This is a genomic window from Novosphingobium sp. FW305-C-111, assembly GCF_058783565.1.
The window spans coordinates 1-55,496 of the sequence record NZ_JBYSYP010000019.1; the positions used below are offsets into that span (position 1 = coordinate 1).

At 64.3% G+C, this 55,496-nt stretch carries 60 protein-coding genes (1 of these 60 running past the window's edge); 35 read left to right on the forward strand and 25 right to left on the reverse strand.

Features of this window, described 5'->3' with window-relative positions; genetic code table 11:
* On the forward strand, positions 1-202 hold a 202-nt coding region (locus AC3WLD_RS17265; protein WP_492558216.1), incomplete at its 5' end, for a hypothetical protein.
* 180 nt (positions 203-382) lie between these two features.
* Here the strand turns inward: AC3WLD_RS17265 and AC3WLD_RS17270 are convergent.
* The 6 genes from AC3WLD_RS17270 to AC3WLD_RS17295 all read right to left on the reverse strand — a co-directional run bounded on the left by AC3WLD_RS17270 (position 383) and on the right by AC3WLD_RS17295 (position 6,626).
* Positions 383-1,240, reverse strand: coding sequence for an SDR family oxidoreductase (locus tag AC3WLD_RS17270; RefSeq protein ID WP_492558217.1), 858 nt, complete (start codon positions 1,238-1,240; stop codon positions 383-385).
* A 212-nt stretch (positions 1,241-1,452) separates the two neighbouring features.
* Positions 1,453-2,700 (reverse strand): cytochrome P450, encoded by a 1,248-nt coding sequence (locus tag AC3WLD_RS17275; RefSeq protein WP_492558218.1) that lies wholly within the window; start codon positions 2,698-2,700, stop codon positions 1,453-1,455.
* A gap of 57 nt (positions 2,701-2,757) precedes the next feature.
* A complete protein-coding gene (locus AC3WLD_RS17280; protein WP_492558219.1) occupies positions 2,758-3,471 on the reverse strand; it encodes a TetR/AcrR family transcriptional regulator in 714 nt (237 codons plus the stop codon).
* Positions 3,472-3,585: 114 nt separating this feature from the next.
* A complete protein-coding gene (locus tag AC3WLD_RS17285) occupies positions 3,586-4,254 on the reverse strand; it encodes a glutathione S-transferase family protein (protein ID WP_492558220.1) in 669 nt (222 codons plus the stop codon).
* 53 nt (positions 4,255-4,307) lie between these two features.
* A complete protein-coding gene (locus AC3WLD_RS17290; protein WP_492558221.1) occupies positions 4,308-4,970 on the reverse strand; it encodes an SDR family oxidoreductase in 663 nt (220 codons plus the stop codon).
* Between the two features lie 180 nt (positions 4,971-5,150).
* Complete coding sequence (locus tag AC3WLD_RS17295) at positions 5,151-6,626, reverse strand: MFS transporter (protein WP_492558222.1); 1,476 nt, start codon at positions 6,624-6,626, stop codon at positions 5,151-5,153.
* Between the two features lie 13 nt (positions 6,627-6,639).
* Here AC3WLD_RS17295 and AC3WLD_RS17300 point away from each other — a divergent pair, with 13 nt between their 5' ends.
* The 3 genes from AC3WLD_RS17300 to AC3WLD_RS17310 all read left to right on the forward strand — a co-directional run bounded on the left by AC3WLD_RS17300 (position 6,640) and on the right by AC3WLD_RS17310 (position 10,339).
* Entirely contained in the window at positions 6,640-8,265 is a 1,626-nt protein-coding gene (locus tag AC3WLD_RS17300; RefSeq protein ID WP_492558280.1) for a GMC family oxidoreductase, read from the forward strand.
* A gap of 451 nt (positions 8,266-8,716) precedes the next feature.
* A complete protein-coding gene (locus AC3WLD_RS17305) occupies positions 8,717-9,205 on the forward strand; it encodes an Rrf2 family transcriptional regulator (protein WP_492558223.1) in 489 nt (162 codons plus the stop codon).
* A 525-nt stretch (positions 9,206-9,730) separates the two neighbouring features.
* Positions 9,731-10,339, forward strand: coding sequence for an NAD(P)-dependent oxidoreductase (locus tag AC3WLD_RS17310; RefSeq protein ID WP_492558224.1), 609 nt, complete (start codon positions 9,731-9,733; stop codon positions 10,337-10,339).
* A 567-nt stretch (positions 10,340-10,906) separates the two neighbouring features.
* Here the strand turns inward: AC3WLD_RS17310 and AC3WLD_RS17315 are convergent.
* From AC3WLD_RS17315 to AC3WLD_RS17350, 8 genes are all read right to left on the reverse strand, one after another.
* Entirely contained in the window at positions 10,907-11,827 is a 921-nt protein-coding gene (locus AC3WLD_RS17315; protein ID WP_492558225.1) for a cation diffusion facilitator family transporter, read from the reverse strand.
* Entirely contained in the window at positions 11,827-13,071 is a 1,245-nt protein-coding gene (locus tag AC3WLD_RS17320; RefSeq protein WP_492558226.1) for a TolC family protein, read from the reverse strand. The genes AC3WLD_RS17315 and AC3WLD_RS17320 overlap by 1 nt, the downstream gene beginning before the upstream one ends.
* Positions 13,068-16,172, reverse strand: coding sequence for an efflux RND transporter permease subunit (locus tag AC3WLD_RS17325; RefSeq protein WP_492558227.1), 3,105 nt, complete (start codon positions 16,170-16,172; stop codon positions 13,068-13,070). The genes AC3WLD_RS17320 and AC3WLD_RS17325 overlap by 4 nt, the downstream gene beginning before the upstream one ends.
* Positions 16,173-16,175: 3 nt before the next feature.
* A complete protein-coding gene (locus AC3WLD_RS17330; RefSeq protein WP_492558228.1) occupies positions 16,176-17,273 on the reverse strand; it encodes an efflux RND transporter periplasmic adaptor subunit in 1,098 nt (365 codons plus the stop codon).
* 64 nt (positions 17,274-17,337) lie between these two features.
* Positions 17,338-17,679, reverse strand: a complete 342-nt coding sequence (locus tag AC3WLD_RS17335; RefSeq protein WP_492558229.1) for a hypothetical protein — start codon at positions 17,677-17,679, stop codon at positions 17,338-17,340.
* A gap of 111 nt (positions 17,680-17,790) precedes the next feature.
* Positions 17,791-18,438 (reverse strand): cation efflux transmembrane domain-containing protein, encoded by a 648-nt coding sequence (locus AC3WLD_RS17340; RefSeq protein WP_492558230.1) that lies wholly within the window; start codon positions 18,436-18,438, stop codon positions 17,791-17,793.
* A 75-nt stretch (positions 18,439-18,513) separates the two neighbouring features.
* On the reverse strand, positions 18,514-18,735 hold the full coding sequence (locus AC3WLD_RS17345) for a GDCCVxC domain-containing (seleno)protein (RefSeq protein ID WP_492558231.1): 222 nt from the start codon (positions 18,733-18,735) through the stop codon (positions 18,514-18,516).
* On the reverse strand, positions 18,728-19,099 hold the full coding sequence (locus AC3WLD_RS17350; RefSeq protein WP_492558232.1) for a mercuric transporter MerT family protein: 372 nt from the start codon (positions 19,097-19,099) through the stop codon (positions 18,728-18,730). The genes AC3WLD_RS17345 and AC3WLD_RS17350 overlap by 8 nt, the downstream gene beginning before the upstream one ends.
* Here AC3WLD_RS17350 and AC3WLD_RS17355 point away from each other — a divergent pair.
* The 4 genes from AC3WLD_RS17355 (at position 19,098) to AC3WLD_RS17370 (ending at position 22,679) form a co-directional block, all read left to right on the forward strand.
* On the forward strand, positions 19,098-19,634 hold the full coding sequence (locus tag AC3WLD_RS17355; RefSeq protein ID WP_492558233.1) for a MerR family transcriptional regulator: 537 nt from the start codon (positions 19,098-19,100) through the stop codon (positions 19,632-19,634). The two genes, AC3WLD_RS17350 and AC3WLD_RS17355, sit on opposite strands and share 2 nt — an antisense overlap.
* Complete coding sequence (locus AC3WLD_RS17360) at positions 19,631-20,029, forward strand: MerR family transcriptional regulator (protein ID WP_492558234.1); 399 nt, start codon at positions 19,631-19,633, stop codon at positions 20,027-20,029. Before AC3WLD_RS17355 ends, AC3WLD_RS17360 begins: the two co-directional genes overlap by 4 nt.
* A complete protein-coding gene (locus AC3WLD_RS17365) occupies positions 20,022-21,215 on the forward strand; it encodes an MFS transporter (RefSeq protein ID WP_492558235.1) in 1,194 nt (397 codons plus the stop codon). Before AC3WLD_RS17360 ends, AC3WLD_RS17365 begins: the two co-directional genes overlap by 8 nt.
* Before the next feature lie 120 nt (positions 21,216-21,335).
* On the forward strand, positions 21,336-22,679 hold the full coding sequence (locus AC3WLD_RS17370; protein ID WP_492558236.1) for an MFS transporter: 1,344 nt from the start codon (positions 21,336-21,338) through the stop codon (positions 22,677-22,679).
* A gap of 5 nt (positions 22,680-22,684) precedes the next feature.
* Here AC3WLD_RS17370 and AC3WLD_RS17375 read toward each other — a convergent pair whose 3' ends face one another.
* Positions 22,685-23,122, reverse strand: coding sequence for a MerR family transcriptional regulator (locus AC3WLD_RS17375; protein ID WP_492558237.1), 438 nt, complete (start codon positions 23,120-23,122; stop codon positions 22,685-22,687).
* Here AC3WLD_RS17375 and AC3WLD_RS17380 point away from each other — a divergent pair.
* From AC3WLD_RS17380 to AC3WLD_RS17390, 3 genes are all read left to right on the forward strand, one after another.
* Entirely contained in the window at positions 23,115-23,453 is a 339-nt protein-coding gene (locus AC3WLD_RS17380; RefSeq protein ID WP_492558238.1) for a hypothetical protein, read from the forward strand. The two genes, AC3WLD_RS17375 and AC3WLD_RS17380, sit on opposite strands and share 8 nt — an antisense overlap.
* Positions 23,454-23,517: 64 nt before the next feature.
* Positions 23,518-23,859 (forward strand): YnfA family protein, encoded by a 342-nt coding sequence (locus AC3WLD_RS17385; protein ID WP_492558239.1) that lies wholly within the window; start codon positions 23,518-23,520, stop codon positions 23,857-23,859.
* Positions 23,859-24,476: a class I SAM-dependent methyltransferase gene (locus tag AC3WLD_RS17390; protein WP_492558240.1), complete on the forward strand. Its 618-nt coding sequence runs from the start codon at positions 23,859-23,861 to the stop codon at positions 24,474-24,476. Before AC3WLD_RS17385 ends, AC3WLD_RS17390 begins: the two co-directional genes overlap by 1 nt.
* 24 nt (positions 24,477-24,500) lie before the next feature.
* On the opposite strand, the gene AC3WLD_RS17395 is transcribed toward AC3WLD_RS17390, so the two are convergent.
* The 8 genes from AC3WLD_RS17395 to AC3WLD_RS17430 all read right to left on the reverse strand — a co-directional run bounded on the left by AC3WLD_RS17395 (position 24,501) and on the right by AC3WLD_RS17430 (position 30,694).
* The gene (locus tag AC3WLD_RS17395) at positions 24,501-24,929 is read right to left on the reverse strand and encodes a DUF411 domain-containing protein (protein WP_492558241.1); all 429 of its coding nucleotides are present in this window, start codon (positions 24,927-24,929) and stop codon (positions 24,501-24,503) included.
* Positions 24,930-24,947: 18 nt separating this feature from the next.
* Entirely contained in the window at positions 24,948-25,745 is a 798-nt protein-coding gene (locus AC3WLD_RS17400; RefSeq protein WP_492558242.1) for a COG4705 family protein, read from the reverse strand.
* Positions 25,742-26,521 (reverse strand): PepSY domain-containing protein, encoded by a 780-nt coding sequence (locus tag AC3WLD_RS17405; protein ID WP_492558243.1) that lies wholly within the window; start codon positions 26,519-26,521, stop codon positions 25,742-25,744. Before AC3WLD_RS17405 ends, AC3WLD_RS17400 begins: the two co-directional genes overlap by 4 nt.
* Complete coding sequence (locus tag AC3WLD_RS17410; protein WP_492558244.1) at positions 26,521-27,582, reverse strand: copper resistance protein B; 1,062 nt, start codon at positions 27,580-27,582, stop codon at positions 26,521-26,523. Before AC3WLD_RS17410 ends, AC3WLD_RS17405 begins: the two co-directional genes overlap by 1 nt.
* Entirely contained in the window at positions 27,579-29,351 is a 1,773-nt protein-coding gene (locus tag AC3WLD_RS17415) for a copper resistance system multicopper oxidase (protein ID WP_492558245.1), read from the reverse strand. The genes AC3WLD_RS17410 and AC3WLD_RS17415 overlap by 4 nt, the downstream gene beginning before the upstream one ends.
* 61 nt (positions 29,352-29,412) lie before the next feature.
* Positions 29,413-29,982: an RNA polymerase sigma factor gene (locus AC3WLD_RS17420; protein WP_492558246.1), complete on the reverse strand. Its 570-nt coding sequence runs from the start codon at positions 29,980-29,982 to the stop codon at positions 29,413-29,415.
* Positions 29,979-30,419: a periplasmic heavy metal sensor gene (locus tag AC3WLD_RS17425; protein WP_492558247.1), complete on the reverse strand. Its 441-nt coding sequence runs from the start codon at positions 30,417-30,419 to the stop codon at positions 29,979-29,981. Before AC3WLD_RS17425 ends, AC3WLD_RS17420 begins: the two co-directional genes overlap by 4 nt.
* Positions 30,416-30,694 (reverse strand): hypothetical protein, encoded by a 279-nt coding sequence (locus AC3WLD_RS17430; RefSeq protein ID WP_492558248.1) that lies wholly within the window; start codon positions 30,692-30,694, stop codon positions 30,416-30,418. The genes AC3WLD_RS17425 and AC3WLD_RS17430 overlap by 4 nt, the downstream gene beginning before the upstream one ends.
* Positions 30,695-30,830: 136 nt before the next feature.
* Between AC3WLD_RS17430 and copC the strand changes: the two genes are divergently transcribed.
* The 9 genes from copC to AC3WLD_RS17475 all read left to right on the forward strand — a co-directional run bounded on the left by copC (position 30,831) and on the right by AC3WLD_RS17475 (position 41,817).
* A complete protein-coding gene (gene copC, locus AC3WLD_RS17435) occupies positions 30,831-31,214 on the forward strand; it encodes a copper homeostasis periplasmic binding protein CopC (protein WP_492558249.1) in 384 nt (127 codons plus the stop codon).
* 5 nt (positions 31,215-31,219) lie between these two features.
* The gene (gene copD / locus AC3WLD_RS17440; RefSeq protein ID WP_492558250.1) at positions 31,220-32,152 is read left to right on the forward strand and encodes a copper homeostasis membrane protein CopD; all 933 of its coding nucleotides are present in this window, start codon (positions 31,220-31,222) and stop codon (positions 32,150-32,152) included.
* A 63-nt stretch (positions 32,153-32,215) separates the two neighbouring features.
* Positions 32,216-34,561 (forward strand): heavy metal translocating P-type ATPase, encoded by a 2,346-nt coding sequence (locus AC3WLD_RS17445; protein WP_492558251.1) that lies wholly within the window; start codon positions 32,216-32,218, stop codon positions 34,559-34,561.
* Entirely contained in the window at positions 34,558-34,977 is a 420-nt protein-coding gene (cueR, locus tag AC3WLD_RS17450) for a Cu(I)-responsive transcriptional regulator (RefSeq protein WP_492558252.1), read from the forward strand. Before AC3WLD_RS17445 ends, cueR begins: the two co-directional genes overlap by 4 nt.
* A gap of 43 nt (positions 34,978-35,020) precedes the next feature.
* A complete protein-coding gene (locus tag AC3WLD_RS17455) occupies positions 35,021-35,404 on the forward strand; it encodes a hypothetical protein (RefSeq protein WP_492558253.1) in 384 nt (127 codons plus the stop codon).
* Between the two features lie 479 nt (positions 35,405-35,883).
* Entirely contained in the window at positions 35,884-37,113 is a 1,230-nt protein-coding gene (locus AC3WLD_RS17460; protein WP_100867706.1) for a TolC family protein, read from the forward strand.
* Positions 37,110-38,345 (forward strand): efflux RND transporter periplasmic adaptor subunit, encoded by a 1,236-nt coding sequence (locus AC3WLD_RS17465; RefSeq protein WP_492558254.1) that lies wholly within the window; start codon positions 37,110-37,112, stop codon positions 38,343-38,345. The genes AC3WLD_RS17460 and AC3WLD_RS17465 overlap by 4 nt, the downstream gene beginning before the upstream one ends.
* A complete protein-coding gene (locus tag AC3WLD_RS17470) occupies positions 38,342-41,464 on the forward strand; it encodes an efflux RND transporter permease subunit (protein ID WP_492558255.1) in 3,123 nt (1,040 codons plus the stop codon). Before AC3WLD_RS17465 ends, AC3WLD_RS17470 begins: the two co-directional genes overlap by 4 nt.
* The gene (locus AC3WLD_RS17475) at positions 41,461-41,817 is read left to right on the forward strand and encodes a copper-binding protein (protein WP_492558256.1); all 357 of its coding nucleotides are present in this window, start codon (positions 41,461-41,463) and stop codon (positions 41,815-41,817) included. The genes AC3WLD_RS17470 and AC3WLD_RS17475 overlap by 4 nt, the downstream gene beginning before the upstream one ends.
* A gap of 119 nt (positions 41,818-41,936) precedes the next feature.
* Here AC3WLD_RS17475 and AC3WLD_RS17480 read toward each other — a convergent pair whose 3' ends face one another.
* Together AC3WLD_RS17480 and AC3WLD_RS17485 are read right to left on the reverse strand one after the other, a co-directional pair.
* Positions 41,937-42,149: an AlpA family transcriptional regulator gene (locus AC3WLD_RS17480; RefSeq protein WP_492558257.1), complete on the reverse strand. Its 213-nt coding sequence runs from the start codon at positions 42,147-42,149 to the stop codon at positions 41,937-41,939.
* 13 nt (positions 42,150-42,162) lie between these two features.
* Positions 42,163-42,636: a helix-turn-helix domain-containing protein gene (locus AC3WLD_RS17485; protein WP_492558258.1), complete on the reverse strand. Its 474-nt coding sequence runs from the start codon at positions 42,634-42,636 to the stop codon at positions 42,163-42,165.
* 355 nt (positions 42,637-42,991) lie between these two features.
* On the opposite strand from AC3WLD_RS17485, the gene AC3WLD_RS17490 reads away from it, so the two are divergent.
* The 15 genes in view from AC3WLD_RS17490 to AC3WLD_RS17560 are tightly spaced (at most 32 nt apart) and all read left to right on the forward strand, a layout consistent with a single transcriptional unit that may run on beyond the window.
* A complete protein-coding gene (locus AC3WLD_RS17490) occupies positions 42,992-43,321 on the forward strand; it encodes a hypothetical protein (protein ID WP_492558259.1) in 330 nt (109 codons plus the stop codon).
* A 28-nt stretch (positions 43,322-43,349) separates the two neighbouring features.
* The gene (traL, locus tag AC3WLD_RS17495) at positions 43,350-43,637 is read left to right on the forward strand and encodes a type IV conjugative transfer system protein TraL (RefSeq protein ID WP_492558260.1); all 288 of its coding nucleotides are present in this window, start codon (positions 43,350-43,352) and stop codon (positions 43,635-43,637) included.
* Positions 43,638-43,651: 14 nt separating this feature from the next.
* Positions 43,652-44,224 carry a type IV conjugative transfer system protein TraE gene (locus tag AC3WLD_RS17500; RefSeq protein ID WP_492558261.1) on the forward strand — a complete coding sequence of 191 codons (573 nt, stop codon included), beginning with the start codon at positions 43,652-43,654 and terminating at the stop codon, positions 44,222-44,224.
* Positions 44,224-44,973, forward strand: a complete 750-nt coding sequence (locus AC3WLD_RS17505) for a type-F conjugative transfer system secretin TraK (protein WP_492558262.1) — start codon at positions 44,224-44,226, stop codon at positions 44,971-44,973. The genes AC3WLD_RS17500 and AC3WLD_RS17505 overlap by 1 nt, the downstream gene beginning before the upstream one ends.
* Positions 44,966-46,333: a TraB/TrbI/VirB10 family type IV secretion system protein gene (locus AC3WLD_RS17510; protein ID WP_492558263.1), complete on the forward strand. Its 1,368-nt coding sequence runs from the start codon at positions 44,966-44,968 to the stop codon at positions 46,331-46,333. The genes AC3WLD_RS17505 and AC3WLD_RS17510 overlap by 8 nt, the downstream gene beginning before the upstream one ends.
* Positions 46,330-47,196, forward strand: a complete 867-nt coding sequence (locus AC3WLD_RS17515) for a DsbC family protein (protein WP_492558264.1) — start codon at positions 46,330-46,332, stop codon at positions 47,194-47,196. The genes AC3WLD_RS17510 and AC3WLD_RS17515 overlap by 4 nt, the downstream gene beginning before the upstream one ends.
* 5 nt (positions 47,197-47,201) lie before the next feature.
* Positions 47,202-47,960, forward strand: a complete 759-nt coding sequence (locus AC3WLD_RS17520) for a conjugal transfer protein TraV (RefSeq protein WP_492558265.1) — start codon at positions 47,202-47,204, stop codon at positions 47,958-47,960.
* Positions 47,960-50,506 carry a type IV secretion system protein TraC gene (gene traC, locus AC3WLD_RS17525; protein WP_492558266.1) on the forward strand — a complete coding sequence of 849 codons (2,547 nt, stop codon included), beginning with the start codon at positions 47,960-47,962 and terminating at the stop codon, positions 50,504-50,506. Before AC3WLD_RS17520 ends, traC begins: the two co-directional genes overlap by 1 nt.
* Before the next feature lie 32 nt (positions 50,507-50,538).
* Positions 50,539-51,009 (forward strand): hypothetical protein, encoded by a 471-nt coding sequence (locus AC3WLD_RS17530; RefSeq protein ID WP_492558267.1) that lies wholly within the window; start codon positions 50,539-50,541, stop codon positions 51,007-51,009.
* Positions 51,006-51,422 carry a TrbI F-type domain-containing protein gene (locus tag AC3WLD_RS17535; protein WP_492558268.1) on the forward strand — a complete coding sequence of 139 codons (417 nt, stop codon included), beginning with the start codon at positions 51,006-51,008 and terminating at the stop codon, positions 51,420-51,422. The genes AC3WLD_RS17530 and AC3WLD_RS17535 overlap by 4 nt, the downstream gene beginning before the upstream one ends.
* Positions 51,409-51,954, forward strand: a complete 546-nt coding sequence (locus tag AC3WLD_RS17540; RefSeq protein WP_492558269.1) for a S26 family signal peptidase — start codon at positions 51,409-51,411, stop codon at positions 51,952-51,954. The genes AC3WLD_RS17535 and AC3WLD_RS17540 overlap by 14 nt, the downstream gene beginning before the upstream one ends.
* Before the next feature lie 17 nt (positions 51,955-51,971).
* Positions 51,972-52,610, forward strand: coding sequence for a type-F conjugative transfer system protein TraW (gene traW, locus AC3WLD_RS17545; RefSeq protein ID WP_492558281.1), 639 nt, complete (start codon positions 51,972-51,974; stop codon positions 52,608-52,610).
* A complete protein-coding gene (traU, locus tag AC3WLD_RS17550) occupies positions 52,607-53,635 on the forward strand; it encodes a conjugal transfer pilus assembly protein TraU (protein WP_492558270.1) in 1,029 nt (342 codons plus the stop codon). The genes traW and traU overlap by 4 nt, the downstream gene beginning before the upstream one ends.
* 29 nt (positions 53,636-53,664) lie before the next feature.
* On the forward strand, positions 53,665-54,390 hold the full coding sequence (gene trbC, locus AC3WLD_RS17555; RefSeq protein ID WP_492558271.1) for a type-F conjugative transfer system pilin assembly protein TrbC: 726 nt from the start codon (positions 53,665-53,667) through the stop codon (positions 54,388-54,390).
* Positions 54,387-55,496: the 5' portion of a conjugal transfer protein TraN gene (locus AC3WLD_RS17560; protein WP_492558272.1), read on the forward strand. 603 nt of this gene lie beyond the right edge of the window; 1,110 of the gene's 1,713 nt are visible here — the first part of the coding sequence; its start codon is at positions 54,387-54,389; its stop codon lies off the right edge, out of view. The genes trbC and AC3WLD_RS17560 overlap by 4 nt, the downstream gene beginning before the upstream one ends.

Genomic DNA, 55,496 nt, shown 5'->3' on the forward strand with positions numbered 1-55,496 from the left:
AATGGCCGGTTTTTACACCGCCGCGCTCAGCAAAACGCCGGCGCTCCATTGGCCTGGTTTGTCACCGCCATGCACAGTCGAGGATATTGCCGCCAACTTCCACGAAGTCAGCGAACTGCGCGATTTCAGTTTGCCGGCACACAACTACGACGAATTCACGATCGCTGCGAAAGTGGCACGCGCGCGCGGCATTCATTCCTGAGTTCGACGCCACAAGAGTACGGGCTCGCGCTGGCCCAACGATCCTGACAGACGACGTGGACGGCCAACTGGCCGTCCGCGATCCTGCATCGTCTGCTGGCTAGGGTAACGCACCCCGGACCTCACGAATGCAAGGTGCAGCTCGGCCACGGTACGCGATGTGCTCGCGGTTGTAGCAAAATCACTCCCAGGCGGCGACGACCCGCGCAAAGTTCTCGATCACCGAATTGCCGGTCTCGTCGGCTGCCTTGGCCGCGACCATCGCGCGCACCATTTCGTTGGTCAAGGTCCGGAACGGGGGCATTTCGGCTAAAACGACATCGACAACGATCGCGGCGACGTCCGCCGACGATTGCCCCTGAGTGGAGAATGCCTGTGCCGAAAGCGCATGGTAATTCTCGGCGATCCGGTCATAGGGGGGCGCCATTGCGGCCAAAGCATGCTTCGATGCCGCATTCGCACTTGTCATGAATTCCGTATTCACCGGCCCGGGTGCGACGACACTCACCCTTATGCCCATCGCCAGCGCGATCGGCGCAAGCGATTCCATCATCCCTTCGACCGCGAACTTGGCCGCGCAGTAGGCGTCATTGAGCGGTTGACCGACCATCCCGCCAACGCTGGTGACGCTGACGATCCGGCCCTTCGCCGCCTTCCGCATGTGGGGAACCACCGCTTTGGTGAGGTTCCAGACGCCGAAGAAGTTGACGTCCATTATCCAGCGGAGGTCAGCGTCGGAAGTCTGCTCAAGCGGAGCGATGATGCCGGCACCCGCATTGTTGACCAGCACGTCGATCCGGCCGTAATCGGCAATCAGTTCGGCCACGCAGGTATCGATCATGGCCGGATCGGTTACGTCAAGCGCACGGATGTCGAGTTCGACACCTGCACTCGCGGCTTCGGCCAGCAGGCCCTGCCGCTTGCCAAGGTCGCGCATCGTGGCAACAACTCGATGGCCCGCCTGGGCCAGGCCGACGGCGATGTGCACGCCGATCCCTGTTGAACACCCGGTCACCAGTACGACCGGTTGACCCGTCATCATCATTTCCTTCCTGGTTGACCGGAGCGCCGCGCCAAAGAGCAGACGTCTGGTATCTGGCAGGGGGCCGGCGCATGAGACATGGACGCCGTGTGCCGACCCTCCCTTGCGGCCCAGCGACGGCTTGTCACCAAGGCTTCAGCCGACCTGCGGTTGCGAGCCAGGTCTCACTGCGCAAGATCGCCCGAAGCCCCGTTACGTCGAACAGCGCCTCAGGCCGCCTTCGGATCGAACAGGACGTAAAGATGCTCCGGAACGCGCATCATGTAGCCGCGTATGGCCGGTTCGGGCATGTCCGGATCAAGACGCAGATTGTGCAGATTATCGATCACTGCATGCAGCGCACGCGTCATCTCAACCCGTGCCAGGTGCTGACCCACGCAGATGTGCGGCCCACGCGCGAACGAATAGTGCGGGTGGCGCGAACGCTTGATGTCGAACCGGTCGGGATCGGGATAAATCGCGGGATCGCGATTGGCCGCGCCGGCAAGCACGTCAAGGAACGAGCCGGCGGGAATTTTCACGCCGGCGATTTCCGTATCCTCCTTTGCGACGCGCAGCTGGCTGAGCACCGGTCCATCCCAGCGCAGTCCTTCCTCGATTGCGGCGGGAATCAGGCTGGGGTCATTGCGCAACGCCTCGAGCTGCTCGGGGTTGCGCAGAAGCGCGGTGAGGAGGATGCTGGTGCCCCGATAGGTTGTGTCGCCTGCCGCGTTCATCAACTGGCGCAGGAAGGACACCAGAACGAGTTCCGGCAGGTGCTCACCGTCAACCTCGGTCGTGGCCAGAAGGCTGATCAGGTCGTCGCCCGGATTGGCGCGGCGTTCGTCGATAAGCGCCTTGAAGTATTCGCCGAGCTTCACGCCGGCTTCCATGGCTTGCGCCATATGCTCGAAATCGGTCTGCCCGATCGCCAGACGCTGGAACGTATCCACGTCGCTACGCGGCAGATCGAGCTGGTGGTAGATGACCTCGAACGGATAGGCGTGGGTGAAATCCTGCACGAGGTCGGCTTTGCCCGACGGCAGGAATTTCGACATCAGGCTCGTCACGACCGGGTCGACGATCGTGTCGCCCCACAATTTGACGTGCTGCGGCAGAAAGATCTTCTGAAAGATCTTGCGCCAGCGACCGTGCACCGGATTGTCCATGACGCTGATGCTGCCCATTCCGAACGTGGGCCCAAGCGTCAGTTCGTAGCCGGAGTTCGAGAAGCGGTTCGCCTCGACGAGAACCTGTTCGACCTCTTTGCTGCCGACGATCGTAAAACTCGGTGCGTCGCCGTAATAGCAGTGGTAGCCGAGAAGGGAGCGGAACGATCCGGGGATGACCGCCCCTTTCGCGCGAAGCTCGTGGATGAACGGATAGGGATCGGCTTCTGACCCGAAATTGTCCTCGTGAGAGAGAAACGGATTGTACGACGGATCGTCGAATTCCTGGATCTTGATTGCGGTGGCCATGGCGTCATCTCTCTCCAAAATGTAGCATCTGCTACATAAGCTGGAGCGCCTGTTTCGTCAACTCGCGGTATCCCGGTTGGCAAGGGGATCGAGTGCTCGATCGACCAGCAGTTCCAGCAGATCGACCAGTTGTTCGCGAGGAGGAGCACCGTCGGGAAACAGCCAGTCGCGCATCAGGACAGTCGAAGCCAGCATGCCGAAGGCAAGGCGAATCGCGAGCCCCATGTCGAAAGGCGGTGCCACGCCCAGGTCTGCGTATTTTTGTGTCTGTTCCGAAGCGGCGGCATTGAAGAATGGCAAGAGGCCGGTGAACGACGGCTCGCCGCCATCGTCTGCAGGCGTTCCTTTTGCGGCCAGCAGTGCAATGAACACGAAATGGTTCTTCTCGAACAATTCGTAAGCGGCCGCGAAATTGCGACGCTCGCCGGTCTTGCGATCCTCGTGCGTAGGATACTGCTCCAGGAACTCCTGCATCAGCCGGTTGAACGGCTGGACGATGACTTCCTCGAACAGGATGGCCTTGCTGCCGTAATAGCGGAACAACAGAGTTTCCGACACATCGGCAACACTCGCGATGCCCCGGGTGGTCGCCCCGTGATACCCTCGCTCCGCAAAGACCTGTCGCGCGGCGTCGCAAATCCGCTCCTCGACGTTTTCGCGCGTGCGACGACGACGACGACCGTCACAGGACGGCGTGCCGTCGCTTTCCGGCTCCTGCCTCAATACCGCTTTCGGTTTGGTCGCGCTCATGCCCGTAGGGTTTTCTTTCATCCATCATCGCACCGCGCCCGCCACTTGGGGCAAGGCATGGCAGCGCGTTGGAAACCCCAAGCGCTCGGCGGTGCTATAGCAGCCAGCGGCGGGGTGCCAAGCGTGTGCCGACTATTACATCAATGCGCTCAACGCCTCGACCGTTTCACTCCGGACAGCGCCCAGCACTGCATGTTCAGCCGCCTTTTCGGCATAACCGGCGAGACAGGGAAAATCTCGCAGGATGCTCTCAACCCCGAAAAGATGCTCGATGATGTCGATCAGCAGCAGGGTCGGCAAGATCATGCAATCGGCCTTGGTGAGCACGCCAGCCGTGGCAAAGGGAGCATCGTCGACGAAATGCTGCACCAGACCAAGACCGTTTCGCAACTGGGCTAGTTCCGCCGCCACGATACCGGCATCTCGCAGCGCCGGATCCATCTGACCGAAGAGGCGAAAGAGGGCGGGCACAACGTAAAGCTCGGTCGTCCGGATCGCATTGCGCATCCGGACGCGGTCCGCCGTTCCGGGCGGGATCAGCGATGGTTCGGGAAACGTGTCCTCGAGATAATCGATGATCGTTTCCGATTCCGCGATGACGAGACCATCGTCAGTGATCAGCACCGGCAGCTTGCCGATCGGATTGATGGCAAGGTATTCGGTCGAACGCGTGCTCCCGCCTGGTAGCGCCACCTGCTCGAACGGAACGCCCTTCACACGTAGCGCCATCCTGACGCGCGCAGCGAAGGGCGAATGGGTCACGGCATGGAGTTTCAATTTTCCGCCCTTCATCTTCAGAGACACGATAGGAACAACGCGGCCCGGATCCGGCTGTCCATAACCGGATCGCCGGCAGTCTAGATTGTCCCGGGCCGACCGATCGCCTCGGTCCCGCCATCCACATAAAGGATCTGCCCGACGAGGTAGCGCCCGCGCAGGGTAGCAAGGAAACTGATGACTTCGGCCAGCTCCTCCGGCTTGCCGTAAGGGCAGTCGGAAAGCGCGATGGGAGTCGCCTCGTCAAGCATGGCGCGCCCTTCCTCGGTCGCGAAGAAAGGCTCGGTCATTGGCGTGAGCGTGCGGCCCGGTGCGACGCCGTTCAGCAAAATTCCCGACCCGGCCCAGTCGGGCGATGTGGCTTCGCGGCGAAGCCACCTCGCGAGCGCATGCTTGCTGCTCGCATATCCCGTCGCTGAGTTTGGATCGACGTTTTCGGCGCGAATCAGCGTCGCGGGCTCGTCGCCCGCAAGGCAGGAATCGACCAGCGCCGGGTCGTAGTCCGTCAGCGAGGCGGTCGACGTGATCGCCACGGCGCGCGGCGCGTCCGACTTCAGCAGCAGGGGCCGCAGCAGTTCGAGGGTCGCGACCGCACCGAAATAGTTGAGCGCCAGGATCGCGGGGACGGGCGCTGGCGCGGGCCTGCCCGCCACCGCGATCACCGCATCGATGCCGTCAGGTGCCAGTGCAGCCACCTCATTCGCCATGGAAGCGCGCCCGGCAGAGGTCGACAGATCGGCCACGACCTCCACTCCATGCAGGTCTACGCCAATGATGCGGTGGCCTTGGCCCTCCAAGGTCGTTCGCGTGGCGCGCCCGATACCCGAAGCCGCACCGGTTATTACTATCGTGCCCATAGCAGCCTGATACTCCGTGTTGATGGACGCGCGATGGCCCGGCCCATTGGCCAGAAGGAGATAAGGCTAGGCCGATGGCCCCGCTGCGCGATGAGGGGACAGGACCACGATGGCAATCGCCAGCAGGACGGCCAGCATGGCATAGACCATGGGCGGGCCGAAGGCGCCGCCCACGATGCCCGCCACCACCGGAAACAAGACTTGCGGCAGATACAGCGCAAGGCTGACCATGCCGGTGGCCGCGCCAGGATCGCCGGCCAGACCGATGGATTCGATCGCCAGTGCGTAAGACGCCGCGCCGAACATCGCCAGCCCTGCCCCCATCAGGCCCAACGCCACGATTATGACCGGAAGCCCGCCGCCCACGAAAAGCAGCACGCATCCCGCGGCGGCGAGCGCCATGGCTAGGAGCACCATGAACTTGGTGCCCAGCCACTTCTGGGCAAAGCCGTAAGATCCCGACCCGACGAGCGAACACATGGCCATGACCGACAACACCATGCCGACCCGCTCCGGGCTTGTGACGCCCTTAGCCGCCAGATAGAATGGTGAATAGATGCTGGTCGAAACGATTGCCCAGCCAACGACCGCTGCGGCGACAAGCAGTTGCGGCGGCACGCCGGCGGTTCGTCCCACCCCCTTCGCCGCCGCGACCGATGATCCGCCGGTCTGCCGGTGACGGGGCAGGAACAGCGCCATGACCGCAGCCGGAAGCAGCATGAGGTGGACAAGAAACGCCGGTCGCCAATCGGCTGCGGCAAGGTTGCCAACGAGCGGATAGGCGAAGATCGCCAGTCCGCCGCCGACGAACGCCGTCAGGCCGTACATGATATGGCGCTGGCCCTCCGGCATTCGCGCGATACCGGCCATCCCTGCGGTAAATGCGCCGGCAACGCCGATGCCAACGAGCACCCGCAAAGCAAGGATGACGATCAGGGAGTCGCTCACGGCGGGGGCGATGCCAGCGATCGTGAAGATCAGCACCGATGCGAGATAGACTGCTTTTACGCCGTAACGACCGACATATCGACCCGCCAACGGCGAGGCCAAAGCAAAGGCCGGCGCTCCGACACTGCCGATCAACTGGATGAGCAAGGCGGCGTTGGGCTGGTCAGCGAAATCGGCTTGCAAGGGAGGCAAGGCGGCGCCCAGCGAAAACAGGCCGACCGAAATGAAGGTCCCGACGATTGCCAGTGCACCCTTGGCCGCCAAGTTGAGCGACGCCCATTCGTCAACTGGGTTTGCTTGCGGGCTTTCTTCGTGCAGGCTTGCCACGTGCTCAGGTTCTCCCGCTTCCCAGGCATTCTCGTGCCCGCTTCTCGCTCTGTGATGCACGCTAGGCGGGCCGCACCTGCGCGACCAGACACTCCCGCCAACGATTATAACCATGATGCCGCGAGCGGCATTTCGGCGGACAGCGCATGTCCGACCTGCCGGGCTGGCAATGGCGCGGCCCATCCGTGGCGATATCAGATAGCAGATCACGTCTGCACTTACGGCCGATGGCAAGGGATTGCGCTTGCAAAAGGTGCGACCGCTCAACAGACTTTGGTCCATGACCAACATTGACTACATCATTGTCGGCGGCGGATCTGCCGGCTGCGTGCTCGCCGATCAGCTTTCGGCGGATCCCGATTGCAACGTCCTGCTCGTGGAAGAGGGTCAGGGGGGCGATGGCTTCCTGGTCGAAATGCCCAAGGGCTTCGGGAAAACGCTGACAGATCCGAAGACCGCGCATTACTACCCGACCGTGAATGCGCGTGAGGGCGGTGCGGGGCCGGAAGTATGGGTCCGCGGCAAGATGCTCGGCGGATCTAGCGGCGTGAACGGCATGGTGTGGAACCGGGGCGTCGCGGCCGACTATGACAGGCTTGGGGAACTGGCGGGCGAGCAGTGGTCGTGGGAGTATATGCGCCCCATCTTCCTGTCGCTGGAAAATCACGCCAGTGGGGCCAGCGAAGACCGCGGTGTCGGTGGGCCGATCCAGGTCAAGACCCACCCCTCGCCCTCGCCGCTGATGAATGCCTGGATCGAGGCCGGCCGCGAAATGGGACTTCCGGTCAAGTCCGACCATTCGGATCCGCGGCAGGAAGGAATCGGGCCGCTGCAGTGGAACATTGACGCCAAGGGACGCCGCGTGTCGGCGGCACGGGGCTTCCTTGCCAGGGCACGCAACCGCCCCAATCTCCGGGTTGAAACCGGCGTGCGGACCGATCGCGTCATCGTCGAAGGGCGTCGAGCGGTGGGCATCGCCGGCACGCGCAGCGACGGCTCCGCGGTGGAGTACCGCTGCCGCGGCGAAGTCATCCTTTCCGCAGGCGCAATCGGATCGCCGCGCATCCTCCAGCTTTCAGGCATCGGCGCGCATGACGACCTGAGAAACGCGGGGATCGACGTGCTGCTCGATAGCCCCGGCATCGGCCACAATATGCGCGAGCACGTTCTCGTGATGATGAACTGGCGGCTGCGGCACATGCGTGACACCGTCAACAATCAGTTCGGAGGCGCCAGACTCCTTGCCAACGTGGCCAAGCATGTCCTCGGCATCAACAACGTGATGAGCTACGGATCGTCGGAGGCGGCGGCCTTCGTCAAGGCCCTGCCCGAGAGCGAGCGGCCGGACAGCCAGCTCATGTACGCGCCCTATTCGCTCGACCCGGCGAAAGGCATGGCGATGGAAGACGAGCCCGGCATGCAGGTATTTACCATGACCTTGCGGCCGCGCAGCGAAGGCCATGTTCTGGTGACGAGCGCGGACCCGGCGGCCATGCTCAACATCGTTCCCAACCACCTCGCGCACGAATACGATCGCCGAGCGGCCGTCGCGCAGTTCCGCTTCGTGCGCAAGCTCATGGCTCAGCCCGCGCTGCAGCCTTTCGTCGTGGGCGAAACCGATTTCACCGCCAAGGCGCAGACCGATGAGGAGATCCTGGATCTCTTCCGTCTCTATGGCGGGGCGGGATATCATGCCACCGCAACGGTGCGGATGGGCCGGGACAATTCCGCGCCCCTCGACGGCCGGCTCAAGCTGCGGGGGATTGAAGGGCTGCGCGTCATCGACTGCTCGGTCTTCCCCGAGATGATTGCGGGCAACACGAACGCCCCGACGATGGGGATGGCGATGCGCGCCGCGCAGCTCGTGCAGGAGGATCGGCGAGAGGCCCGCGCACAGGCGGCCTGAAATCCGCCAGGTGCCAAGAGCTTCTATCCTACCCCGGCGGGAACAGCGCCTTGCAAAGCCGATAAGGGCTGCGTGACGCCGTTCGGCCTGGCCAGGATCCGGGAGACGTGGGAAACAGATCTTCGCTCACCCACCACTTCGGAGATCACAAGGGATTGCTGCGAGCGGTCTCGGAATGGTGCCTTCCCCTCTTCGGCGAATCTGCGGCAAGCCGTTGCGCAAGGGCCGACGCCGCCAGGAAGCTGGGCAATCCCGCAACGGTTCTGCGCGCCGTGGAGAAGCCCGGCTCGTGGTTCTGGATGTTTCCATTCGCCGCTCGCGCCAGATCCAGTCCTGAGCGCCACGTGACAATTTTCGCTGATTTGCTGGATCGAGCCGCAAACAAACGGTATCCCGCGCGCTAGTGCACCCATTGCCGTGCGCCCCGACAGGGCTGACAAGGACAAATCGGATGACGACCTCGACGAGGTTTCCGGTGGCCATTCACATCTTGGCGGGCATCGCTCTCCACGATGGCGAGGCCGTGCGATCGGAGGATCTCGCAGGCAGCATCAATACGAACGCGTCGGTCGTCCGCCGAATTATCGGGCTGCTTACAGATGCAGGCATTACTCGCTCGCAGCTTGGCCAAGGGGGCGGTTCTTTCTTGGCGCGGCCCGCCAACGAGATCACTCTTCTCGATGTGTTGCGCGCCGTCGAGGAGCCCGGCTTCTTCACTCTCCCCCGATCCGAGCCAAATCAGCAATGTTCGCTGGGTCGCAACATTCTGCCCGTGCTTGATGCCGAACTGGGGCGTGTGTCGGCGACCATGGAGGCTGCGCTTGCGAAGACGACGCTGATCGATGTTATCCGGAAGGTCGAAGCCCATGCCGGAAAGCCTTTTGCACCCCAGAATTGGCGCGCCGCTGCCAGGGGTCGATCAACCGCCGCAATCGGCTGAGGCCATCATCGGGCAGACCAGGCGGTCCTGCATTCTCATCCGCCAGCGGGTATCCGACAGGAGAAATGCCGGATCCCTCCGGGACGGAGTGACTGCCAACACGACTGCGTTCGCTTTTCGATGACCCGAAATGCACTCACGTCCGGCGGGCGTGTCACGGCCGAACATGGCGGCGGCATTCCGGCCGTTGCGCCCGGCAGTGCGAGGCCGCGACAATCTCCTACCTGATACATATCAGGCCCGCTGATCCTCCGGCCGAGCCCGCCTTGCGGCCGGATCGCCTGCGCCAGTGAAAAGCCACATAGAGCCAGTCCGTTAAACTTTACTTCTATAACAATGCCTTAAATAGGCCTGAGCGCTTTGCCCATGGCCTGCTTGAGGCCGCAAAGACCTCGCGCGACTACGCTGATCGCGGACTCCTGTCGGGCGGCTCCACCTCGCCGCGCCAAAAAGAGCGATGTCTTTTTGTGCGCACAATAAATACACATTCACCAGCCCTCTAACCTCGACAAGCAGGAGAAGAACATGAAAGTTGCAGTCCTCGGCGCCGGCGGCAAAGCCGGTAAGGAACTTGTCAAGGAATTGCGTTTGCGAGGCCATGAGGTGATCGCAATTGGCCGCAGTGCCGGCAACTTGCCCTCGGGAGAAGGTATCCAAACCCGCGTTGCCGATCTGTCCGAAGCAGATGCGTTGGCCGAAGCGGTCGACGGTGCTGAAGCTGTGATCAGCGCGCTGACCTTCAACGTAACCGCCAACACCATTTTCGAAGGAATGAAGAAGGCAGGAATTGGTCGCCTGATCGTTATCGGAGGCGCGTCCAGCCTCCGCATGCCCGATGGGACGCGCATTTACGATACACCGGGCTATCCCAACGCTCTGGCGCGGTTGGTGTTGCCCGGCATCCACCACCTCGACTGGATGAAACTCGAGCAGGACGTGAACTGGAGCTATTTCTCTCCCGGTCGCATGCTGTTCGAAGGCGAACGCCTGGGCAAGTTCCGGCTCGATACCGACAACCTGATTCTGGATGAAAACGGCGAGAGCAGGATCAGTTACGCCGACGCGGCGATTGCCATGGTCGACGAGCTTGAGCAGAACAAGCATCCGTTCAGCCGCTGGCACGCCAGTTATTGATTTTGCGCCGGGGTCGCCTGCCGACCCCGGCAACCGGCTGGGACCAACTTGCGGCAATTCCGCATCGCCGATGATAGCCAAGCGGGGACGTCGCCTGCAACTCGGTGACATCATCCGCCAATGCTTCGTGCGTTCGGCCTGACCAGCAGGAACAAGCACTCGCTATCGGCTAGCTTGTAGGCTCGATCGCGTGGCTTGGCGCTCTTGGCTTGAGCCTCCGTCAACGGCCTGGGGGTAACGCTCGTTGCGGACGCTCCGCAGGACTAACCTCCCCACCAAATCTGGCTGCATGTGAAAGGCCATCGACGCATGTGGGCGCAAATCATGCGCCGCTCTTTGCCATTCTTCCGATTTCTTGAAAGAATGCGGCAGCTGTCGGAAGCGTCCGGATAAGGGAATGGTAGCGGAGGAGGGACATTTTTTCTAGACTTAACGTATTGCGTATAAATGATATTTTAGAACTCTTGGAATCAAATACCCCCATCGGTACCCCCATAGTCTGGGAAATGCGACAGTCCGCTCCAATCGTAAGTTAGAGTGAACAAATTTGAAGTGCCCTCCCCTCGCCTACCTGTGCAGGCTCTCCGCATCCCCGCACGGCTCGGTTTCTGTCTGGATCGTTGCGTGGTGAATGGCGAAGCGCGTTTCGAGCATGTCGACAACCGCCTGCCGGATCGGCTCCGCCCGATCGGCATCGATCACGGCAACATGCGCGGTCAGGCTGGCGTCGTCGCCTGCGACCGACCAGAGATGAAGGTCGTGAACGCCCGTCACACCCGCGACCTCGCCCATCGCCGCGCGGATCGCCTTGAGGTCAAACCCGCGCGGAACGCCTTGCAAGAGGATGTGCGCAGTGTCGCCGAGCAGGTTCCAGGTGCGCGGCAGCACCCACAGGCCGATGGCGATGGCAACCACCGGATCGATCCAGTTGAGCCGCGTGAAGTAGATCGCGATGGCCGCGCCGATCACGCCGAGCGAACCCAGCATGTCGGCCCAGACCTCGAGATAGGCCCCCTTGACGTTGAGGCTGTCGGCCTTGCCGCCCGCGAGGACGCGCATCGAGATCAGGTTCACCACCAGGCCGATGCTGGCGACGATCAGCATGCCGACGGACTCGACCGGCCGCGGATCGAAGAAGCGCAGCACGCCTTCGACCAGCACGTAACCCGCGACCGCGAACAGCAGGATCGCATTGAAGGCGGCAGCGAGGATCTCGAAGCGGCGATAGCCGAAAGTGCGTTGGTCGTCGGGCGGGCGCTGGCCGATCCTGACCGCCGCGAGCGCGATAGCGAGCGCGGCGCTGTCGGTGAACATGTGCGCCGCGTCGGAGAGCAGCGCGAGGCTGCCGAACACAAAAGCGCCGACCAGCTCGGCAATCAGGAAGGCAGTGGTCAGCCCAAGGGCAATGGCGAGCCGCCGGGTGCTGGCCCCGGCGCCGTGATTGTGGCCTGCGTGTCCGCCGGTCTCCGATTCCTGCTTCTCGGCCATTACTGAGCTCCCGTCTGGTGACCGGCATACCACAGGTCATGGGCGTTGATCCGCAGCCGCGATATTGCCCGCGATGCCTCGGCCCGCGCGGCGGTTTCCGCCTTCAGGGCATCCTGTGCCTGGCGCTCGGCGTAGAGCAGATCGGCAAGGTCCACGCCGCCGAGCCGGTAGCCCTGACGCAGACGGTAGGCGGCCTGTTCACTGCTGGTCCGGGCGTCGACGCTGCGCTGCCATGCCGTCCAGCTGTTGATCGCCTGGGCAAAATCGGTGGCCGCCGCTTCTTCGGCGGTAAAGCGCGCGGCAGCGAATTCGGCGGTCGCGGCGCGCGCTTCGGCATCGGCCTGATCGGCCGAGGCGGACCGGCCCGCGCCGCCGATCGGAATCGAGGCCACGACCCCGATGCCCCTTTCGGCACCGCCGCGTTCACTGAACAGACGCACGCCGAGCGTTGGGTCGGGCGTGCGGTCGCGGCGCGCGCGTTCAGCCAGGATGGTCTGCCGGTCGGCCTCGGCCCGCGCGATCGCCATGCCGTGATCCTGGGCGAGCGCCTGATCTCGCAGTGTTACGAGCATGACCAGCGGCAGCTCTGGGTCCGGCAGGTCCGGCACCTCGACCGGCAGCGGAAGCGACGGGAACTGCACCTCGAGCCGCGAGCGAGCGATCTGGACGCGCGACCGGCTCTGGTCGAGCGCGACCCCTGCGGTTGCCAGTGCCGCGCGCGCCCGGTCGGCATCGACCGGTGCGGCGTCCTGCAGGGCGACGCGGCGTTCGACCGAGGCCAGATCCGCTGTCAGGTTGGCGACCGCAGCTACATTGGCCTTAACTTCTGCACCGGCGGCCAACCAGTCCCACCAGATATCATTGAGCAGTTGCACCGCGCCGTGTCGGGCTCCGGCAATCCGGAAGTCCGCAGCCGACACGCCGAACTCGCCCGCCCGGCGGTCAAGCGCGGCCTTGCCCGGCAGGCGGAATCCCCGCTCGAGCGTCACATCGTATTCGCTGAATTCGCCTTCGCGGTCGATCCGGCGCCGCGCATAGGACCCGCTGACGGTGAACTCATAGGGGCCGGCGCGCTGGCCCCGGGCCGCCCCGCGCGCGGCGTCGCCGCGGGCAATGCTCGCCTGGACCAGGGGATGCTCGTCAACCGCGCGTTCGACGGCTTCGGCGGGCAACAGGGTCGTGACTTCATTGGCCAACGCCGCTCCGGACAACAGCAGCGCGGGCAGGATCAGATAGTGTTTCATGCAGGGTATCCCTCATTGTCGCCCTCGGCTTCGCGCTCGGCGCGGTTCTCGCCGAAGCGCTCGTAGAGCATCGGCAGCAGCACCAGGGTCAGCAGGGTGGATGTGATCAGACCGCCGATCACGACGATCGCCAGCGGCTTCTGGATTTCGGAGCCGGGGCCGGTGGCGAACAGCAGGGGCACGAGACCAAAGCCGGTGATCGCCGCCGTCATCAGCACCGGTCGCAAGCGCCGCTCCGCGCCGCGCCTCACCGCCTCGGCCATGCTCAGCCCGCTTTCGCGCAGCTGCCGGAAGTAGGACACCATCACGAGGCCGTTGAGCACCGCGATGCCGAGCAGTGCGATGAAGCCGACCGAGGCGGGCACCGAGAGGTATTCCCCGGTGACAAGTAAGGCGACGATGCCGCCGACAACCGCGAACGGAATGTTGGCGATGATCAGCAGTGAGGCCCGGACCGAGCGCAAGGTGACATAGAGCACGATGAAGATCAGGATCAGCGCGATCGGCAGCACCACCGTCAGCCGCGCCGAGGCGCGCTGCTGGTTCTCGAACTGCCCACCCCATTCGAGCCGGTATCCGCTAGGAAGCGGTACATTCTTGGCGAGATCGGCCTTGGCCTCATCGACAAAGCCGACCAGATCGCGGCCCGACACGAAGGCCTGGACCAGCGCGAAGCGCGAGCCGTTCTCATGCTCGAGCTTGACCGGACCCTCGGTGCGGGTGACCCGCGCAACATCGCTGACCCGGACACTCATCCCGCTGGGGCTGACAATGGTCTGGTCGGTGAACAGCGTCGGATCGCTCGCCAGCGCTGGATCGCCGCGGATAACGATCGGCACGCGGCGATTGCCCTCTGCCACCACCCCGGCGCGCACGCCTTCGACCTGCGCCCGCAAGGCGTCCTGCAGGTTCTGGACGGGCATGCCGGCGCGCCCGGCAGCCAGCCGGTCGATGTCGAGCTGAAGATACTCGACACTGTCGTCGGCAACCGTAATCACCTCGGTCGCCCCCTCGATCTTGCGCAGCCGCCCGTCGATCCGGGCCGCGAGCTCGCCCAAGACCTTGAGGTCGGGGCCGAACAGCTTTATCGCCAGATCGCCGCGCGAGCCCGTCAGCATTTCGGATACGCGCATTTCGATGGGCTGGGTGAAGGCGTGCTCGAACCCGGGCAGTTCTTCCATCGCTTGCCGGATTTGCTCGATGAGCCAGTCCTTGTCCTGCACACGCCATTCATTGCGTGGCTTCAGGCGCAGGAAAGTGTCGGTATCGTTGAGCGACATCGGATCAAGCCCGAGTTCGTCGCTGCCGACCCGTCCGACGATCTCGAGAATCTCGGGCACCTTGGCCATCAGCAGCTTTTGGACGCGCAAATCGCCTTCGATGCTGTGCTGAAGGCTGATGCTCGGGTGCTTTTCGATCTGCAGCAGCACCGCGCCTTCGTCCATGGTAGGCAGGAAGGTTTTGCCGACGAACGAGTAAGCCGCCACCGCGACCAGCAGAGCAGCACCTGCCGAACTGTAAACCACCGTCTTGCGGGCGAATGCCCAGTCGAGCAGGCGGTGATAGCGCGGCGAAAGCTGGCGCATCAGCCAGGGCTCCTTGTGATCGCCGTCGGCCTTGAGGCCGTAGGAGGCGAGCACGGGAACCAGGGTCAGCGCCAGGACAAGCGAGCTGGCCAAGGCCAGCACGATGGTCATAGCCACGGGTCCAAACAGCTTGCCTTCGAGCCCTTCGAGCGTGAGCAGAGGCAGGAACACGAGTGCGATGATCAGCAGCCCCGAGGCGACCGGCACGACGACTTCACTGGTCGCCACCAGCACGCGGTTGAGTTTGCTCGCATGGGCATGGCCGGGATCGGACAATCGCTCGACGACGTTCTCGATCACCACCACGGCGCCATCCACAAGCATCCCGATGGCGATCGCCAGCCCGCCCAGGCTCATCAGATTGGCCGACATGCCGAACTGCTTCATCAGGATGAAGGTCACCAACGTGGCCATCGGCAAGGCTGCGGCAACGATCAACGAAGCGCGGATATCGCCGAGGAACAGCAGCAGCAGAATGACCACCAAGATGGTCGCTTCAAGCAGAGCTTCCTCGACCGTCCCGACGGCGCGGCCGACAAGTTCCGAGCGGTCATAGAAGACATTGATCGTCATGCCCTTGGGCAGGCTGCGCTGGACTTCGGCGACGCGGTCCTGGACCTCGCGCACGACCTTGCTGGCGTCGGAGCCCTTCAAGGCGATGACAATACCCTGCACGGCCTCGCCGGTGCCGTTGCGGGTCACCGCGCCGTAACGGGTGAGACTGCCGGTACCGACCGTCGCGACATCGCTCAGCCGAAGCACACCATCCTTCTGGGCTTTGACCACAACCGACCGCAAATCGTCCTCGGTCTTGATTGCACCGACGGCACGCACGATCAGCGCTTCGTCGCCGACCGAAAGCCGCCCGGCACCGTCGTTGCGGTTTCCCGCCCCGATCGCCGTGGCAATATCGTCATAGGTGAGGCCCGCCGCCGCCATCAGATTGGGATCGGGCCGGACCTCGAAAGTCTCGGCCCGTCCGCCGAGCGAGTTGACATCGGCGACACCCGGCACGGTGCGCAGCGCCGGCCGGATCGTCCAGTCGAGCACGCGCCGCTTTTCAGCCAGGCTTTGCGGGCCTTCCAGCGTGAACATGTAAACGTCGGTCAGCGGCGTCGCGATCGGCGCCATCCCGCCTTCAACCGATGGCGGCATGTCTTCCATGATCCCGGTCAGGCGTTCGTTCACCTGGCTGCGCGCCCAGTAGACATCGGTGCCATCCTGAAAATCGATGGTGATGTCGGCGATGCCGTATTTGGCGATGGAGCGCAGGATCGCCTGCTTGGGAATTCCCAGCATTTCCATCTCGATCGGGGTGATGACCCGGCTCTCGACCTCCTCGGGGGTCATGCCGGGGGCCTTCAGGATGATCTTCACCTGGGTCAAGGAAATGTCCGGAAAGGCATCGACCGGCAGATTGAGAAAGGACCAGCCGCCGATACCGGCGAGCGCGAGCGCGAGGCCCAGCACGGCGAGCCGCGCCGAGAGCGAGAGTTCTACGAGACGACGCAGCATGGTCTATTCGCCGCCCAGCGTCATTTTGATCTCGGTCAGACCCGAGATGGCGATCACTTCGCCTGCTGCCAGGCCCTCGACAATAACCGTGACGCCGTCTGCGCTGCCGCCGACGACTACGACACGCTTTTCAAAACCCTTGGCGGTTCTGACGAAGACTACGTCTGCCCCGTCGAGGCGAGTGACGGCATTGGAGGGGACAGCGATGGCACTCTGCTGCGCACCGGCGATGATCGACACCATCAGCGCCTTGCCGGCGATCATGCCGGGAGCCGCACCGATACTGGCTTTGGCGAGCACGCTGCGCGTGTCGGGATCGATCGCGGAACCGACCGACAGAATTTGCCCGGAGATGTTTCCGGGGAGTGTCACCGTCATGCCGGGCTTGACCAGTCCGGCGAGCCGTTCGGGAACCTGGATATCGAGCTGGTAGGCGTTGCTGGCGTCGATCACGAATGGCGCGACGGTGCCGTCGACCGGTCCGCCGGTCTGCACTGCCACTGTCGAAACCCGGCCGCTGATCGGCGCGCGCAGCGTGATCAGGCCGCCGCTGCCTGCCCCCGAAAGGCCCAGGATGCGCGAATTCTCTGAAACGTCCGCCTCGGCCTGACGAACTGCGGCCTGCGCTTCCTGTGCGCGCGCACCGGCGATCACGCCTTCGCGGGCGAGCTGTTGCTGCCGGGCGGCATTGGCGCGGGCATATTCAAGTTGCGCTCTCGCCCGGGTCAGGTTTGAGCCGACCTGCAGGGCATCGCGGCTCACCATGGTGGCGAGCGGCTGTCCGCGCGTGACGGTCTGTCCGGGGATCACGAAGACCTGCCGGATCGCCCCGGGGAATGATGCGGTGACGGCGACCCTCGCTTCGGGCGGCAGCGACACCGTCGCGGGCATCGTGCCCAGCGGCACGCCGGTCGCGACCTGCACTACTGCCGTCTTGACACCCATGCGCTCGAGCTGCGCGAGGTTCAGTGGCTTGGTCGCGTCCCCCGGCTGCGCGGCGGCGGTTTCGGATGCAGGCGAGGCGGGGCGCAAGAGCCACCACCCGGCGGCGACAACAGCCACCAGCGCCGCAAATGCGGCAATTCGAGTACGCAATGACATTGAAGAAAGCTCCCAACCGGACAGAATCTCGCTGGTGGGAACCCCCGCCGCGAAGTTGTGTCGATCAGGCGGAGGGAGGCTGGGTCGGGGGCGCCTGCGCGTGCGAGACGAGCAACCGGGTGGCGGCCGGCCGGACAATCGCTTTACCGGTTACGTCCACCAAGCAGATGTCGGGGCCAGTTGCGGTCAGGCCGATGGTGCAGTGATGATGCGCCGCGGTTTCCCCCGGCATCCCTGACACGGGCTTCTTCGAGTCATCGCCGGTTGCCGGATTGCCCACGTGCACGTCGATGATGTCGGAGACGTGCACATCGGCATCGCCCTGCGCATGGGCAAGCGCGGGCGCAATCACCCCGCCGAACAGGACGGCCAGAATCAGCAGCAAAGAGAGTAGACGATCCCGCATTACTTGTCCGCTAGCACGCGTGCTGCGGTGCGGCAAAGAAAGTTTGCGAAATTTCCCCCGATCAGGACCGGATGCAACCGGCAATATTTGCGCGAACGAACGGACATCCGATCAAAGCCGAACAATGCTTGGCGGGCGACGCTCCGAACGAAGCTCATCGCGCGCATGCAGGACAATTTGCGCACCGCCGCTGATCGCAAGCACGGCCATTATGCCGGCGACAACCAGGTCGGGCCAGGCGTTCCCGGTCCGGAACACGCCGAGCGCCGCGACCATCACCGCGATGTTGCCGATGGCGTCGTTGCGCGAGCAGATCCACACCGAGCGCATGTTCGCATCGCCGCTGCGAAAGCGGTACAGCAGCAGGGCAACGCCGACATTCGCTGCAAGCGCCAGCGCCCCGACAATTCCCATCGTGGCGGGCTGGGGCGCGGCACCGTTCAAGAATGCAAGCATTGCGGTTGCCAGCACCCATGCCCCGAAGCCGAGCAGCGTCAGTCCTTTCACGAGAGCGGAGCGTGCGCGCCAGACCAGCGCCATGCCGGCAACTGTCAAACTGATCGCGTAATTGGCGCTGTCGCCTAGAAAATCGAGCGCATCGGCCTGGAGCGAACGCGAATCCGCAGCGGAACCGGCAACGAATTCGGCCGCGAACATGGCGGCATTGACGCCCAGCGCGATCCACAAGGCCCTTCGCCAACGCGGATCGTTGAGTGCGGATTTGGTCCCGCAAGCGCTTTCGCAGCAACTGTCCGCCATCAGGTTCCTCCTCGATTCATTCGAGTCGGCCCTGCATATGCACCCTGTAGCAACTACAGGGTCAAGCGCGATTGTTCAGCACGATGTGCAGTCGCTGCCCTGCTGGATCGGCGGGCATTTTACCGTGCCGTAGGAACAGAACACGCAGCAGTCGCCCGGCAGAGGGCGCAGCACCGCGCCGCAGCCGGTGCAATCGTAGAAAAACCGGCACGCATTGGTCGGCATGGTCTCGGTCTTCGACGTGCCGCAATTGGGGCAGGTCAAGGTCGATTGAAGGACAATCTCTGCCTCAGACATACATGTAACCCCCAACGAGCAGGCCTGCTCCGATCAGCAGGCCTGCCAGCAGGCTCAACCGCAGCCACTTCGGCGTGCAGATCGCATCGGGGCCGCAACGCGCGGCGGTGCGCTGCATGCGCCACAACAGCGCCGCCGAGACAATGAGCGACACCAGGCTGACGATCATCAACGTGTTTCGGTAAGGCAACGATACCATTGCAATACCTGTCAGCCAGGCGGTCCCGATCCCCGCCGTTGCGAGCAGGATCGGCAGGGCGCAGCAAGCGGCGACGCCGAACGCGGAGACCACACCGCCGACGATCAAGACCAGCGCGCTGCGTCGCTCGGTCCTGTCGGACACGGTTCGCGTCAGTTCTCCCATGGTCTTCTCCTTGCCAAATCGAGACCCTGCTCTACCGTCTGTAGTCGCTACAGACTCAAGAACTATTTTCGGGAGCTGGAATGTGACTCAACCGGCAATCGCAATCGGCGCGCTCTCCCGGACGTGTGGATGCAACATCGAGACGATCCGGTATTACGAGCGGATCGCGCTCATGCCCCGTGCGGAGCGCCGTGGCCGATATCGTGTTTACGCCGAAACCGATGTCGCCCGCCTGCGGTTCATCAAGCGCGCACGCGGACTGGGTTTCTCGATCGACGAAATCCGCACCCTGCTGGAACTTTCCACCTCCGATGCGGCGACAAGCCGGAATTCATGTTCGAACGCCCGGCAGCTCGCATCGACCAATCTGAGCTCCGTGCGCTCCCGGCTCGATGATCTGAAACGGATGGAAGCGGCGCTTTCCGCCGCGATCGCCGCCTGCGATCGGGACGCGTTCACAGGCTGCCCGATCCTCGACGCCCTTGCTGGCGCCGACACCGCCTGGTCGGACGCCAGCCCGGGGAACGCCCCATGAAAATCGGCGAACTCGCCAGGGCGACCGCAACCAAGGTTGAAACTGTCCGGTTCTATGAGAAGGCCGGGTTGCTCCCGCCGCCTGCGCGCACCGATGCCAATTATCGCAGCTATGGCCCCGCGCACCTCCAGCGCCTGTCATTCATTCGCCGCGCGCGCGATCTCGGATTCAGCCTCGATGCCGTGCGCGACCTGCTCGCGCTCGCTGATGATCGCGGCAGGCCCTGCGCGGCGGTCGATGCAATCGCGAGCGGGCACCTCGCCGAGGTGGAACGCAAGATTGCCGACCTGACTGCGATGCGCGGGGAACTGCGACGGGTCATTGGAAGCTGCCGACACAATACGGTCGCGGACTGCAAGATCATCGAAACGCTGGGCCCGCGCTCCGATGAATAAGGTTCCCCGCACGGTCTGGGCGCTGGGTGTGGTCAGCCTGCTCATGGATCTGTCGTCGGAAATCATTCATGCGCTGCTGCCCCTGTTTCTGACGACGACGCTGGGCGTGAGTGTCGCGATGGTCGGCCTGATCGACGGGATCGCCGAGGCGACTGCCTCGATCAGCAAGGTATTTTCAGGCTACGTCTCGGACCGGATCGGTCGCCGCAAGCCGCTGATCCTGCTGGGCTACGCGCTGGGTGCGCTGTCCAAGCCTTTGTTCGCGCTGGCCGGATCGGCATCGGTGGTGCTCGGCGCGCGCTTTGCCGACCGGATCGGAAAAGGCCTGCGGGGGGCGCCGCGCGACGCGCTGGTGGCCGACGTGACCCCCGAAGCCATTCGCGGGCGCGCCTTCGGGCTGCGCCAGTCGCTCGACACGGTCGGGGCCTTCGCCGGACCGTTGCTGGCGATCGCACTTATGGCGATATTTGCGAACGACATGCGCCGCGTCTTCTGGATCGCGGTAATCCCGGGCGCGCTGGCGGTGCTCTGCGTTGTCTTTTGGGTCAAGGAACCGCGCGAACATACAGACCACGGCAAAGCGATGCCGCCGGTTGCCCTTGCCGACCTTAGGGTTCTCGATCGATCATTCTGGACCGTCGTCGTGATCGGTGTCGTGTTTTCGCTCGCCCGGTTCAGCGAGGCGTTTCTGATCCTCAAGGCAGCGGACGAAGGATTGCCGCTGATGTTCGCCCCCGCCGTCCTTATCGCGATGAACGTGGTCTACGCACTCGGTGCCTATCCGGCCGGGGTGCTCTCGGACCGATATCCAGCGTCTGTGCTGCTCGGTGCAGGACTGGCGGCATTGATCCTCGCCGATCTGGCGTTAGCCCTATCGCGCGGCCTGATCGGTGCTTTTACCGGGATAGCGCTCTGGGGCCTGCACATGGCGCTGACCCAGGGACTGATGGCCAAGTTGGTCGCCGACCGCGCGCCGCGTGAACTGCGCGGGTCGGCGTTCGGGCTGTTCAACCTCGCCAGCGGTATAGCGATGCTGGTCGCGAGCGTCCTTGCCGGACTGCTGTGGGACATGGCCGGGCCGCGCGTGACGTTCCTTGCCGGTGCCAGCTTGGCAACGATTGCCGCAATCGCATTGCTGGGAAGTAATGGGCTTCGCAAGAACGGGGTGCCGACAAACAACGCTTAGACCAACCTGCTCCCCCCATAACTTGCGGCGTAGTTGTAGTTTCGAACTTTCTTCAGGCAGCCATCTGGCGAGCAGAGATCACGCTTGCCCGGTGCCGGTAGCGGGGGCAAGGATACGAACATGCTGTCTGTTCTCGCCAATCGCACTTATCGCCATCTCCTGGGAGCGCAAATTATTGCGCTGATCGGCACGGGGCTTGCGACTGTCGCGCTCGGACTGCTTGCCTTCGACATCGCCGGGGGCAATGCCGGTGCGGTGCTGGGAACAGCGCTCGCGATCAAGATGGTCGCCTATATCGGGGTTGCGCCGGTGGTCGGTGCCTTCGCCGACCGACTGCCGCGCCGCGCCTTCCTCGTCGCGATGGACCTGGTGCGCGCTGCCGTGGCGCTCAGCCTGCCGTTCGTCGATCAGATCTGGCAGATCTATGTCCTGATCTTCGTGCTGCAATCGGCCTCAGCTGCGTTCACCCCGACATTCCAGGCTACGATCCCCGACGTGCTGCCCGACGAGGGCGACTATACCCGCGCCCTGTCGCTCTCGCGGCTGGCCTACGACATGGAAAGTTTGATCAGCCCGATCCTTGCGGCAGCCCTGTTGTCGGTGATCAGTTTCCACTGGCTGTTCGCGGGGACTTCGATCGGCTTCATCAGCTCGGCGCTGCTGGTGGTCTCAGTCGCTCTGCCGCGCTCACCCGCCCAACCGCGCGCTGGCGGGATCTGGACCAAGACCACCCGGGGCCTCAGGATTTACCTCAAGACGCCCCGCCTCAAGGGGCTGCTCGCACTCAGCCTTGCTTCGGCGGCGGCAAGTTCGATGGTGATCGTCAACACCGTCGTCATCGTGCGCGGTGGGCTCGGCTTCGGTCAAAGGGAAGTCGCGCTAACCCTCGCAGCCTATGGCTTCGGCTCGATGCTCGCCGCCTTCTTCATTCCGCGACTGCTCGACAAGGTCAGCGATCGGACGCTGATGGCAAGTGCGGCGGTGCTGCTGACCGCCGGTCTGGCGGCAATGGCGCTGCTGACCGCCGTGTTCGGGAAGGGCACGGGCTATTGGCCGCTGCTGCTGGCGGGCTGGTTCGTCCTCGGCATCGCCTATTCTTTGAGCGTCACCCCGTCAGGCCGGCTGTTGCGGCGCTCGGCCAATGCCGACGACCGGCCCGCGGTCTTCGCTGCGCAATTCGCGCTCAGCCACGGCTGCTGGCTGATCTGCTACCCCCTTGCCGGACAAGTCGGTGCCGCGTTGGGCCAGGTCGCGGCTTTCGCCGTGCTGGCGCTGGTCGCGGGAATTGGAACGGTCGCGGCCCTATGGCTCTGGCCTTCGCGCGATCCCGAATCGCTCGCGCACAGTCACGACGATCTACCGCCCGATCATGCCCATCTGCGCGAACATCACGAACACGGCCAATCCACTGCCCATGCCTTCGTGATCGACGATATTCACCCGGACTGGCCGCGCACGGCCTGACCATTTCAGGTAGTAACCCTACCCTCCGGAACGACAGCCAGATCGCTGTAGATCGAGCAGCATGCAGCTGCGCCGCCGACGCAATCGCTCTCGCAGCGCGCAGCAATCAGAGTCATGGCGCGATCAAGCGCCTTCAGTTCGGCGATCCTGACACGGAGCGCATCGCGATGGTGCGCTACGACATCCAGTGCATCATCGCACGACGCGGGACTGTCGCGGATTTCGATCAGGGCCTTCACCTGTTTGAGCGACATGCCGAAATCGCGGCAACGCCGGATCAGGACCAGACGCTCGACGTCTTTCTGCTGATAGGCCCGATGCCCGCCCTGCGTCCGGTTGGCACCGGCAAGCAAGCCGACTTCTTCATAGTAGCGGATGGTCGGGATGTTGCAGCCAGACGCTTTGGCCGCCCTACCGATGAGCATTTCACGGGACATGGCCATTCACACTTTCCGTTTGCACCTCAAGTTACTTGAGATCGTAGAGGCATGTGCTTCGATTGCAAATGGAAGGACGAAAGCGATGAAAATGAAAGTTGTGTTCGGCATTGGCTTGGCCTGCGCGGCTTGCTGCGCGGTGCCGTTGCTCGGCCTCGGAGGCCTTACCTTGGGCGGTGCGGGCATCGCTGCAAGCTGGGGAATTTCGCTCGATTTGATCGTATGCGTCCTTGGCCCGCTTGCATTGGTGGCGAGCCTGATTGTCTTTCTGTGGGAGCGCCGCCGCGCTCAGCAATGCCTGGCTTGCCCATCGGACAAGAGCTGCGGGTGCAGCTAGCGGATCGACTTGGCGACATTGCTGATCCATCTGCGTGGGAGGATCACAAGAAACGGAACGCCGCATGAAGCAATTGGCCCTGTATCTCGTTGCGGCATTAGCCGAAATCGGCGGTTGCTTTGCCTTCTGGGCATGGCTGCGGCTCGATCGTTCACCGCTCTGGCTTCTCCCCGGCATGGTCTCGCTTGCTGTATTTGCCTGGGCGCTGACCTGGAGCGATGCTCCAGCAGCAGGGCGCACCTATGCGGCCTATGGCGGCATCTATATCCTGGCGTCACTGGTCTGGCTTTGGGCGGTCGAGGGCATCCGGCCCGATCGCTGGGACACGACCGGTGCTGCGATTTGCCTGTTGGGCGCCATGATCATTTTCTATGGACCGGGCCGAACAGGAACAGGAATCGGTTGATGACGGGAGCGCGCCCAGCCCACTGGGACAAAGTCTACACGACCAAGGCCGACGACAGCGTGAGCTGGTTCGAGCAGTCGCCGACGGTTTCTCTGGAGCTGATCGAGGCGGCTGGGGTCGGTCTGGGTTCAATCATCGACATCGGCGGAGGTGCTTCGCGACTGGTCGATGGGCTGCTCGCCCGGGGCCATGCCCACATCGCCGTGCTGGATCTATCCGCGCAAGCGCTCGAGATCGCCAAGGCCAGACTGGGTCCGCGTGGGGAAGCGGTGGATTGGATCGTTGCAGATGTCACCCAATGGCAGCCTGTCAGGCGCTTTGACCTCTGGCACGACCGCGCCGCCTTCCATTTTCTCACTACCCCCGGAGCCCAGGCCGCCTATGCCAAGACCCTGGACTCCGCGCTCAACCCGGGTGGTGTGGCAATCATCGGGACATTCGCCCCCGACGGGCCGGAAAAATGCAGTGGCTTGCCCGTCGCCCGCCACGATGCGGCAAGTATCGGGAAGGTGCTGGGGCCAGACTTCACGCTGGTGGACGAGCGTAGCCACGATCACGTGACGCCCGGCGGCAGTGTTCAGAAGTTCCAGTTCAGCAGCTTCCGGAAGGCGGGCTGAACCAGCCGCGCCTTCCGCATCCGGTCAGTGCCGCGCGTAGACAAACGTCCCTCCCGGACCGAAAGCGACAACATTGTAGTGATCCGCCTGCCGCCCCGGTACTTCCATGCCGGGCGAACCCAATGGCATCCCGGCAACCGCCAGCCCGCGAACGCCGCGTGGCTTCGCGGTCAGGACACGTCGCATGTCGGCAATCGGGACATGGCCCTCAAACGCTATCCCATCGACAATTGCGGTATGGCAACCCGAGAGTGATGCGGGCACACCGAGGCGGGCATCGAGCGCGGCGCGGTTGGCATCGTCGACGATCCTTACCTTGCGCCCGAACGCGGCCCGAACCTGGGCCGCCCATTTCTCGCAGCATCCGCATCCGGGGTCGCGGTGCATGACAATGTCCGATGCAGCCATTGCGGGCGTTGCGACGAGCATGAGTGCCAGAACGAGCCTTTTCATCGACGAATATCCTTCTGGCTATGAAGCCGCATTCGCCGGGTGGTTTCCGGCACGTTGGGGCAGAACGACCATCAGCACAATGATCGCGACCGCCAAGGCTGCCGACGCCATGGGTCGGCTCAAGGCAAGTCCGCCGTGATCGACCGGCTTGTCGAGAAAATCGCCAACCGCTGCGCCGAGCGGGCGGGTCAGGATGAAGGCGGTCCAGAACAGGATAGTCCGATTGATCGCGGTTCGGAAATAGAGCACCGCCACGACCGCGAGCATCGCCGCAAAAATCACCGCCGCTCCGATGTATCCGCGGCCCCCGGTATCTGCCAGCCAATCGCCTAGCGCGGTTCCCAGGGTTTGCGAGAAGGTGATCGTGATCCAGTAGAATGTCTCGGCGCGCGGCTCGTGGACACTTTCTACCGAGATCGTGCCCAAGGTCCTGTGCCATGCATAGAGCGAGGCAAGGACGCAGGCGAGTAGCAGCAGCGAGCCGCCGGTGTAGCCAATGCCGATCGAACGGGTCGCATAGTCGGCCATCGTCGTCCCGGCCGTCGTTGAGGCGATGATCGTCGCCCAGTAGAGAAACGGGTGAAACCGCCTTGCTTTCACTTGCCACCAGACCAGCAGCACCAGCAGTCCGAGGAAAATCGCGGTTCCGACCAGGTAGCCCAGGTTCATCGTCATGCTGACCGTGTCGCCGCCGGTTTCCCCAAGCGTGGTCGCGAGGATCTTGATGATCCAGAAACCGAGCGTCACCGCCGGGACCTTGGCCAGGTCGGAAAGCGTTGGCGACCCGTTAGGATCGAGATCGTTGGGGCTGCTCATGGTGACGTCAACTCCTCGTCTATAGGTGTTGAACTTGCCGTGCGCACCGGATTGCGGTGCCACACCGTCCGCCGACGCCGAACCGGCCAGCGCATGAACAGCAAGTCGCTGCCGGCCAGCCCGAAGATCAACCCCCCGATGGCAAAGCCGAGCAACCACCAGGTGTTGAAGTCCTCATGGTTCTTCCAGTCCATGATGTGCAGGCTCCAGAAGAAATCGTAGAGTCGCCAAGTTCCGGTGCGAACCGCGGTGATCCGGCCCGATTCCGCCGCAATGAACACGCTGGTCGAGTCAGGATCGGAATAGGCGATCCGCCACGCCGGAAGCGCGCCGCGATATTCGGGGCTTTCGGATGTAACGCGCGAGGCCTTCGAGGTGGGCCTTGAGGCGGATTTCCACGCCGCGTCGGCAATAGCGGTTGCCGCCACGGCATCGACGGACGGCAAAGCCGCGCCAGTTGCCGCGTCGAACAGCTTGACGCCGTTTGCAGTGGTCACTTCGGCAACCGCGCGGCCGCCCATCATGTGCCAGTCGATCGCTTCGACCGGCGCTCCGACGCTCGCTGCCAACCGGGCCGGATCGACGAAGCGGGCACCGGCAGGCAGCGTGGCCACCGCCGCGCGATCCACCAGATGTTCGCCGCGCACCTTGTCGATCGGCAGGAAGCTCATCAGCGCCCCGCTCGCAAACCAGATGAGGAGCTGCGCGCCGATGAACAGCGCCAGCCATTTGTGCAAGCGACTGGCGAACAAGTGGATGCGATGCTTGCCCTTCATCAAAACCAGAACCTGATACCTGCGACGAACTGGACAGTGTTCGGCTTGTCTCCGGCGAGGCGTGTATAGCGCGCGGTATCCCCGGTCCTACCCGACCACTCAACCCCGATATACGGCGCGAATTCCTTGCGGAATTCATAGCGCAGTCGTGCACCGAGTTCAAAGCTGGTCAGGCCCGAGCCGACGCCGATGGCCGGCATGTCCTGAGCCGAGAGGTTCAGTTCGAAACGCGGCTGGAAGATGAGCTTCTGGGTGATGCGTTCATCGTAGCTGCCTTCAAACCGGGCACGAACATCGCCCCTGTCCGACAGGAACAGCTGTCCGGTCAGGTGGAGCCAGTAAGGCGCGATGCCTTCGACGCCGACCACCGCGTAAGTGCGTGACGGGTTAGGTGCGATGTCGTGCCGCAGCCCGATATGGGCATTCCAGAACGGCGAAATCGCGCGCGAATAGAGCGCCTGAACCTCGAAATCCTCGATCGGCTTGCCGAAGCTGCCTTCGCCCTCGGTCTTGATCTGCAGGCGATCGATATCGCCACCAAACCAGGCATCGCTTTCCCAGCGATAACCGTCGCCGCCCGGGCGCGCTTGAAATTCGGCAAGATCGAACAGGATCATCGATCCGCTGAATGCGCCGTTCTCCCGGCGCAAGTCGCCGCGCGAACGCGCCATTTCCGCCGGATCGAACAGCGCATCGGCGGCATGATCGGTCGGCGGCGCGGGAGCGGGGGCGCTGCCAACAGCCGCCCCGTCCGGCTGCATTGCCGACATGTCGTGATCGCCGGTTTGGGACCCGGACATGTCCATTCCGGGCATATCCGCGGGTTGTTCCGGTGCACTGGGTGCATCCGGCATGGTGTGACCGGCATGCGGGTCGCTTGACGGCTGGCCGGGCACTGCCGGCGCTGGTGAGGCTGGTTTGGCCGGTGTCGGCTGGTCAGCGGGAGGCTTTGGCGGCATCTCCATACCGGGCATTGAGGTCTGCGCCAGGACTGGGCTGGCTGTCAGCGAAGCGGGCAGAGCGAAGGCTGCGGCAATGGCAGGTGCGAGCAACCGGGTCATTCGCTTGCCTCCTCTTTCCGGACCGTGACGACCCGGAACATGCCTGACATCATGTGAAGCAGCATGTGGCAGTGGAACGCCCAGTCGCCGAGCGCGTCGGCGGTCAGGTCGAACGAGACTTTCCCGCCCGGGAGCACATTGACGGTGTGTTTCACCGGATGGTGGCCAGGATTGCCGGTCACGACCTCGAAGAAGTGGCCGTGGAGGTGAATCGGATGCGGCATCATGGTATCGTTGATTAGATTAACGCGCACCCTCTCCATATGCCGGAAGGGGATCGGCTCGGTGTTTTCGCTGAACTTCTGGCCGTCGAAGGACCACATGTAGCGTTCCATGTTGGCGGTCAGATGCAGGTCGATCTCGCGCGACGGGGCGCGGGTATCGGGGTTGGGGGCAAGCGACTTTAAGTCCCGATAGGTCAAAACCCGATGATCGACTTTTTCGAGTCCGGTCGGACGCTCGCCGGTCCGATCCATCGGCATGGGCGACAAGGTTGCGACCCCCGGCCCCAGCTTGACCTGCGGCGCGACGGACGGATCGCGCATGTTCATCGCGCCGCCGCCCATTGCCGAGTGGTCCATGCCGACCATGTCACCACTCATGGCGGAATGGTCCATGCCCGCCATGTCACCGCTGCCCGCCATGTCCATCTCACCCATGCCCATGTCCTTCATGGTCAGCAGCGGGCGTTCTCTAATCAGGGGAATGGTTGCGATCATCCCAAGGCGCGGTGCCAGCGTCGCGCGGACCTGACCCGAGCGGTCGATCGCTTCGGCAATGAAGCCGTAGGCCTGGTCCGAAGAAGGCTGGACGATCACATCGTAGGTTTCGGCAATGGCGATCTGGAACTCGTCGGTCTCGACCGGCTGCACGTTCTGCCCGTCGGCGGCGACGACCGTCATCGGCAGCCCCGGGATCCGGATGTTGAAGTTGGTCATCGCCGAAGCATTGATGATCCGCAGGCGAACCCGCTCGCCCGGCGTGAACAGTCCGGTCCAGTTGGCTGCGCTGTCGTGGCCGTTCACAAGAAAGTGGTAGGTCGAACCGGTCACGTCCGAGATGTCGGTCGGGTCCATCCGCATTCCGGCCCACATCCGCCGGTCGGCGGCAGACATGTCCTTACCCGCGAGGCGGCCGGCCAACGTCTGCTTCTGCATATTGAAGTATCCGCCTTGCGCCTTCAGCTTTCGCAGGGTTGTGTGCGGATGCATGAAGCTCCAGTCGGCGAGCAGGATCACATGTTCGCGGTCATAGGCCACGGGATCGGGACCGGCGGGATCGATAACTATCGCACCGTAGAGGCCCATCGCTTCCTGCATGCCCGAATGGCTGTGATACCAGTAGGTGCCCGACTGCCGGACGGGAAACGCGTAAGGGAAGGTCGCGCCCGGCTTGATCCCCGGGAAGCTGACGCCGGGAACCCCGTCCATCTGGAAGGGCAGCAGCACGCCGTGCCAGTGGATCGAACTCTCTTCGGCGAGCGTGTTGGTCACCGCGAGGCGGACATTCTGGCCTTCCTTGAGGCGGATGACGGGACCGGGTGTCGCACCGTTGATCCCGATGGCGTGGCCTTCGCGGCCGCCGATGCCAATCATGGCATGGCCAATCGACAAGGCGATGTCCTCGCCTGAGACTGTCGCCATCGGCGCGGCTAGCCCCGGTGTGCCGGTGCGCGCCCAGGCTGGCAGTGTCGCCGACAGGGCAATTCCCCCGCATCCCCAGGCGGCGGAACGAATCAGGGTGCGTCGATCGAGCGAGATTGCTGGCATGGTTCTACCGGATGGAGTTGCGGACTGTCACAGGGCCATACGCAGCACCTGGCCTTGCCCCTCAAACCCGGTCGCCGAGTTGTGCTTTCAACTTGCTCCGGGCACGATAAAGCCGGGTTTCGATGGTCTTTTCGCTTACTGACAGCACCTCAGCAGCCTCGGTCTGGCTCAGGCCATCGACCGTTCTGAGCAGCAAAGCTTCGCGCAAGCGCGCGGGTAGTTGTGCGATGGCGGCGCTCACCTGCGCCAGCTCGGCCCGGTCGGCAGTTTGCACATCAGCGGGGACCGCATTGTCGGAAATGTCGAATGCATCTTCCAGAGGTGCGGCGCGGGTGAAGAAGGCCCGAACCCTGCGCCGCCGTGCCCAGTCGCGGCACTTGTTGAGCGCAATCCGCTTGAGCCAGACGGAGAACGGGCGCTCACGATCGTAGCTTGCGAGCGCCGCAAAGGCCGCGACGAAGGTTTCCTGGGTGATGTCGAGCGCCTCGTGCGGATCCCCGGTGGTGGCGCGGATCAGACGGAACACCGGCTCGCGGTGCCGTGCCAGCAGTTCACGGTAGGCGTCCTGCCGGCCTGCGAGAGCCAACGCCGCGAGCTCCGCGTCGCTGCCATCGGTCAGCGGCAGACTCACCGGTCTTCTGGAGTCAGGGCCCTGGTAACGGTCCTGTCGAACTTGACTGCCTGATCGGGCCTGAGCACGGCGCGCATCGCAAACAGGTGCTCGAGCGTTTCCTTCTGCATCTCGCCCATCACCATGTGGGTGTGATCGATGGCGGCGGTGACCTCGGGTCCATAGCCATGCTCGGCCTGCATCGCAGTAGCGAGATGGGCGTTCGCTGCTCGCATCTCGAGTTCGAGCGCCTTGCGCCGCGTGGCGAAACGCTGCTCGATTGCCTCGATCTTCGCTTGCTGCGCGGGATCGAGGTCGAGTTCGGTATGCAAAAGTGCGTGCAGCTCTGTTTCGGTCTGTTTTTCGGGCGCGAGCAGCACGCGGCCGGCGTAGGTGCCGCCCATGGCTGCTACGAAGGCGACGATGGCGATCAAAACCAGTCGCTTGCTCCAGCTCACGGGTGGACATCCAGGAGGGTCGATGGGGCAAGCGGATTGTCTGGCGCGAAGGGCGACAGCGGCTGCGCGGTAGCAGGTTCGCTGCCCGCCAACCCGCCACCTGCCAGCCCCACGACCAGCGCAAGGCCCGCCGCGAAGCCCATCAGGCGCGGCGCGACCGCGGCCTCGCGGTGGCTGCGCGCAAGGCCTGCGAACACGGCATCGTTGATTTCGGCCAGCCCCGGCGGGACTGGTAATGCGCCAAGGCGGTGAAGCGCCTGATCGATATCGGGCACGAGCAGTCTCCCTATGTCCTGTCGGCTTATACGCAGTCGCTGCCGCGATCCCTCAGCGAAATTCGTCCGCGATAAATCCAAGGGCCGACGCTGCGGGCTGCGTATTCCCCGATGACACACACCCAGGAGAATTCTGATGCGCCTGCCCAGTCTCGCCCTCGCCGTCGCGGCAATGGGACTAGTCGTCCCGCAGCTTGCCGCTGCCCACACCGCGCTCGTCTCGTCTAGCCCCGCAGCCAACGCCAGGGTCGCTGCCCCGACCAAGATCGAGCTGCGCTTCAACGAAGCGGTCATCGGCGCCACGGCGCGCGCCACGATCGCGATGACCGGTATGCCCGGCATGGCGAGCCATGCGCCGATGCCGATCACCGGCTTCACCGCCCAGATGGGCAAGGACCGCAAATCGATGACGCTGCTGCTCCGGCGTCCGCTGACGGCGGGCACCTATCAAGTGACATGGACCGCCGCCGGTGCGGACACCCACCGCATGAGCGGTACTTTCAGCTTCACCGTGCGCTAAGGTCCATGGATAACCTGCCCGTCATCGTCGTCCGGTTCGCGCTCTATGCCGACCTGATGGTGCTGGCGGGCATGGTCGCGTTCTCATTCTACGCCATTTCGCCCACAGAACGCACGTCGGGCATCTTTCCCCTGACCAAGCCCGCGATTGTCCTCGCTGCGGTAGGGCTTCTGTTGTCCGGCGTCGGTATGCTGTTACTTGCCGCTGCGATGACGGGATCGAGTGTCTTGGCTCTCGATGGCGAAGTCCTGCGCGAGATCGTCAGCGAAAGCGCGATCGGCAGCGCCTGGATCGTCCGCATGGTGGCGATGGTCACGGCCGTGTTGTCGGCGTGTGCGCTCGCTCGCCTTCCGGCGGCGGCCCGCTGTGCCCTGCTCGCATCGACCTCGCTCGCAATCGCCACATTGGTTTGGACCGGCCACGCCGGCGCGACGGAAGGTTGGATCGGAACCGTTCACCGACTGAGCGACATGATCCACATGCTGGCGGCAGCGGTCTGGCTTGGCGGCATTGCCGCCTTTTCGTGGATGCTGTTTTGCCCAACGACCGCTCTGTCCGGCGAGCACCTGTCCGTTACACACCGCGCGCTTGATCGCTTTTCGCGGGTCGGCACGTTCGCCGTCGGCCTGATCGTCGCCACGGGCATCGTCAATTGCCTCGCTGTCGTGGGCTTTCCGCATTTCTCGGGGCTGCCCCTGACAGCCTATGGCAAGTTGCTGATTGCCAAGTTGCTGCTGTTCGGCGCGATGCTGGCGCTGGCCGGGCTCAATCGTTGGCGGCTGACACCCGCCCTGGAGGTTGCGATCCGCAATGACAGTCCGACATTGGCCGTAACCGGACTCAGACGAAGCCTGCTGGCCGAGGGTGGCGCCGCGCTCGCAATCCTCGCATTGGTCGCCTGGCTCGGGACCTTGGATCCGCTCGGTATCACGGAATGAATTGGCGCTTGACCCTGACATGATGTCAAGGTTCACAAAGCTGCGACCGAAGGAAAACATGGCATGGCCGAGTCGCATCAAAATCACACCCACGACGCAAATTTCGCCGCGCCAGCGCAGGGAACGGTAACCGATCCCGTCTGCGGAATGAGCGTCGATCCAAAGACCACACCGCATGTCGCGACCCATGCGGGCACGCATCACTACTTCTGCAGCGCGGGCTGTCTTGCCAAGTTCAATGCCGACCCGGCGCGCTACGCGGGCGACGCACCGCGGAAGGTCGAAGCCGCCCCCGAAGGTGCAATCTGGACCTGCCCGATGCATCCCGAGGTCCAGCGACCGGGTCCGGGAAGCTGTCCGATCTGCGGCATGGCCCTGGAGCCGATGACCCCGACGCTGAACGACGGGCCTTCTCCCGAATATGCGGACATGAAGCGGCGCTTTATCATCGGACTTGTCCTGACACTGCCCGTTGTCGCACTCGAAATGGGCGGTCACCTGCTGGGACTCAATCGACTGATCGGCCAACAGATGTCGAACTGGCTGCAAATGGCGCTCGCAACGCCGGTCGTGCTCTGGGCTGGCTGGCCGTTCTTCGAACGCGGCGGGGCTTCAGTGAAGAGCCGCCATCTCAACATGTTCACGCTGATTGCCATGGGAACGGGCGTCGCCTGGGCATACAGCATGGTGGCTGCACTCCTCCCCGGTGTTTTCCCGGTGGCATTCCGGACGGCGCACGGCGCGGTCCCTGCCTATTTTGAGGCGGCGGCGGTGATCACTGTGCTGGTCCTGCTCGGCCAATTGCTCGAACTGCGCGCGCGCGAGACGACCAGCGGCGCGATCCGGGCCTTGCTCGATCTCTCACCCAAACTTGCCCGGCGGGTCCGTGCCGACGGATCGGATGAAGAAGTCCCGCTCGACGAAGTTCTGGTCGGCGACACGTTGCGGGTCCGCCCCGGCGAGAAGGTTCCGGTTGACGGTGTGGTAATCGATGGCCGCGGCACGGTCGATGAATCGATGGTGACGGGCGAATCCATGCCCGTCACCAAAGATTCCAAGTCGAAGCTGATCGGCGGCACAATCAACCAGACCGGCGGCCTGGTCATGCGCGCCGAGAAAATCGGGCGGGACACCATGCTCGCGCGCATCGTCCAGATGGTCGCCGACGCTCAGCGCAGTCGCGCGCCGATACAGCGGCTTGCCGATACGGTTTCGGGTTGGTTCGTTCCTGCCGTCATTGCAGTTGCAGCGCTGGCCTTCGTCGTCTGGTCGCTCGCCGGTCCGCCCCCTGCGATGGGCTATGGCCTGATTGCGGCTGTCGCGGTGCTGATCATTGCCTGCCCTTGTGCTCTGGGCCTCGCCACCCCGATGTCGATCATGGTCGGTGTCGGACGCGGCGCGCAGGCCGGCATCTTGATCAAGAATGCCGAAAGTCTCGAACGGATGGAAAAAGTCGACACGCTCGTCGTCGACAAGACCGGCACGCTCACCCAGGGCAAACCGGCGGTGGTTGCGATCGAGACCGCAGAAGGGTTCGACGCGGACGAAGTGCTGCGCCTTGCCGCCAGTCTCGAACGCAGCAGCGAGCATCCCCTGGCCCTGGCCATCGTCAAGGCCGCTGAAGCAAAGGGCCTCGCAATCAGCGAGCCGAGCGAGGTCGATCAGCCTGTCGGCAAGGGGATAACCGGCTCGATCGGTGGTCGCCGCATCGTTGCCGGCAATGCGCGCTTTGTGGACGAGCAGAACATTGCAACCGCCGAACTAAGCGATCAAGCTGATCGTCTGCGCAGCGAAGGCGCAACGGCGATTTTTCTGGGCGTCGATGGCCGGATCGCAGGCGCCATCGGTATCGCCGATCCAATCAAGGAAACGACCCCTGCCGCGCTTCTCGCGCTCGCCGAGGCGGGCGTCCATGTCATCATGCTGACCGGCGACAACCGCGTCACAGCCGAGGCGATCGCCAATCGATTGGGCATCACCGATATCGAAGCCGATGTCCTGCCCGAACAGAAAAGCGCCATCGTCAAGCGGCTGCGCGCGGAAGGACGGATCGTCGCCATGGCCGGTGATGGGGTAAACGACGCCCCAGCGCTTGCCGCCGCCGATGTAGGCATCGCTATGGGCTCAGGCACCGATGTCGCCATCGAAAGCGCCGGGATCACGCTGCTCAAGGGCGATCTTACCGGCATCGCCCGCGCCCGGCATCTCAGCCGGGCGACCATGGGAAACATCCGGCAGAACCTGTTCTTCGCCTTTGCCTATAATGTTGCTGGCATCCCGGTCGCGGCGGGTGCGCTCTATCCGCTGTTTGGCCTCATGCTTTCGCCGATCATCGCTGCAGCGGCGATGGCGCTGTCCTCGGTCAGCGTCATTGGCAATTCGCTGCGCCTGAGGAGGATCGCATTGTGAATATCGGGCAGGTTTCGAAGGCGACAGGCGTGTCGCTGCGGATGATCCGCCACTACGAGGGCATCGGACTGATGCCGCCGCCCGATCGTCGTGACAATGGCTACCGGGACTACACGCCGCGTTCGATCGAGCGCCTGCACTTCATTGCCAACGCCCGCGACCTCGGGTTCTCCGTCGACGAGATCAGCGCTCTTCTCGGCCTCTGGGATGACCGGACAAGGGCCAGCAGCGAGGTCAAGGCCATTGCTCTCGGGCATGCCAGGGACCTTGCGCGCAAGGCGGCGGCATTGGAGGCGATGCGACGCACCCTGCTGGACCTGGTCGAAGGGTGCAGCGGCGATGCAAGACCCGATTGTCCGATACTTGCTGGCCTGGCGACCGGGCCGGTATCCAAGTCTGTAACCAATAGTGCCTAAGTCGCGAATTGACTGTTTAGCGCGCTACTGCGATGGAGATTAGATGAAGCGTTGGTTTTCCTTGGCTCTGCTCATGGGAGCACTGCTCGGCCTGATCGGCCAGGAAGCCGCTTTTGCGCGAGTTGTGCCCGCCGCGCAGGCCGCGCAGACAAGCGCTGTTGTCCAGACAGACTCTAGTCACATGAGCGCGGAGTGTGCCGAGATGATGAAGCTTGCACAGCAGCCGCAGCCAGACGCGCCGTGTCAGGGCATGACGCCCGATTGTGTGGCCAAGATGGGATGTGCGGTCCCAGTTGCGCTGATTCCGCCGCTCTTGGGCGCTGCTCCGACGAAATTCCGCCTGTTGGCGCCACGGCAGATGCCGGTTGCGCGGCTGGTCGGGCGCGAAATCAGTCCCGAACCCCATCCACCCGCCGCCCTTGGCTGAACCCCAGCGACGCACTTGCGAACCCGTGTTCGCGGCGCGTCACCTCGCAGTTCAATCAAGGATTTTCGACATGAAGACTATTTTGACGCTCGCTGCCGTTGCAGCGGCACTCGCAGGTGCTTCCGTGGCTTCGGCGCACCAAACCGCCGGTGGCCATTGGGAATGGCAATCCCGCCCGACTCCCGGACCCAACAAGTCTAACCTTCCGTCTCAGGTTCGCGTCTGGGTCAGGGACAGCGGCACCGCAATGGCGGACTGCAACTGCGCCATGATGAAGATGAGCGCAGCCGACTGCATGATGGACATGCCGGGTAAGCCCAAGGCTCCGTCGGCCGGCTAAGGCGATTGCCTGGCCGATAACGAAAAGCAAGCTGGCCAGGCGCGTGTCGCCGGCGAGGTGTTTCCATGCTTCGCCGGCGCACGTTTGCCGCAGAATGCTCTCACGTTGCCGTCCGGGCTCTGCCGATCAGGAGGGCTCCATGCGAAAGATCTATCTGATGCCGCTGCTCGCGGCGCTTCCGGTGGCAGTGTTGGCCGAACCGCTGACGTTCGACGCCGCGCTTCAGCGCGCGACAACCACTGCACCGTCGGTGCAGGCTAGCGCGGCCGGTGTCGATGCCACCCGTTCGGCGTCGATTGCGGCCGGTCGGCTGCCCGATCCGACCTTGTCGGTGGGCGTAGACAATTTTCCGGTTTCGGGACCGCCCGCCTTCACCTTGAACGGCGACAGCATGACTATGGCGCGGATCGGTGTCGAACAGGGATTTCCCAATCCTGCCAAGCGCCGCGCTCAGCGCGGGCGCGCAGAGGCGGAGATCGGCGTGGCCGAAGCCGATCTGGCGGTCGAGACGCAAAATATTCGCCTCGAGACAGCGCTGGCGTGGATTGACCTGTATTATGCCAAGCGGCGGCTCGCCCAGCTTGACCTGCTCAACGACAGTCTGATCGACTTGCAGGCAACCATCAGTGCGCGTCTCGCTTCGGGCTCGGCTCGCCCCAGTCAGGCACTTGAGCCCGAGCAATTGCGCGCGGCCGTTGCTGACCGGCGGGCTGAACTCCAGGCAGACGTCGCGAAAGCACGGGCCCGGCTTGCCCGTTTGACGGGGGATCCCGATGCCGATGTTCTCGGCGATGCCCCCGTTCTGGAGGTCGATGGCCCGGCACTACGGGCGCATGTCGCTTCACTGCCACGCCTGCAGGCGCTCGATGCCCGGGTCCGGACAGCCGATGCCGATGTCACACTGGCCCAGGCCGACAAACGGCCCGACTGGCGGGTCGGCACCTCCTATGGCCGACGCGATCCAGCCTATGGAGATATGGTGTCGGTCACGGTCACCGTTGATCTGCCGTTCTTCGGCAAGCGGCGGCAGGATCCCCTGATTGCAGCGCGCGAGAGCGATGCCCGCCGCGCCGGGCTGACCCGCGAGGCCGGGGAACGGGACATTCTGGCCGATCTCGACGCCGACCTGGCTGACTATGCCCTGCATCTCCAGCGACTGAAGAACGCGCGCGAGACACTGGTTCCGCTCGCCAAGCGCCGGGCCGAGCTCGACATGGCAAGCTATGGCGCAGGCAAGCTCGATCTTGGAAGCGCACTGCTCTCGACCCTCGCCTTGGCCGAAGCCGAGGTCGATGCCTTGTCGCGCGAGGCGGATGTCGCGCGCGATGCGATCCGGATCAATTACACATATGGGGAGATGCGGCCATGAGCATGGACGCGACAACGGCGGCGCGCTGGCGGGCTGGATTGATGGCTGCGGTGTTGATCGCGGGCGGCGGTGGATACTGGCTCGGGCAATCTGGCGGATCAGGCAACGAGACCGATCCCGACCAGACTGGGCGCAAGGTTCTCTACTGGTACGATCCCATGGTTCCGGCCGAGCACTATGACAATCCCAACTCGCTTTCGTCGATGGGGATGAAAACCCAGCCCAAATATGTCGATGACGGTGCAGCTGCGGGCGGCACGCCCGGCGTGACGATCGATCCCGCGGCTATGCAGAACCTCGGCATCCGGGTGGTTCCAGCACAGATGGGTAGCCTCGCCGGGTCGCTCATCGTCACAGGCAACATCGACTTCAACCAACGTGATGTCGCGATCGTTCAGGCGCGTTCGGGTGGCTTCGTGGCCCGAGTCTATGCCCGCGCGCCCGGTGATGTCATCCGTGCTGGGGCGCCGATCGCTGATGTGCAACTGCCCGAATGGGGCGGCGCGCAGACCGAGTTCCTCGCGGTCAAGCGGCTTGGCAGGCCAGATCTCACCGCTGCAGCGCGCCAGCGGCTCAAGCTATTGGGCATGTCCGACGGCTTGATCGCCAGCGTCGAACGCAGCGGGCGAACCAACAGCACGATTGCCATCACCTCGCCGATTTCGGGGGTGATTCAGACGCTCGACGTCAGAGCTGGAATGACCCTGACCCAAGGCCAGACCCTGGCCCAGGTCACCGGCATCGGTACGGTCTGGCTCAATGCTGCCGTGCCCGAGGCGCAGGCAGGTGTGGTTCGGGTCGGTCAAGGTGCGAGCGCGACTCTCACTGCCTTGCCCGGCGAGACCTTTGGTGGGCGGATCATCGCGATCCTGCCTGCCGCGCAAACGGACAGCCGGACAATCACGGTCAGGATTGAACTTGCCAACCGAGGAAGACGTCTGCGTCCAGGCATGTTCGCGCAAGTCGCGCTCGGCGGAACGGGCAGCACGGCGCTGCTGGTGCCGAGCGAAGCGGTGATCCGCACCGGGACACGCACGATTGTCATGCTTGCAATCGGCAATGGTCGCTATCAGCCCGCAGAAGTCCGAACAGGCCGCGAAGGCGGCGGACAGACCGAGATCCTTGAAGGGCTGGCCGTCGGCGAGAAGGTGGTCGCCTCGGGGCAATTCCTGCTCGATTCGGAAGCGAGCCTGACCGGGATTCCTGCCCGCAAGCTGGGGGCGACCAAGTGATCGAATGGATCATCCGCGCCTCGGTCAAGGCACGTGGGCTTATCGTCATGGCAGCGCTTGTGCTGGCGGTGATTGGCATCGGTGCGGTGCGGACCACGCCGGTCGATGCGCTTCCGGATCTCTCCGATGTGCAGGTCATCATCCGCACGACATATCCGCGCCAGGCCCCGCAGATTGTCGAGAACCAGGTCACCTATCCGATCACCTCGACAATGCTGTCGGTTCCCGGCGCGCGGGTAGTGCGGGGCTATTCGTTCGTCGGCGACAGCTTCGTCTATGTGCTGTTCGAGGATGGCACCGATCTATACTGGGCGCGCAGCCGGGTGCTGGAATATCTCAGCCAGGTGCAAGGGCGACTGCCAGCGGGTGCAACTGCTTCACTCGGACCCGATGCAACCGGCGTGGGCTGGATCTACGAATACGCGCTGGTCGACAAGACCGGGCAGCATGATCTGGCGCAGCTCCGGAGCATCCAGGACTGGTTTCTGCGCTATGAGCTGAAAACAGTCCCAGGCGTCGCCGAAGTCGCCAGCATCGGCGGCATGGTCAAACAGTATCAGGTCGTGGTCGATCCCCAGAGACTCGCCGCCTACGGTGTCACTGCGAACGATGTCTCCGACGCACTCAAGCGCGCAAATCAGGAGACGGGCGGCGCGGTTGTCGAAATGGCTGAGGCCGAATATATCGTCCGCGCCTCCGGCTACCTCAAGACACTCGATGATTTTCGCGCCGTTCCGGTCCGCAGCGCGGCGGGCGGCATCCCCGTCACCATCGGCGATGTCGCGACCGTCCAGATCGGCCCCGACATGCGGCGTGGCATTGCCGAGCTCAATGGCGAGGGCGAAGTCGCGGGCGGCGTTATCGTCATGCGTCAGGGCAAGAATGCGCGCGAGGTGATCGAAGGCGTCCGTACCAAGCTCGCAGAATTGAAGGCCAGCCTTCCTCCGGGCGTCGAGATTGTCACCACCTATGATCGCTCTGGGCTGATCGATCGCGCGGTCGAGAACCTGACCGGCAAACTGTTCGAGGAATTCCTGATTGTCGCACTCGTCTGCGGCCTGTTCCTGTGGCACGCGCGTTCGGCACTGGTTGCAATCCTGACATTGCCGCTCGGTATCCTGATCGCGTTCATCGTCATGCGGGTCCAGGGCCTCAACGCCAACATCCTCTCATTGGGCGGCATTGCCATCGCCATCGGTGCGATGGTCGATGCGGCGGTGGTGATGATCGAAAATGCCCACAAGCATCTCGAACGCTGGGCGCACGAGAATCCAGATAAGGAACTGACTGGAGCGGAACGCTGGCGCGTCATCACCGATGCGGCGGCGGAAGTCGGTCCGGCGCTGTTCCTTAGCCTGCTCATCATCACATTCTCGTTCATCCCGATCTTCTCGCTGCAAGGCCAGGAAGGGCGGCTGTTCGCCCCGCTCGCCTTCACCAAGACCTACGCGATGGCGGGGGCGGCGCTGCTCTCGATCACGCTGATCCCGGTGCTGATGGGCTGGCTGATCCGGGGAAAGATACCGGCAGAAGATACCAACCCGATCAACCGATCACTGACCCGCATCTACCGCCCTGCTCTCGATTGGGTGCTGGCCAAGCCAAAAAAGGCGCTAGTCATTGCCGGGCTGGTGTTCGCCTCCAGTCTCTGGCCGATCAGCCAGACCGGTGGCGAGTTCATGCCGCAGATGAACGAGGGCGATCTGCTCTACATGCCCTCTGCGCTGCCGGGGATTTCGACGGCAAAGGCGGCCATGCTGCTCCAGCAGACCGACCGGCTCATCAAGACCGTGCCTGAAGTGGAAAGCGTGTTCGGCAAGGCGGGCCGCGCCGATACAGCCACCGATCCCGCGCCGCTCGAAATGTTCGAGACCACCATCCGCTTCAAGCCGAAGAGCCAATGGCGCGCGGGCATGACGCAAGACCGCTTGATCGAGGAACTCGACAAGACCGTCAAAGTACCCGGTCTGGCCAATTTCTGGATACCACCAATCCGAAACCGGATCGACATGCTGGCCACCGGCATCAAGAGCCCGATCGGGATCAAGGTCTCTGGGGCGAATCTCGACGACATCGACCGCACCGCACGCGAAATCGAAACGGTAGCGAAGACCGTTCCCGGCATCAGCTCGGCGCTGGCCGAGCGCCTCTCGGGAGGCCGCTATATCGATGTGACAATCAATCGGGCAGCGGCAGCGCGCTACGGCCTCAACGTCGCCGATGTGCAGACCGTGGTGTCGGGCGCGATCGGCGGCGAAGCGGTCGGCCAGACCGTCGAAGGGCTGGCCCGTTATCCGATCAGCGTCCGCTATCCGCGGGAAATCCGGGGCAGCGTGGATGACATCGTCAATCTGCCGGTGCTCACGCCCTCGCGTCAGCAGATCACGCTCGGCACGGTTGCCGATATCCGCGTCAGCAATGGCCCGCCGATGCTCCGCAGCGAGAACGGCCGCCCGGCCACCTGGGTCTATATCGACGGGCGGGGCCGCGCACTCACCGAGATCGTCGGTGACCTGCAGCGCGCCGTCTCTCAAAAGGTCAAGCTGCCTCCCGGAATCAGCGTCGCTTACACCGGGCAGTTCGAATTCCTCGAACGCGCGACCCAGCGCCTCAAGATCGTCGTTCCCGCAACGTTGCTGATCATTTTCGCGCTGCTTTACGCGACTTTCAGGCGTTGGGACGAAGCCGCGCTCATCATGGCGACGCTGCCGTTTGCTCTGACGGGCGGGGTCTGGCTGCTCTATCTGCTGGGGTTCAACCAGTCGGTTGCGACAGGCGTCGGGTTCATCGCGCTGGCGGGCGTGTCGGCCGAGTTCGGGGTGGTCATGCTGATCTACCTCAAATCGGCGCTCGCCGAGAACGACGATGTCGAGGCCGCCGTCCGTGCCGGGGCGCTGCTCCGTGTCCGCCCCAAGGCGATGACAGTGGCCGTGATCCTCGCAGGCTTGTTCCCCATCCTGATCGGCAGCGGCGCTGGCTCCGAAGTGATGAGCCGGATCGCCGCGCCGATGGTCGGCGGAATGCTAACCGCGCCGCTGCTCTCGATGCTCATCATCCCCGCTGCCTATTTGCTGATGCGTCGGCACCCCCCCGTTCAACACCAAGGAGAACCTGCATGAACAAGCATATGATGATTGCCGCGTTGGTTGCGCTGCCACTCGGCCTGTCCGGTTGCGACAAAAAAGCCGAGGCCCCCAATGCCGAAGCAACCTCTGGCGACATGACGGGCATGGCGATGCCAGTTGGATCCATGATGGGCAAAGGCAGCGGGACCGTGACTGCCATCGATGTCGCGACAGGCAAGATCACGCTCGATCACGGCGCTATTCCCGCGGTTGAATGGCCCGCTATGAAAATGGGCTTTTCGGCAAAGCCCGAATTGCTCAAGGGCCTGGCGGTCGGCGATAAGGTCGATTTTGACGTGACGGTGACCGGAAGCGCTGGCGAAGTCACGGCGATCAAGAAACAATAGTCAGGTGTGAAGCGTGGCGATTGCTACCGCTGCCTCTGCTTGTGGCGGGGCAGCGGTAGTGAGGAACTGTTGGCAGCGGCAAAAGACAGAGGCATCGTAACTGCTGCCCAGGCCGGACGTCACTCTGTCGACGCGACCGCACGGATCCAATCGTCTATTTCGGATTCGACCCATACCGTGCACTTTGCACCAAGTGACCGTGATCTAGGAAACCTGCCCTCGACCATGCGTTGATAGATCGCGGAACGCTTCAAACCTACGCGGCGCATGACTTCAGGCAGACGCAGCAAGCGGTGGTGGGTGCCTGGCTCAATCGTCACATTGTCAGGCATCGCGACCACGTGATCAATCTCCGACAGTGGCGGAGTATCGCGGCCCACCGATCGCGTCGCCGCGTCGATTTAGATCTGCGATGTGCTGGGTAAGTGTCCGCGCGAGCAATTTGGCAGTGCCGTTCGCCCACCGTGGACGCAGCTCATCGATATCCTCGCCCAGTTGTTCGACAATCTCGAGCGGCGCACGTTTGAAAAACTCACCCAGGAACTGCGCCGCTCCGGTTCCGGACCGGGTGAGCGCAAAATCCTCCCCGACCAGCATGAGAAGCAACAGCGTTTCCTCGCTGGCAAATTCCGATGCCTCAAGGATCATGACGGCTTCGTCCAGTGTGACCGGCCGTTCGCCGCTCAGCGAGCGACGCAGGCTGTCACGCTTGATCCCGGCGACCCGCGCTATCTCTGAGGACGATTTGCCACTGTCCTTGACGGCGCGTCTTATCAATCGCGCGACACGTGACGGAAGGTCATTGTCTGAAGTGCTCACGCTAGGCCTCGACTCGAAAGGTTGAGCCGCCAGCTATCCTCGCGATCCGTCTGTAGGAAAGCAAAAAGAACAAACAGCGAACTTGTAGGAATTCCGTAACGGGACACGCATCCCGACTTGCGCACCACTGCGCGTGATTCGCGTTCTGATGCGCAAGACGTGCGCGATGGATCTCCACACCCGCGCATTTGCGGCGCTTGTTCGCGCAATTGAATCGGCCAGCCTCAATCGGTCGCCGGTTTTCGAGTAAATTCCCGCTGAGGATGCCCAGCTCGATTTCCTACAGCCGATGTTCTCCGCATTTAGAACATACAGCGAACACCCGCTGTTCCACCCCTAGCGGAGAATACTTCTCATGAATGCCATTGCCCTCCCCTCCACCCGCCGCGGCGCCCGCCTCGGCAAGATTGCCAGCTTGGCCCTGCCGGTCGCGATCGGCGCGCTTGCCGCCAGTGCGGCCTATGCCGGCGCCGACACGACCTTCGCGCCCGCCCTCGCGAAGTTCACCGACTTCCTCGAAGGTTCGGGCGGCAAGATCATCACCGTCCTCAGCCTCGCGGGCGGCCTGATCGGGCTTGCCTCGGGCCGCTTCACCCTCGCGCAGATCGCGGTCCCGGTCGGGGTCGGCATCGGCGTCGGGACCGGCGTGCCGATCGTCACCTCGGTGGTCACCGCGGTCATCTGACGGTCAGCCACGGGAGGGCGGAACAATCATGAGCGACCGGTACATCATTCCTCGGCGGCTCGACGACCCGGAGCTGATCGGCTTCTGGACCCTCGACGAGTTCGCCGGGATGATCGTCCCCTTCACCTGGGGAATCCTCGCGCAGCACGTCTTTATCGGCATAGTTCTCAGCTCCGCCGCCTGGTTTGCGCTCCGCAAGGCCAAAGCAGGCCGCAGTTGGGCCTGGATAATCCATGCCGCCTACTGGCACCTGCCTGCAGGTCTCACCGGCCTCAAGATGACGCCGCCCTCCCACTGCCGACTGCTTGCCGGCTGAGGGGAGACAAAACCATGCTTGTCCAGATTTCTCACGAGCGCAGCCAGGCGCTGCTCCGGCAGCGCAACCTGTTCGCGCTGACCAGCGCGGGCCTTGCGGTCGCCCTGGTTGTCGCCGGCGGATTCGCCGCCACCCGGAATCGCGAAGTCGTGCTGGTTCCGACCGTCCGCGCACCGCTCACCGTGTCGAGCGCGGGGGTTTCCGCGCAGTACCTGGAGTTCGTCACCCGCGATGCCGCGCTGATGCTGCTCAACCGCAGCCCCGAAGGGCTCGACTACTGGATGAGCCAGATCCTCGAGCTCGCCGACCCTGCGTCGAGCGGCACGCTCAAAGGCGAGCTGATGAAGATCGTCGAGGAGCAGCGCGGCTCGGACGTCACCCAGGCCTTCGTGATCAAGGAGATCAAGGTCGATCCCGCCGCCCTCACCTCAGAGGTCAAGGGCACGCTCAAGACCTTCGTCGGCGCAACCGTGATCGGCAGCGACGAGCGCCGCTTCCGCTTCAGCTGGACCTACCAGGGCCTGCGCCTCGGCCTTTCCGGGTTCGTCCAGATTCCCACCGACGACACAAACAAGGAGTCCAAGTGATGCCTTCTCGCTTCAAATGGCGCGGCCCAGCAATTGCGCTCGCCGCCTCGCTGCTGGCGCTCGCCAGCCCGGCACTTGCCGACCAGTTCAAGGAGAGCGCCGACGGCGGCACGGTTGCCTGCTCGGTCTCGGCTCGCGAGCTCACCCGCTTCGCGCTGATCGGCGACCAGTTCGCCTCGGTCTCGAAGATCTCGAGCGGCTATCCCTACAACGATTTCGCGGTAACCCACGAGCCGGTGCGCGGCGACATCTATGTCTCGGTGCCCGAGACTTTCGCCGCCAATCGGATCAGCTTCTTCGCCACCACCAAGGCGGGCTACGTCTACAAGTTCTCGTGCTCGATCGACAAGATCGAGGCTGCCCAGGTGTTCATCACCAACCCGGCACTTGCCAAGGGCGACGCGGGCCGATGGGAGCGCCAGACCGGCCAGGATGAAGCCGCTGTTCGCCTCGTCCAGGCGATGGCCGGCCAGCAGACGATCGAAGGCTTCGAGATCAGCCAGCCTGCCGCGCTGCCGAGCCGGATCGGCGCGCTCGAAGTCCAGCTGATCGCCGAATATCGCGGCGCGGCGCTCGCAGGGAAAGTCATCCGCCTCGCCAACCGTGGACCCAAGCCGCTGACGGTGGCCGAGAAGGATCTCGCCGGCGCAGGCGCGCTCGCGGTTTCGATCGCCCGGCCCACGCTCGAACCAGGCGCTACCACCACGGCCTACCTCGTCGGCCCGAACGGGGAGCAGGGCCATGACTGATCAGGCATCACAGCAGGCCGAGGGCGGCGGCAAGAGTGCGACCGGCGCGCAGCGCGACGCCCACGAACCGAGCAGCGTCGGCCAGCTTAACGAGCGCACCGCCAAGCGCCAGCGGATGCTGCTTGCCGGGATTGCGACCGTGATCCTTGCCGGCACCAGCTGGATTATCTTCGGCAGCGATCACGCCAAGAAGGCGCACCAGGAAGGCGACGCCGAGACGATCGAGACCGCCAGCCTGGTCAATCGCAACCTGTCGCAGCGCGAGTTCACGACCGTCTACGGCAACCAGTTGGGCGCGGTTACCCGCGAACAAAAGGCGCTGAAGGACGGCGCGGTCATGCGCCCGGAACTAGAAGCCGAGCTGGCTGCACTCAAGGCCGAGAACCAGGCCATGCGCACCGATGGCCAGGCGGCGATCGACGCGATTTCGGCCGAGAACGTGGCGCTCAAGAACCAGCTGCAGACGCAGGCCGCCGCGCCCGCATCCAATGCCGCGGCTATGCCCGCCTACGGTCCCCGCGCCGGCGGCTACGATGCTCGAGGGGCCGCTGGCACGCCGCCGAGTTCGGGGGGCCTGGCTCCGGGAAACCCCGGCGCCGATGGCGCGCCTCCGCCCGCCGAGGTCAAGCTGATGAACTTCAGCGGCGACAAGGGCGCAAGTGCCGGGGTCAAACTGGCTCGCGCCGATGTTCCGCCGCTGGTGGTCGAGGATTCGCCAGATTACCTGCCGCCCAATAGCTACGCACGGGCGCGGGTGATCGTCGGGGTCGATGCCTCGGCCGGGGTTGCCAGCCAGACCGATCCGCTTCCCGTTGTGCTGCGGATCACCGGCCCGGCGCGCTCGGTGCTGCAGAACGGCCGTGTGCTGACCACCCGGCTCGAGGGCTGCGTGATCAACGGCGCAGCGCGCGGCGATCTCTCGAGCGAGAAGGTCTACGTGAAGCTCGCCCGGATGACCTGCGACCAGCCCGGCGGGCGCGTTGCGGTGTCAGAGGTCAAAGGCTTCATATCGTTCGCCGGCAAGTCCGGGGTGCGCGGCCGCGTGGTCAGCCGCGAGGGCAACCTGGTCACCCAGGCCTTGCTCGCCGGGATCGTCGGCGGGTTCGGGCGCGGCTTCTCGGCCAATGCCAATTCGGTGTTCTCGTCCACCCGCACCAATCCCGATGGCTCCAAGGCCAAGCTTTCCGCCGGCGATATTCTCGGCGGCGGGCTTGGCCAGGGCGCAGCCGACGCGGCCGATACGGTGAGCAAGTACCTCATCGAGCGCGCCGAACAATACCAGCCCGTTGTCGAGATGCCGACCGGCATCGAGGTCGAGGTCGTGTTCCTCGACGGCGTTTACGTGAGGAATTCCAAATGATCGAAGGACTGCATTCGCCGGCTCAGCGCCGCTGGCCCAAACTCGCTCTCGGCGTAGCCGCCCTGGCCCTGCTCTCAGGTGCGACCGGATGGGGCGCTGCCCATTTCGCGGCCAGAAGCATCGGTTCGCCCGATCTCGCCAAGGTCAAGGCGGCGCTCAAGCTGCGCCTCCCCAAGACCCCGATCGATGCGATCAACTGCGAGGGGCTTGGCGGCCTGTGCGAAGTGGCCTCGAAGACCACGCTGTTCTATGTCGACGCCCGCGCCAAGTATCTAGTGATCGGCCGGGTCTACGACATGGAGGCGCGGCAGGATCTGACCGCGGCGCGGCTGCTGGCGCTCAATCCCGACCTGCTCGCTGCCGGGGCGGCCCGGCGTGTCGGCGGTGACGGTGAGGACGCGCAGCCCCAGACGCGGAGCGCCCCGAAGCAGGTGTCGCTGGCCGGGCTCCCCGCCAATGGCGCGGTCACCTGGGGACCGCCGAATGGCCCCAAGGTCACGGTCTTCTCCGACTTTCACTGCGGCTACTGCAAGAAGCTCTCGGCGCAGCTCAAGGCAATCGGCGCGCGGGTCGAGGAACGCCCGATTTCGATCTTCGGGGCGGAAGCGCGCAAGGATGCCGAGCGGGTGCTCTGTTCGCAAAGCCCTGAGACCTCGCTGCACGCCGCCTATTCCGGGCTTGCGCTGGCCAATCCCAAACCCTGCGACACCCGCGGGCTCGATGCCAACGAGGCCTTTGCCAAGGCTCACGGCTTCAATGGCACTCCGGTGATCGTCCGCCCGTCCGACGGCGCGGTGATCGAGGGTTACCGCGACGCCGCCGCGCTGCGCGCCTTCCTCTCCCCCATTCAGACCCAAGGATAATGCTCATGCACCGCTCAATCCAACTCACCTTCGCCGGCCTTGGTCTCGCGCTGAGCCTCGCTGGCTGCACCCATCTCGGCACCAACATTGCGGGCGACTTCTCGTGCCGCGCGCAAGCCAGTCGAAATCATGGGGCTGGCTGCCAGCCCCTCAGCGAGGTCGATGCCAAGGCGATCCGTGAACTCGTCAAGGCCGAAGGCAGCGACCTCTCGGCAGTTCGCCAGCGCGTGACTGTAGCTGCGGCGGAAACGGCAAGGACCGGCGAGCGCACCCTGAAGGTCGTGTTCCCGGCGCACGTCGATGCCTCGGGTACGCTGCACGACGAAGCTGCGGTCTGGACCGTGGTCGAGGCCGCGCGCTGGGCAGGCGAGCTCAGCGGCGACAAAGTGACCGAGCCCAAAGGCACGATGCGCGCGCTGCGCCAAGCGCTCAAGGACCAGGCCCGCCGCGCCGCTGATGCTTCGCGCAAGACCGACGCCGACGCGGATGCGAACCCCGCGCCCCTGTCTCCCGAAGACAGTGCTCCCGCATCCGCCAATCCTTTCATCCCTTCCTCGCCGCTTGTCCTCCCCTCCCCGGGCGGCGAGGTCCAGGCCGATGTCCCCCCATCGGCCGCCGAGGGGTCCGACATGTCCCTCACCCCGCATGTCCGGGCCCCTCGGCCTCTGGAGGAGCAACGCGTCTGGCCGAGCGCCGCTGCGATCGAGGCTGCCAAGGCGCTCAAGCACGCAGTCGATGCTGCGCCCAAGAAGGAGCCCAAGTGATGGTGCTCTCGTTCGGGGCCCTGCGCGAGCATCTGCTGGCAGGTCTGCTTGGCGATTCCGAGCAGGTCGAGGCGGGCCGCCCCATGCTCATGCTCGACATGTTGTCGGACTGGCTCCCATACCGGGTCTACGATCCTGCAAGCCGGCTCTACGTCAATGCCCGCTCGAAGGGCTTCGTCCTCGGGGTCACCCCGCTGATCGGCGCTGACGAGCGGACCGGCGAGATCCTCGGCGCGTTCTTCTCCGAAGGCCTGCCTGCGGGCTCCTGCCTGCAGATCCTCCACCTTGCCAGCCCCCGGATCAGCCGGATCGTCGGCCCGTGGTTCGCGCCGCGCTACGAACAGGGCGGGGTCTATGAGGCAATCGCCCGCCACCGCGCCAAAAAGCTCTATTCGATGGTCTGGACATCGGGCGCCAGCGATGCCCCCTTCCACGCCCGCGCGCACCAGGTGGTGATCTCACTCGGCGTGCCTGCAGCAAAGGCGGTGAGCAACGAAGAGCTCACCCACGCCCGCGAGGGACTCATCGCGATGCTGAAGTCGCTCAATCTAGGCGTGATCGAATACGAACCGCACGATCTCATCGCGCTACTCGACGATCTGACCTCGCCGACCACCGCGCCGCAGGACGATGCGGTGCCCTACAATCCCAATGATCCGATTGCGAACCAGGCGATCCGCCGTGACATCGAGCTTCTGGTGCGCGAAGACCGGATCGAGCTCGGCACAGAACGGTTCCGTGCCACCGGCGTCCACAACCAGGGCGTGCCCGAGATCGGCGCGGTCTACCCCGACCGCTTCGACGTGCGGCATTTTGCGGTGCGCAACATGCCGCCGCGCTGGGCGCCGCACGAATGCGCGCGGCTGATCGGCGATCTCTTCACCGACAAGCTGCGCTTCCCTTGCCCTGCTGCAACCATGCTGTGCCTCGTCTACCCCGACCAGGAAGCCGCCGCGGCACGCGCCGGGTTCAAATTCATGCGCACCACCAGCCTGGCGGGAACGCGCAGCGCGCGGTTCCTGCCGCGGATCGCCGAACAGTCGGCCGAGTGGCAGCACGTTCAGGCCGAACTCCAGGAAGGCCGCCGCCTGGTCCGCGTGTTCTACGGGATCACCACCTGGTCGCCGCTCGGCCAGGGCGACCGCCACGAGCGGGCGGTCAAGTCGATCTACAAGGCGGCAGGCTGGGACCTCTCGGACGAGCGCTATCTCCAGATCCAGGGGCTTTTGGCGGCCATGCCGCTTACCCTCGCTGACGGGCTCGGCGCCGACATGGAGCGCCTCAAACGCTTCAAGACGCTGCTCTCGACCACCGCCGCCAATATCGCGCCGCTCCAGGGCGAATATCTCGGCGGCCCGGTCCCGCATCTGCTGTTCGTCGGGCGGCGCGGCCAACCGTTCTACTGGTCGCCGTTCGAGAACGAGGCGGGCAATCACAACGTCGCGATCTGCGGCAAGTCGGGCTCGGGCAAGTCGGTGCTCCTCCAGGAGATGTGCGCGGCGCTGCGCGGTGCGGGCGCCAAGGTCGTGGTGATCGACGACGGCCGCAGCTTCGAGCATTCGGTCAAGCTCCAGGGCGGCCGGTTCATCGAGTTCACGCTCGCCTCGGGGTTCTGTCTCAATCCGTTCTCGATGATCGACGCCGCGCGCGCCAGTGAGGACGAAGACTACCGGCTCGACTGTTTCGCGATGGTCAAGGCGATCATCGGCCAGATGGCGCGCCACGTCGCAAGGCTCAGCGATACCGAGCGCGGCCTGATCGACCGCGCGGTCAACCTGATCTGGTCCGAGCATGGGCCCAACGCCAGCGTTACTAAGGTTGGCGACTGCCTCGCCACGATGGAAAACGAGACTGCCGCGGACCTCGCCACCTCATTGGGGCCATTCACCGCCGGGGGGACCTACGCCCAGTTTTTCGAGGGTCAGGCGAGCCTCGATCTCGAGGCCGACTTCACCGTGTTCGAGATGTCGGACCTCGCCACCCGCGAGGAGCTTCGCTCTGTGGTCCTGTCGGCGATCATGTTCATGACCAGCCAAGCGATGACCCGCAGCCCGCGCTCGGTCCGCAAGCTGCTGCTGATCGACGAGGCCTGGTCGATGCTCAAGGGCGGCTCGATGGGCGAGTTCGTCGAAACCTATGCCCGTACCTGCCGCAAATACGGCGGCGCGCTGGCGACCGCGACCCAGAGCCTCAACGACTACTACAAGTCCGACGGGGCGACGGCTGCGCTCGAGAACAGCGACTGGATGCTGATCCTTCAGCAGAAGCCCGAGACCATCGCCGACTTCAAGGCGAGCAAACGCCTCGACATGGACGAGCGTACCGAAACGCTGATCCGCAGCCTCAAGCGCTCGGGCTCGGCCTACTCCGAAGTTTTCATCAAGGGTCCCGAAACCGAGGCGATCGGCCGCCTCGTGCTCGACGACTATTCCGCGACACTGTTCTCGAGTTCGCCCGCGACGTTCGCGGCGATCGATGCCGAGATCGCCCGCGGCCACCAGCTCGCCGATGCGATCGAACGCATCGCCTTCCCCGAAATCCAATGAAACCCCACGCCAACAGGAGGACCAGAGATTCCATGCCGCACCAAATGAAATACCCGTTCGACCGCGAGGTCGACGTGCACCCCGAGCCCGATTGGCGGCCGCAAGCGCCGTTCATCGCCGCCGTCGAGAACGGCGACGATCTGCCCCGCCCGCCGCGCAAGTCGGCCCCGCCCGCGCGGCGCCACTGGTGGGGACTTGGCGCCGACTGCTGCTACATCGTGATCAAGTCGGGCCTTTACCTGATGGCCTGCTGGATCATTGCGATGGGGCTGCCGCTGATGTTCCTGCTGCTGCTGACCGGCGGTCAGGTGGACAAGAGCCTGGTATTCCTGGGTTCGCTGTTCGGCGCTTTCGCCGATGCCACTCCCGATCGCCAATATGCCTTCGCTGCCCAAGCGAGCTGGGTGCTTGTCGCACTCGCCACCGCGGTCGCCGCCTGGCGGCTGCCGCGCTTCCTCGATGAAGTCACCGACGGCCTCAAGACGACAAGGAAAGTCCCATGAAGAACATTCTGGCAACATCGAGCCTCTCGCAGCGTTTCGCCGGACTTTCACCGACGGCCTTGGTGCTCGCCGGATCGATGCTCACCTCGGTGCTATGGGGCGCCTGGGCGACCCGCGAAATCGTAACCCTGCAGCACCGCGAAGTCGTCACGGTCCAGCTCTCACGCGTCATGGGCGACTTCGTCGAAGCCGAGGCCCGTTCAGGCCGCCCCGCCGAGGAGACCCAGGCCCGCGTCGCCGCCTACCTCAAGGCGGTCGAGGCTTCGGTCCAGGCGCTGGGCAAGGACGGCCGCACCGTGCTCGTCGCCGAGGCCGTAGTCTCGGGCGGCGTCCCCGATCTTACCGAGCAGGTCCGCGCCGACGTTGCGCGGCGGCTCACCGCATCAGGAGCAGCGAGCCATGACGCACGCTGATGCACCCCGCCATTCGTCCCGGATTGGCAGGCTGCTGACTCGGGTGCCGCGGCTCGCGCTGCTCGCGGGGCTTGGTGCTGGCGCACTCGCGCTCGCGGCGACGAGCCGGTTTGCCGAAAGCCATGCGCTGATGATCAACGCCAGCCCGTCGCTCCCCTATTGGGCGATCTGGCTCGACCGCACCGGCACGCCCGCGCGCGGTGACTTGATCGTGTTCATGCCGCCGCGCTCCAACCTCGTCATCCGCCACTTCGGGGCAAAGCCTGAGCCGTTCGGCAAGCGCGTGCTGGGTGTCGCGGGCGATCAGGTCACCGAGAAGAACCGCGAGTTTTACGTCAACGGCAAGCCGGTCGCACTCGCCAAGCTCACGAGCCGCCTCGGCGAGCCACTCGAACTCGGCCCTACGGGAACAATCCCCAAGGACTGCTACTTCGTTGGCTCCGAGCATAAGGACGGGTTCGACAGCCGCTACGCCGCGATCGGATGGATCTGCAAGGCGCAGGTCATCGGGGTCGGGAGACCAATCCTGTGAAACCCGCTGTGAAGGTCATGTCCTTCCCGCTCTGCGCTAGCGCGCTCTGCCTGGTTGTCGCCTCGTCCGCGGAGGCGCGCGACTACGGTCAGCACGGCACCGTCTGGCCGGTGGTCGAGCCCGACCTCCTCGCCCAGATCCATGCGCGTCTCGTCCACCTCGAGCAGACCGGCGAGACCGCCAGGCTCAATGAGGAGCTGAAGCGCCGGACGATCGCGCGGGTGAACCGGCCCGCGCCGGTCGCCGGGATTGGAAACGCGAGCGCCGTGCGCCGCTGGACCTTCGATCCGACGATCACGGTCGATGCCGACATCAAGGACGACAAGGGCCGGACGGTTATCGCCCGCGGCACCCGCGTCAATCCGCTCGACACTGTGCCGCTGCGCGCTCCCCTCGTGTTTCTCGATGGCGACGACAAGACACAGATCGACTGGGCACTCGCCCGCTTCGGCCGATCGCCCGCCAAGTTCATCCTGGTCGGCGGCGCGCCGCTCGAACTGATGAAGGCGAAGCAGCGCCGGTTCTACTTCGACCAGGGTGGCAAGCTCACCGCGCACTTCGCCATCCGCGCGGTTCCCGCAGTGGTCGAACAGCAGGGCCGCCAGCTTCTGGTCACCGAGCAGCCCCCAAAACTCCCCTCAGCGAGGCCGTCATGAGCCGCAAAAGATCATCGTTCGCAAAGCGTTGCCTGGCATTGCTCGCGTCCAGCCTGATCGCGCTTGGGACGACTGCACCTGCTGAGGCCGGAACCCCGGGCAAGTGCACCGGGCATTTCGTCAACCCGATCACCGACATCTGCTGGTCATGCCTGTTCCCGATCTCGATCGGGGGGCTCAAGATCTGGCCCTCCAATCGCCCCGATCCCGACAATCCCGACCTGCCAGTGTGCCTGTGCGGGCTGCGTCCCGGGATCGCAATGGGCTTCTGGGAGCCAGTCCGGCTCGCCGACGTCTCGATGAAGCCGTGGTGCTTCGTCAACCTCGGTGGACTCAAGCTCGATCCCGGGTTCGACATCGGGTTCAAGACCATGGCCGGACCATCGGCGGTCGGCGGCAATGCGCAGTACAATTCGCAGTGGAACATCCACTGGTACGCCTACCCGCTGATCTACTGGATGGAGCTGGTCGCCGACTTCCTCTGCCTCGAGCAGGGTTCGGTCGACATCCTCTACATCACCGAGATCGATCCGCTGTGGCAGGACAGCGAACTCACCGCGATCATCAATCCCGAAGCGGTGTTGTTCGCTAACCCGCTGGCGCTCGCCGCCTGTGCCGCCGACTGTGTCCTCGCCACCACCAAGCTGCCCTCTGACAGCCTGTTCTGGTGCGCGGGCTGCCAGGGCTCGATGTATCCCCTGAATGGCAATGTCTCGGCGACGATCGGCCACGTCCAGGCCTCGCGGCTCGCGCTCTCGCGCTTTGCCTACAAGCTCCACCGCGAACTCGTCGCCTGGGGCACGATGGGCGGCAAGGGGCTTTGCGGCAAGTACCTGATGCCGGTGATGCGCAAGCAGCAATACCGCTTTCAGGCCACCAACCCCAACCCGCAGACCAAGGGCCGCTACGCCTGCGCGCCGATCGGCGCTTCCACCACCTTCATGTCGGCCGGCCAGGTCTACCCCGCAATCGGGGAGGACATGGGCTACCTGGTCTGGCGCAAACGGAACTGCTGCGCGCTATGAAAAGTCACCTTCAAGCCCTTGCTTTTGCGTTGCTAGCCGCTAGCTCAGCACTCGGCGGCGCGCTGGCGAACCCAAGCGACCCGGGCATCGATCTTGCATCGATCCGCCAGCGCGCCGCCGACCAGACCAGCGAGGCCGAAGCCCTCGCCGCGAGCGCGCGTGAACGCGCCAAGCAGGTCACCAACGATGCCAGCGAGAACGCCGAAGCGGGCAAGGCCAATGGCCGCCGCTATGCCGGTGCCGTGCCCCGCGCCGCGTCTGGCGATCCGACGTTCGACTTCGACCGGATGGTCGCCGACGCCGGGGATATGGCCAAGGACGGTCTAGGCGAGGCGCCGCGGTTCATCGCCTTTGCCTCGCTGTCGATGCCGGCCCAGGCACTCCGCCAGATGATGGACGATGTCACCCGCGCCGGCGGCGTCGTGGTGTTTCGCGGGCTTACCCAAGGCTCGGCCAAGATCATGACCGATGCGCTCGGCAAAGTGTTGAAGCCCGGCGAGCGCATGGACGGTGTCGGGATCGACCCGCGCCTGTTCCGCGCGTTCAGCGTCACCGAAGTCCCCGCTTACGTCGTCACCGCCAGCGACTTCGATCTCTGCTCGGGGTTCGACTGCACCAGCGCAGTGCCGCCCTACGACCGGATGAACGGCAACGTCACCGCCGAATACGCGCTGCGCACCTTTGCTGAAGGAGGTGGCCCTGGTGCGCGGATTGCCGCGCAGCATCTCGCCCGCCTCCAGGGAGACCAGCCATGAACCGTCTCACCCTCGCGCTCGCCCTTGCACTCGCCCTGATGCCTGGTCCATTTGGCGCGGCGCAGGCCCAAAGCACAACCGATGCAGCCAAGGCCGATGGCAAGGTCTTCGGCAAGGACATCGGTGCTGCCGCGCAGAGCGCCGCAACCACCCAGCCCAGTGCCGATCGGGTACCCGGGTTCAACGGCACCCCAAGCCAGTCAGGCTATTTCAACGATCCCAAGGCAATGGAACGGCAAGCGGCGAGCCAGGCGAGTTCGAGCACCGGATATCAGGCGATGCGGGATTCGATGGATCGCCGCGCCAGGTTCAATAAGGTCGATCTCGACGCGGCGATCGCGCGCTCGAAGACGATCGCCGAGGATCCGCTGTCTTATACCAGCGGCATGGGCGTGAGCGGCACTAAGGGCCGCTGTGTGCCGCTTCCGCTCGCGAGTGGCATCGCCGCGCGTTACAAAGCAACCTGCAACACCGGTTACACCGTCGACAGCAGCACCCAGAGCTGCGCGGTGACGCTCCAGGCGAGCGTCACCACGGTCACCGACTATCTCTACTACTGCTCCAGGCTCGATCCCGACTGCACGGCATTTCAGCTTCCGACCTGCCGGCGGACTGGAAGTCACCCCGGCAAGTGCCTTCAGGGCGTCGATACGCCTGGCGGGTTCAAGTGTTTCGAGCCCGGCGACCCGGTCGATGAATATACCTGTTCTGCGCCCGTCGCAGGTGAAACGCCCATCCGTGTTTCGACCCGCCAGTCGGTTTCTACCGCCAAGGACGAAAGCCAGTGTGCCGCTCTTACTGCTGATACGGGCTGCACCAACCCGGTCGCGACCTGCACCGACAGCGATCCGACCACCCGCATCATCGACGGGGTCGCTGTGACCCAGCCTTGCTGGGCCTGGCGCCGCGACTACCAGTGCAACCGCTACAGTCCGACACAGGACTGCGACTCCCTCGCTTCCACGCCTGGCTGCACGCTGAGCCAAGAATACTGCATTACCGACGAAGTGCCTTGCCGCACATTCGAGCGGGTCTACGACTGTCCGGTCCCCGACCAGCCACAAGACCCGAACCAGTTCATCTGCGACGGCGATGTCTACTGCATC

Coding starts and splice junctions, on each gene's coding strand:
- traL (WP_492558260.1), top strand. CDS start 43,350: ATGAGCGACCGGTACATCATTCCTCGGCGGCTCGACGACCCGGAGCTG.
- AC3WLD_RS17315 (WP_492558225.1), bottom strand. CDS start 11,827: ATGGCCGAGAAGCAGGAATCGGAGACCGGCGGACACGCAGGCCACAAT.
- AC3WLD_RS17520 (WP_492558265.1), top strand. CDS start 47,202: ATGCACCGCTCAATCCAACTCACCTTCGCCGGCCTTGGTCTCGCGCTG.
- AC3WLD_RS17335 (WP_492558229.1), bottom strand. CDS start 17,679: ATGCGGGATCGTCTACTCTCTTTGCTGCTGATTCTGGCCGTCCTGTTC.
- AC3WLD_RS17305 (WP_492558223.1), top strand. CDS start 8,717: ATGACGACCTCGACGAGGTTTCCGGTGGCCATTCACATCTTGGCGGGC.
- AC3WLD_RS17380 (WP_492558238.1), top strand. CDS start 23,115: ATGGCCATTCACACTTTCCGTTTGCACCTCAAGTTACTTGAGATCGTA.
- AC3WLD_RS17385 (WP_492558239.1), top strand. CDS start 23,518: ATGAAGCAATTGGCCCTGTATCTCGTTGCGGCATTAGCCGAAATCGGC.
- AC3WLD_RS17365 (WP_492558235.1), top strand. CDS start 20,022: ATGAATAAGGTTCCCCGCACGGTCTGGGCGCTGGGTGTGGTCAGCCTG.
- AC3WLD_RS17320 (WP_492558226.1), bottom strand. CDS start 13,071: ATGAAACACTATCTGATCCTGCCCGCGCTGCTGTTGTCCGGAGCGGCG.
- AC3WLD_RS17475 (WP_492558256.1), top strand. CDS start 41,461: ATGAACAAGCATATGATGATTGCCGCGTTGGTTGCGCTGCCACTCGGC.
- AC3WLD_RS17410 (WP_492558244.1), bottom strand. CDS start 27,582: ATGACCCGGTTGCTCGCACCTGCCATTGCCGCAGCCTTCGCTCTGCCC.
- AC3WLD_RS17505 (WP_492558262.1), top strand. CDS start 44,224: ATGCCTTCTCGCTTCAAATGGCGCGGCCCAGCAATTGCGCTCGCCGCC.
- copD (WP_492558250.1), top strand. CDS start 31,220: ATGGATAACCTGCCCGTCATCGTCGTCCGGTTCGCGCTCTATGCCGAC.
- AC3WLD_RS17455 (WP_492558253.1), top strand. CDS start 35,021: ATGAAGCGTTGGTTTTCCTTGGCTCTGCTCATGGGAGCACTGCTCGGC.
- AC3WLD_RS17330 (WP_492558228.1), bottom strand. CDS start 17,273: ATGTCATTGCGTACTCGAATTGCCGCATTTGCGGCGCTGGTGGCTGTT.
- AC3WLD_RS17480 (WP_492558257.1), bottom strand. CDS start 42,149: ATGCCTGACAATGTGACGATTGAGCCAGGCACCCACCACCGCTTGCTG.
- AC3WLD_RS17355 (WP_492558233.1), top strand. CDS start 19,098: ATGGTCTTCTCCTTGCCAAATCGAGACCCTGCTCTACCGTCTGTAGTC.
- AC3WLD_RS17460 (WP_100867706.1), top strand. CDS start 35,884: ATGCGAAAGATCTATCTGATGCCGCTGCTCGCGGCGCTTCCGGTGGCA.
- AC3WLD_RS17350 (WP_492558232.1), bottom strand. CDS start 19,099: ATGGGAGAACTGACGCGAACCGTGTCCGACAGGACCGAGCGACGCAGC.
- AC3WLD_RS17345 (WP_492558231.1), bottom strand. CDS start 18,735: ATGTCTGAGGCAGAGATTGTCCTTCAATCGACCTTGACCTGCCCCAAT.
- traU (WP_492558270.1), top strand. CDS start 52,607: ATGAGCCGCAAAAGATCATCGTTCGCAAAGCGTTGCCTGGCATTGCTC.
- AC3WLD_RS17275 (WP_492558218.1), bottom strand. CDS start 2,700: ATGGCCACCGCAATCAAGATCCAGGAATTCGACGATCCGTCGTACAAT.
- AC3WLD_RS17400 (WP_492558242.1), bottom strand. CDS start 25,745: ATGAGCAGCCCCAACGATCTCGATCCTAACGGGTCGCCAACGCTTTCC.
- AC3WLD_RS17465 (WP_492558254.1), top strand. CDS start 37,110: ATGAGCATGGACGCGACAACGGCGGCGCGCTGGCGGGCTGGATTGATG.
- AC3WLD_RS17395 (WP_492558241.1), bottom strand. CDS start 24,929: ATGAAAAGGCTCGTTCTGGCACTCATGCTCGTCGCAACGCCCGCAATG.
- traW (WP_492558281.1), top strand. CDS start 51,972: ATGTCCTTCCCGCTCTGCGCTAGCGCGCTCTGCCTGGTTGTCGCCTCG.
- AC3WLD_RS17360 (WP_492558234.1), top strand. CDS start 19,631: ATGAAAATCGGCGAACTCGCCAGGGCGACCGCAACCAAGGTTGAAACT.
- AC3WLD_RS17390 (WP_492558240.1), top strand. CDS start 23,859: ATGACGGGAGCGCGCCCAGCCCACTGGGACAAAGTCTACACGACCAAG.
- AC3WLD_RS17500 (WP_492558261.1), top strand. CDS start 43,652: ATGCTTGTCCAGATTTCTCACGAGCGCAGCCAGGCGCTGCTCCGGCAG.
- AC3WLD_RS17415 (WP_492558245.1), bottom strand. CDS start 29,351: ATGCCAGCAATCTCGCTCGATCGACGCACCCTGATTCGTTCCGCCGCC.
- AC3WLD_RS17370 (WP_492558236.1), top strand. CDS start 21,336: ATGCTGTCTGTTCTCGCCAATCGCACTTATCGCCATCTCCTGGGAGCG.
- AC3WLD_RS17445 (WP_492558251.1), top strand. CDS start 32,216: ATGGCCGAGTCGCATCAAAATCACACCCACGACGCAAATTTCGCCGCG.
- AC3WLD_RS17270 (WP_492558217.1), bottom strand. CDS start 1,240: ATGACGGGTCAACCGGTCGTACTGGTGACCGGGTGTTCAACAGGGATC.
- AC3WLD_RS17310 (WP_492558224.1), top strand. CDS start 9,731: ATGAAAGTTGCAGTCCTCGGCGCCGGCGGCAAAGCCGGTAAGGAACTT.
- AC3WLD_RS17280 (WP_492558219.1), bottom strand. CDS start 3,471: ATGAAAGAAAACCCTACGGGCATGAGCGCGACCAAACCGAAAGCGGTA.
- AC3WLD_RS17535 (WP_492558268.1), top strand. CDS start 51,006: ATGAAGAACATTCTGGCAACATCGAGCCTCTCGCAGCGTTTCGCCGGA.
- copC (WP_492558249.1), top strand. CDS start 30,831: ATGCGCCTGCCCAGTCTCGCCCTCGCCGTCGCGGCAATGGGACTAGTC.
- AC3WLD_RS17325 (WP_492558227.1), bottom strand. CDS start 16,172: ATGCTGCGTCGTCTCGTAGAACTCTCGCTCTCGGCGCGGCTCGCCGTG.
- AC3WLD_RS17300 (WP_492558280.1), top strand. CDS start 6,640: ATGACCAACATTGACTACATCATTGTCGGCGGCGGATCTGCCGGCTGC.
- traC (WP_492558266.1), top strand. CDS start 47,960: ATGGTGCTCTCGTTCGGGGCCCTGCGCGAGCATCTGCTGGCAGGTCTG.
- AC3WLD_RS17515 (WP_492558264.1), top strand. CDS start 46,330: ATGATCGAAGGACTGCATTCGCCGGCTCAGCGCCGCTGGCCCAAACTC.
- AC3WLD_RS17540 (WP_492558269.1), top strand. CDS start 51,409: ATGACGCACGCTGATGCACCCCGCCATTCGTCCCGGATTGGCAGGCTG.
- AC3WLD_RS17375 (WP_492558237.1), bottom strand. CDS start 23,122: ATGGCCATGTCCCGTGAAATGCTCATCGGTAGGGCGGCCAAAGCGTCT.
- AC3WLD_RS17405 (WP_492558243.1), bottom strand. CDS start 26,521: ATGAAGGGCAAGCATCGCATCCACTTGTTCGCCAGTCGCTTGCACAAA.
- AC3WLD_RS17490 (WP_492558259.1), top strand. CDS start 42,992: ATGAATGCCATTGCCCTCCCCTCCACCCGCCGCGGCGCCCGCCTCGGC.
- AC3WLD_RS17530 (WP_492558267.1), top strand. CDS start 50,539: ATGCCGCACCAAATGAAATACCCGTTCGACCGCGAGGTCGACGTGCAC.
- AC3WLD_RS17510 (WP_492558263.1), top strand. CDS start 44,966: ATGACTGATCAGGCATCACAGCAGGCCGAGGGCGGCGGCAAGAGTGCG.
- AC3WLD_RS17340 (WP_492558230.1), bottom strand. CDS start 18,438: ATGGCGGACAGTTGCTGCGAAAGCGCTTGCGGGACCAAATCCGCACTC.